The sequence below is a fragment of the Mucilaginibacter xinganensis genome (genome assembly GCF_002257585.1).
In the GTDB taxonomy this organism is placed as follows: domain Bacteria; phylum Bacteroidota; class Bacteroidia; order Sphingobacteriales; family Sphingobacteriaceae; genus Mucilaginibacter; species Mucilaginibacter xinganensis.
Genome location: NZ_CP022743.1, coordinates 2,018,504 through 2,076,174, shown reverse-complemented (window position 1 = coordinate 2,076,174; position 57,671 = coordinate 2,018,504). Strand labels below are relative to the sequence as shown.

At 39.7% G+C, this 57,671-nt stretch carries 58 protein-coding genes (2 of these 58 running past the window's edge); 38 read left to right on the top strand and 20 right to left on the bottom strand.

Features of this window, described 5'->3' with window-relative positions; all coding sequences use genetic code 11:
- Positions 1–316 carry the 3' end of a SusE domain-containing protein gene (locus MuYL_RS09020; RefSeq protein ID WP_094570236.1) on the top strand. It extends 773 nt beyond the left edge of the window, so the window shows 316 of its 1,089 coding nt (coding positions 774–1,089); the start codon falls outside the window, past its left edge; its stop codon occupies positions 314–316.
- Positions 317–492: 176 nt separating this feature from the next.
- On the opposite strand, the gene MuYL_RS09015 is transcribed toward MuYL_RS09020, so the two are convergent.
- Positions 493–1,779 carry a citrate synthase gene (locus tag MuYL_RS09015; protein ID WP_094572898.1) on the bottom strand — a complete coding sequence of 429 codons (1,287 nt, stop codon included), beginning with the start codon at positions 1,777–1,779 and terminating at the stop codon, positions 493–495.
- Positions 1,780–2,319: 540 nt separating this feature from the next.
- Between MuYL_RS09015 and MuYL_RS09010 the strand changes: the two genes are divergently transcribed.
- On the top strand, positions 2,320–5,208 hold the full coding sequence (locus MuYL_RS09010; RefSeq protein ID WP_170309737.1) for a PAS domain-containing hybrid sensor histidine kinase/response regulator: 2,889 nt from the start codon (positions 2,320–2,322) through the stop codon (positions 5,206–5,208).
- A gap of 98 nt (positions 5,209–5,306) precedes the next feature.
- Here the strand turns inward: MuYL_RS09010 and MuYL_RS09005 are convergent, their stop codons facing one another.
- On the bottom strand, positions 5,307–6,554 hold the full coding sequence (locus tag MuYL_RS09005) for an ABC transporter permease (RefSeq protein WP_094570233.1): 1,248 nt from the start codon (positions 6,552–6,554) through the stop codon (positions 5,307–5,309).
- 294 nt (positions 6,555–6,848) lie between these two features.
- On the opposite strand from MuYL_RS09005, the gene queA reads away from it, so the two are divergent.
- Both queA and MuYL_RS08995 read left to right on the top strand, forming a co-directional pair.
- Complete coding sequence (gene queA, locus MuYL_RS09000; RefSeq protein WP_094570232.1) at positions 6,849–7,898, top strand: tRNA preQ1(34) S-adenosylmethionine ribosyltransferase-isomerase QueA; 1,050 nt, start codon at positions 6,849–6,851, stop codon at positions 7,896–7,898.
- Positions 7,899–8,012: 114 nt separating this feature from the next.
- A complete protein-coding gene (locus tag MuYL_RS08995) occupies positions 8,013–8,726 on the top strand; it encodes a 2-C-methyl-D-erythritol 4-phosphate cytidylyltransferase (protein ID WP_094570230.1) in 714 nt (237 codons plus the stop codon).
- A 71-nt stretch (positions 8,727–8,797) separates the two neighbouring features.
- Here MuYL_RS08995 and MuYL_RS23140 read toward each other — a convergent pair whose 3' ends face one another.
- The 3 genes from MuYL_RS23140 to MuYL_RS08985 all read right to left on the bottom strand — a co-directional run bounded on the left by MuYL_RS23140 (position 8,798) and on the right by MuYL_RS08985 (position 9,992).
- Positions 8,798–8,944: a lmo0937 family membrane protein gene (locus MuYL_RS23140; RefSeq protein ID WP_157740713.1), complete on the bottom strand. Its 147-nt coding sequence runs from the start codon at positions 8,942–8,944 to the stop codon at positions 8,798–8,800.
- A 109-nt stretch (positions 8,945–9,053) separates the two neighbouring features.
- Positions 9,054–9,275 carry a DUF2795 domain-containing protein gene (locus MuYL_RS08990; protein WP_002996718.1) on the bottom strand — a complete coding sequence of 74 codons (222 nt, stop codon included), beginning with the start codon at positions 9,273–9,275 and terminating at the stop codon, positions 9,054–9,056.
- A 153-nt stretch (positions 9,276–9,428) separates the two neighbouring features.
- The gene (locus MuYL_RS08985) at positions 9,429–9,992 is read right to left on the bottom strand and encodes a cob(I)yrinic acid a,c-diamide adenosyltransferase (protein WP_094570229.1); all 564 of its coding nucleotides are present in this window, start codon (positions 9,990–9,992) and stop codon (positions 9,429–9,431) included.
- Positions 9,993–10,187: 195 nt separating this feature from the next.
- Here MuYL_RS08985 and MuYL_RS08980 point away from each other — a divergent pair, with 195 nt between their 5' ends.
- Positions 10,188–11,177 carry a chitinase gene (locus tag MuYL_RS08980; protein WP_157740711.1) on the top strand — a complete coding sequence of 330 codons (990 nt, stop codon included), beginning with the start codon at positions 10,188–10,190 and terminating at the stop codon, positions 11,175–11,177.
- Positions 11,178–11,273: 96 nt separating this feature from the next.
- Here MuYL_RS08980 and MuYL_RS08975 read toward each other — a convergent pair whose 3' ends face one another.
- Both MuYL_RS08975 and MuYL_RS08970 read right to left on the bottom strand, forming a co-directional pair.
- A complete protein-coding gene (locus MuYL_RS08975; RefSeq protein WP_094570226.1) occupies positions 11,274–12,812 on the bottom strand; it encodes a DUF6770 family protein in 1,539 nt (512 codons plus the stop codon).
- A 25-nt stretch (positions 12,813–12,837) separates the two neighbouring features.
- On the bottom strand, positions 12,838–14,100 hold the full coding sequence (locus MuYL_RS08970) for a M48 family metallopeptidase (protein ID WP_157740709.1): 1,263 nt from the start codon (positions 14,098–14,100) through the stop codon (positions 12,838–12,840).
- 196 nt (positions 14,101–14,296) lie between these two features.
- Between MuYL_RS08970 and MuYL_RS08965 the strand changes: the two genes are divergently transcribed.
- Together MuYL_RS08965 and MuYL_RS23135 are read left to right on the top strand one after the other, a co-directional pair.
- Positions 14,297–14,914, top strand: coding sequence for a hypothetical protein (locus tag MuYL_RS08965; RefSeq protein ID WP_094570223.1), 618 nt, complete (start codon positions 14,297–14,299; stop codon positions 14,912–14,914).
- A gap of 137 nt (positions 14,915–15,051) precedes the next feature.
- Positions 15,052–15,219 (top strand): bacteriocin-like protein, encoded by a 168-nt coding sequence (locus tag MuYL_RS23135; RefSeq protein WP_157740707.1) that lies wholly within the window; start codon positions 15,052–15,054, stop codon positions 15,217–15,219.
- 92 nt (positions 15,220–15,311) lie between these two features.
- Here MuYL_RS23135 and MuYL_RS08960 read toward each other — a convergent pair whose 3' ends face one another.
- The 4 genes from MuYL_RS08960 to MuYL_RS08945 form a co-directional block, all read right to left on the bottom strand.
- Entirely contained in the window at positions 15,312–16,070 is a 759-nt protein-coding gene (locus tag MuYL_RS08960) for an ABC transporter ATP-binding protein (RefSeq protein WP_094570222.1), read from the bottom strand.
- Positions 16,071–16,167: 97 nt separating this feature from the next.
- Positions 16,168–16,473, bottom strand: a complete 306-nt coding sequence (gene gatC / locus MuYL_RS08955; protein ID WP_094570220.1) for an Asp-tRNA(Asn)/Glu-tRNA(Gln) amidotransferase subunit GatC — start codon at positions 16,471–16,473, stop codon at positions 16,168–16,170.
- Entirely contained in the window at positions 16,470–17,201 is a 732-nt protein-coding gene (locus MuYL_RS08950; RefSeq protein ID WP_094570219.1) for a lysophospholipid acyltransferase family protein, read from the bottom strand. The genes gatC and MuYL_RS08950 overlap by 4 nt, the downstream gene beginning before the upstream one ends.
- 65 nt (positions 17,202–17,266) lie before the next feature.
- Positions 17,267–17,998: a lysophospholipid acyltransferase family protein gene (locus tag MuYL_RS08945; RefSeq protein ID WP_094570218.1), complete on the bottom strand. Its 732-nt coding sequence runs from the start codon at positions 17,996–17,998 to the stop codon at positions 17,267–17,269.
- A gap of 37 nt (positions 17,999–18,035) precedes the next feature.
- Between MuYL_RS08945 and trpS the strand changes: the two genes are divergently transcribed.
- The 8 genes from trpS (at position 18,036) to MuYL_RS08905 (ending at position 26,867) form a co-directional block, all read left to right on the top strand.
- Positions 18,036–19,031 carry a tryptophan--tRNA ligase gene (trpS, locus tag MuYL_RS08940; RefSeq protein ID WP_094570216.1) on the top strand — a complete coding sequence of 332 codons (996 nt, stop codon included), beginning with the start codon at positions 18,036–18,038 and terminating at the stop codon, positions 19,029–19,031.
- Positions 19,032–19,237: 206 nt separating this feature from the next.
- Positions 19,238–19,852: a deoxynucleoside kinase gene (locus MuYL_RS08935; protein WP_094570215.1), complete on the top strand. Its 615-nt coding sequence runs from the start codon at positions 19,238–19,240 to the stop codon at positions 19,850–19,852.
- Positions 19,853–19,939: 87 nt separating this feature from the next.
- Positions 19,940–20,671 carry a 3-deoxy-manno-octulosonate cytidylyltransferase gene (gene kdsB, locus MuYL_RS08930; RefSeq protein WP_094570214.1) on the top strand — a complete coding sequence of 244 codons (732 nt, stop codon included), beginning with the start codon at positions 19,940–19,942 and terminating at the stop codon, positions 20,669–20,671.
- A gap of 180 nt (positions 20,672–20,851) precedes the next feature.
- Complete coding sequence (locus MuYL_RS08925; RefSeq protein ID WP_094570213.1) at positions 20,852–22,462, top strand: CTP synthase; 1,611 nt, start codon at positions 20,852–20,854, stop codon at positions 22,460–22,462.
- Between the two features lie 21 nt (positions 22,463–22,483).
- Positions 22,484–24,328 carry a membrane protein insertase YidC gene (gene yidC, locus MuYL_RS08920; protein ID WP_094570212.1) on the top strand — a complete coding sequence of 615 codons (1,845 nt, stop codon included), beginning with the start codon at positions 22,484–22,486 and terminating at the stop codon, positions 24,326–24,328.
- 200 nt (positions 24,329–24,528) lie between these two features.
- Positions 24,529–25,893 (top strand): exonuclease domain-containing protein, encoded by a 1,365-nt coding sequence (locus tag MuYL_RS08915; RefSeq protein ID WP_094570210.1) that lies wholly within the window; start codon positions 24,529–24,531, stop codon positions 25,891–25,893.
- 52 nt (positions 25,894–25,945) lie between these two features.
- Positions 25,946–26,191: a hypothetical protein gene (locus MuYL_RS08910; protein WP_094570209.1), complete on the top strand. Its 246-nt coding sequence runs from the start codon at positions 25,946–25,948 to the stop codon at positions 26,189–26,191.
- 139 nt (positions 26,192–26,330) lie between these two features.
- A complete protein-coding gene (locus tag MuYL_RS08905) occupies positions 26,331–26,867 on the top strand; it encodes a pyridoxamine 5'-phosphate oxidase family protein (RefSeq protein ID WP_094570208.1) in 537 nt (178 codons plus the stop codon).
- A gap of 78 nt (positions 26,868–26,945) precedes the next feature.
- Here MuYL_RS08905 and pyrF read toward each other — a convergent pair whose 3' ends face one another.
- Positions 26,946–27,776: an orotidine-5'-phosphate decarboxylase gene (gene pyrF / locus MuYL_RS08900; RefSeq protein ID WP_170309787.1), complete on the bottom strand. Its 831-nt coding sequence runs from the start codon at positions 27,774–27,776 to the stop codon at positions 26,946–26,948.
- A 407-nt stretch (positions 27,777–28,183) separates the two neighbouring features.
- Here pyrF and rho point away from each other — a divergent pair, with 407 nt between their 5' ends.
- The 3 genes from rho (at position 28,184) to purS (ending at position 30,927) form a co-directional block, all read left to right on the top strand.
- Positions 28,184–29,806: a transcription termination factor Rho gene (gene rho / locus MuYL_RS08895; protein ID WP_094570206.1), complete on the top strand. Its 1,623-nt coding sequence runs from the start codon at positions 28,184–28,186 to the stop codon at positions 29,804–29,806.
- An 88-nt stretch (positions 29,807–29,894) separates the two neighbouring features.
- The gene (gene pssA, locus MuYL_RS08890) at positions 29,895–30,638 is read left to right on the top strand and encodes a CDP-diacylglycerol--serine O-phosphatidyltransferase (protein WP_094570205.1); all 744 of its coding nucleotides are present in this window, start codon (positions 29,895–29,897) and stop codon (positions 30,636–30,638) included.
- Between the two features lie 34 nt (positions 30,639–30,672).
- Positions 30,673–30,927 carry a phosphoribosylformylglycinamidine synthase subunit PurS gene (gene purS, locus MuYL_RS08885; protein WP_094570204.1) on the top strand — a complete coding sequence of 85 codons (255 nt, stop codon included), beginning with the start codon at positions 30,673–30,675 and terminating at the stop codon, positions 30,925–30,927.
- A 71-nt stretch (positions 30,928–30,998) separates the two neighbouring features.
- Here the strand turns inward: purS and MuYL_RS08880 are convergent, their stop codons facing one another.
- Complete coding sequence (locus MuYL_RS08880; protein WP_094570203.1) at positions 30,999–31,376, bottom strand: Hpt domain-containing protein; 378 nt, start codon at positions 31,374–31,376, stop codon at positions 30,999–31,001.
- 23 nt (positions 31,377–31,399) lie between these two features.
- Entirely contained in the window at positions 31,400–31,879 is a 480-nt protein-coding gene (folK, locus tag MuYL_RS08875) for a 2-amino-4-hydroxy-6-hydroxymethyldihydropteridine diphosphokinase (RefSeq protein WP_094570202.1), read from the bottom strand.
- Positions 31,880–31,965: 86 nt separating this feature from the next.
- Between folK and sppA the strand changes: the two genes are divergently transcribed.
- From sppA to MuYL_RS08835, 8 genes are all read left to right on the top strand, one after another.
- The gene (gene sppA / locus MuYL_RS08870) at positions 31,966–33,747 is read left to right on the top strand and encodes a signal peptide peptidase SppA (RefSeq protein ID WP_094570200.1); all 1,782 of its coding nucleotides are present in this window, start codon (positions 31,966–31,968) and stop codon (positions 33,745–33,747) included.
- 71 nt (positions 33,748–33,818) lie between these two features.
- Complete coding sequence (locus MuYL_RS08865) at positions 33,819–35,504, top strand: DNA polymerase/3'-5' exonuclease PolX (RefSeq protein ID WP_094570199.1); 1,686 nt, start codon at positions 33,819–33,821, stop codon at positions 35,502–35,504.
- Positions 35,505–35,586: 82 nt separating this feature from the next.
- Positions 35,587–36,567, top strand: coding sequence for a D-glycero-beta-D-manno-heptose-7-phosphate kinase (rfaE1, locus tag MuYL_RS08860; RefSeq protein WP_094570198.1), 981 nt, complete (start codon positions 35,587–35,589; stop codon positions 36,565–36,567).
- Positions 36,568–36,639: 72 nt separating this feature from the next.
- Positions 36,640–37,194, top strand: coding sequence for a D-sedoheptulose 7-phosphate isomerase (locus tag MuYL_RS08855; protein ID WP_094570197.1), 555 nt, complete (start codon positions 36,640–36,642; stop codon positions 37,192–37,194).
- A gap of 5 nt (positions 37,195–37,199) precedes the next feature.
- Positions 37,200–37,703, top strand: coding sequence for a D-glycero-beta-D-manno-heptose 1-phosphate adenylyltransferase (rfaE2, locus tag MuYL_RS08850; RefSeq protein WP_094570196.1), 504 nt, complete (start codon positions 37,200–37,202; stop codon positions 37,701–37,703).
- Position 37,704: 1 nt separating this feature from the next.
- A complete protein-coding gene (locus MuYL_RS08845; protein WP_094570195.1) occupies positions 37,705–38,310 on the top strand; it encodes a DUF4254 domain-containing protein in 606 nt (201 codons plus the stop codon).
- A complete protein-coding gene (locus tag MuYL_RS08840) occupies positions 38,311–39,342 on the top strand; it encodes a glycosyltransferase family 9 protein (protein ID WP_094570193.1) in 1,032 nt (343 codons plus the stop codon).
- Between the two features lie 206 nt (positions 39,343–39,548).
- Positions 39,549–40,025, top strand: coding sequence for a SixA phosphatase family protein (locus tag MuYL_RS08835; protein WP_094570192.1), 477 nt, complete (start codon positions 39,549–39,551; stop codon positions 40,023–40,025).
- A 6-nt stretch (positions 40,026–40,031) separates the two neighbouring features.
- Here MuYL_RS08835 and dprA read toward each other — a convergent pair whose 3' ends face one another.
- Positions 40,032–41,132 (bottom strand): DNA-processing protein DprA, encoded by a 1,101-nt coding sequence (gene dprA / locus MuYL_RS08830; RefSeq protein ID WP_094570191.1) that lies wholly within the window; start codon positions 41,130–41,132, stop codon positions 40,032–40,034.
- 154 nt (positions 41,133–41,286) lie between these two features.
- Here dprA and MuYL_RS08825 point away from each other — a divergent pair, with 154 nt between their 5' ends.
- Both MuYL_RS08825 and MuYL_RS08820 read left to right on the top strand, forming a co-directional pair.
- A complete protein-coding gene (locus MuYL_RS08825) occupies positions 41,287–41,664 on the top strand; it encodes a BlaI/MecI/CopY family transcriptional regulator (RefSeq protein ID WP_094570190.1) in 378 nt (125 codons plus the stop codon).
- Positions 41,661–43,325 (top strand): M56 family metallopeptidase, encoded by a 1,665-nt coding sequence (locus MuYL_RS08820; RefSeq protein ID WP_094570189.1) that lies wholly within the window; start codon positions 41,661–41,663, stop codon positions 43,323–43,325. The genes MuYL_RS08825 and MuYL_RS08820 overlap by 4 nt, the downstream gene beginning before the upstream one ends.
- A 218-nt stretch (positions 43,326–43,543) precedes the next feature.
- Here MuYL_RS08820 and rsmG read toward each other — a convergent pair whose 3' ends face one another.
- The 3 genes from rsmG to MuYL_RS08805 are packed head-to-tail and all read right to left on the bottom strand — an operon-like array spanning position 43,544 to position 45,766.
- Positions 43,544–44,170, bottom strand: coding sequence for a 16S rRNA (guanine(527)-N(7))-methyltransferase RsmG (gene rsmG, locus MuYL_RS08815; protein ID WP_094570188.1), 627 nt, complete (start codon positions 44,168–44,170; stop codon positions 43,544–43,546).
- Positions 44,160–44,765: an RNA polymerase sigma factor gene (locus MuYL_RS08810; protein WP_094570187.1), complete on the bottom strand. Its 606-nt coding sequence runs from the start codon at positions 44,763–44,765 to the stop codon at positions 44,160–44,162. Before MuYL_RS08810 ends, rsmG begins: the two co-directional genes overlap by 11 nt.
- On the bottom strand, positions 44,756–45,766 hold the full coding sequence (locus MuYL_RS08805; protein WP_245845814.1) for a glycosyltransferase: 1,011 nt from the start codon (positions 45,764–45,766) through the stop codon (positions 44,756–44,758). The genes MuYL_RS08810 and MuYL_RS08805 overlap by 10 nt, the downstream gene beginning before the upstream one ends.
- A 280-nt stretch (positions 45,767–46,046) precedes the next feature.
- Between MuYL_RS08805 and tgt the strand changes: the two genes are divergently transcribed.
- The 5 genes from tgt (at position 46,047) to MuYL_RS08780 (ending at position 51,330) form a co-directional block, all read left to right on the top strand.
- On the top strand, positions 46,047–47,177 hold the full coding sequence (gene tgt / locus MuYL_RS08800; RefSeq protein WP_094570186.1) for a tRNA guanosine(34) transglycosylase Tgt: 1,131 nt from the start codon (positions 46,047–46,049) through the stop codon (positions 47,175–47,177).
- Complete coding sequence (locus MuYL_RS08795; protein ID WP_094570185.1) at positions 47,178–48,284, top strand: LptF/LptG family permease; 1,107 nt, start codon at positions 47,178–47,180, stop codon at positions 48,282–48,284.
- Positions 48,284–49,189, top strand: coding sequence for a DMT family transporter (locus MuYL_RS08790; protein ID WP_094570184.1), 906 nt, complete (start codon positions 48,284–48,286; stop codon positions 49,187–49,189). Before MuYL_RS08795 ends, MuYL_RS08790 begins: the two co-directional genes overlap by 1 nt.
- Positions 49,190–50,159: 970 nt before the next feature.
- Positions 50,160–50,438 (top strand): LapA family protein, encoded by a 279-nt coding sequence (locus MuYL_RS08785; RefSeq protein ID WP_094570183.1) that lies wholly within the window; start codon positions 50,160–50,162, stop codon positions 50,436–50,438.
- Positions 50,422–51,330 carry an NAD(P)-dependent oxidoreductase gene (locus MuYL_RS08780; protein ID WP_094570182.1) on the top strand — a complete coding sequence of 303 codons (909 nt, stop codon included), beginning with the start codon at positions 50,422–50,424 and terminating at the stop codon, positions 51,328–51,330. Before MuYL_RS08785 ends, MuYL_RS08780 begins: the two co-directional genes overlap by 17 nt.
- A gap of 52 nt (positions 51,331–51,382) precedes the next feature.
- On the opposite strand, the gene MuYL_RS08775 is transcribed toward MuYL_RS08780, so the two are convergent.
- Both MuYL_RS08775 and ispE read right to left on the bottom strand, forming a co-directional pair.
- A complete protein-coding gene (locus MuYL_RS08775; protein WP_094570181.1) occupies positions 51,383–51,757 on the bottom strand; it encodes a hypothetical protein in 375 nt (124 codons plus the stop codon).
- A 48-nt stretch (positions 51,758–51,805) separates the two neighbouring features.
- A complete protein-coding gene (gene ispE, locus MuYL_RS08770) occupies positions 51,806–52,609 on the bottom strand; it encodes a 4-(cytidine 5'-diphospho)-2-C-methyl-D-erythritol kinase (protein ID WP_094570180.1) in 804 nt (267 codons plus the stop codon).
- 282 nt (positions 52,610–52,891) lie between these two features.
- On the opposite strand from ispE, the gene MuYL_RS08765 reads away from it, so the two are divergent.
- The 5 genes from MuYL_RS08765 to secDF all read left to right on the top strand — a co-directional run.
- Positions 52,892–53,713, top strand: a complete 822-nt coding sequence (locus MuYL_RS08765; protein ID WP_094570179.1) for a thymidylate synthase — start codon at positions 52,892–52,894, stop codon at positions 53,711–53,713.
- Positions 53,714–53,736: 23 nt separating this feature from the next.
- Positions 53,737–53,925 carry a hypothetical protein gene (locus MuYL_RS08760; protein WP_094570178.1) on the top strand — a complete coding sequence of 63 codons (189 nt, stop codon included), beginning with the start codon at positions 53,737–53,739 and terminating at the stop codon, positions 53,923–53,925.
- The gene (locus MuYL_RS08755; protein WP_094570177.1) at positions 53,922–54,299 is read left to right on the top strand and encodes a type II toxin-antitoxin system death-on-curing family toxin; all 378 of its coding nucleotides are present in this window, start codon (positions 53,922–53,924) and stop codon (positions 54,297–54,299) included. The genes MuYL_RS08760 and MuYL_RS08755 overlap by 4 nt, the downstream gene beginning before the upstream one ends.
- 1 nt (position 54,300) lies before the next feature.
- Positions 54,301–54,792 carry a dihydrofolate reductase gene (locus tag MuYL_RS08750; protein WP_094570176.1) on the top strand — a complete coding sequence of 164 codons (492 nt, stop codon included), beginning with the start codon at positions 54,301–54,303 and terminating at the stop codon, positions 54,790–54,792.
- Between the two features lie 253 nt (positions 54,793–55,045).
- Positions 55,046–57,671 carry the 5' portion of a protein translocase subunit SecDF gene (gene secDF, locus MuYL_RS08745; protein WP_094570175.1) on the top strand. Its footprint extends 368 nt past the window's final position, so 2,626 of the gene's 2,994 nt are visible here — the first part of the coding sequence; it begins with the start codon at positions 55,046–55,048; its stop codon lies off the right edge, out of view.

Sequence of the window (57,671 nt, the reverse complement as noted above, 5' to 3'; positions counted from 1 at the left end):
TACAGCGTATTACAGCATTATTGGAGATGGGGCTAAAGGATGGAATGCCGGTGATGATGTTGACATGAAATCTGCCAACGATGGCAGCGGATTATGGTCCGTTACGCTTCCATTAGTTTCAACCGGGTCAATCAAAGTTAGAAAAGGCCACGATTGGGCAACAAGCTATGGCATTCCGAAAACCGGGGCTGATGGCGTTACGTTATCATCTTCAGACGATAATAATATCCCTGTACCTGTTTCCGGTACATATAAAATTACCTTTACGCCAAATGCAGATGATACTAAAGCTGCTTACACTTTGGTAAAACAATAAAGAAAGTTGATTTGATTAATAAAGGCCCGTATGGTTAAACCCAGCGGGCTTTTTGCTTGTGATACCTCAACGTAATCAATTATTCCCTCGTAATAATACCTGCCCATATCCCAAAAAAAATGGCTCACAATTCAATTTAATGAACGATGAACCATCTTCTGCGAAATAACAGGAGTTTACCTGTTTTTTATATCCACATAATCCCTGTTTGTAGCGCCTACATAAATCTGGCGTGGGCGGCCAATAGGTTCTTTATTTTCTTTCATTTCTTTCCATTGTGCAATCCACCCTGGGAGGCGGCCCAATGCAAACAATACAGTGAACATATCAGTAGGAAAACCCAAAGCCCGGTAAATAATACCTGAATAAAAATCGACATTTGGATACAGTTTACGCTCAACAAAATATGGGTCTTTCAACGCTACCTCTTCCAGCTTCTTAGCTATCTCAAGCACTTCGTCGTCAATACCCAGTTTTTCTAAAATATCGTCACAGGCTTTTTTAATGATCTTTGCACGCGGATCGAAGTTTTTATAAACCCGGTGACCAAATCCCATTAAACGGAAAGGGTCATTTTTATCTTTTGCTTTTGCAATCCATTTGTCGGTATCGCCCCCATCCTCTTTTATCTTTTCAAGCATTTCAATTACAGCCTGGTTTGCGCCGCCATGCAGCGGGCCCCACAAGGCAGAGATTCCGGCAGAAACTGAAGCATAGATGTTTGATTCTGATGAACCCACAATGCGAACCGTTGATGTTGAACAGTTCTGCTCATGATCAGCATGCAGTATAAGCAATGTATTCATTGCGCTAACTATAACCGGATCTATTTCAATTTGCTCTGTACGCTGCCCGAAGGTCATATACAGGAAATTGGTTACATAGTCATATTTATTCTGTGGGTAGATCAGCGGGTGTCCTAAGGATTTTTTGTAAATCCAGGAAACAACAGTGGCCATTTTAGCAAGCATTTTTATAATGCTCAAATGAAGCTCTTCTTCCGTCTGCAAAGATTTTAATGACTCCGGATAAAATGCAGACAACGCACAAACCAGCGAAGACAGCTGTCCCATAGGATGAGCTTTTGACGGAAAACCATCAAAAAACTTTTTCATATCCTCGTGTACCAAAGTGTGCCGGCTTATTTCATACTGAAAATTTGCAAGTTCTTTCTCAGTAGGCAGCTCACCATGGATAAGTAAATAGGCAACTTCAATAAAACTTGATTTTTCAGCAAGTTCTTCAATTGGGTATCCACGGTATTTCAAAATCCCAAGTTCGCCATCTAAAAAAGTAATTGCGCTTTTGGTTGCGCCTGTGTTTTTGTAGCCGGTATCAAATGTTACATATCCGGATTGATCCCTTAATTTTGAAATATCAATAGCTTTTTCACCTTCGGTACCCTCAATTACGGGAAGATCATAAGTTTTATCGCCAATTTTTAATTGTGCTGTCTCCGACATAGGAAAATATTTTATTTGCAACAAATGTAACGAAATCTGCGTATTAATAACCCTTAAGATGATTGACAATTTGTAAAATTTTCATGCCATATCATTTCCTAAAGCTTGTTATTTTACCTCACCTCATTATAAATTGATTTGAAAAACACGTCCGGTATATCATTAAAAAACAGGCTTCTATTACTTTTACAAAGTGATAGTACAATCTCCGCACCATTGCTCATTGGTTTGTCTATTGCTGGCCCTGCACTTCATTACCTGTGTTTTTATAACTCATTTGATCCTTTGTGGCTGCGTTTGATCAGTAGTGGCCTTTGCTTGGCTACCCTTGTGTTTTTATTTTACCCCGGTAAATTTTTAAGCGCAGCAAGTCAGTACCTCGCTATAATATCTTTTTTAACAATAAACAACTACTTATTGAGCAAAAACGGATTTGAGCATGTTTACCTCTTTAATTCAATAATGATTTTTATACCCCTCACGCTGTTTTGCAGAAAAAGATGGGAATTTGCCGGTTTGAGTATATTTAATTTAATAGCAATGATCATTGCCTACTCAATTGCTTCAAAGGTTTCCATCTCTGTCGCCGTTCTTATCGTTTTAATGCTTACGTTCACGTGTATAACTTATGTTTCTTTTTTAATAAAGACAGCTAATAAGCTTCGTTTTAACAATGCGATGAGCAATGTTATTGATTTAAACCGGAGCCTGCTAATTAATGATGAGCAACTGCGACAAAGCGAAAAAAAACTCGATGCTCTTATTAACTCGTTAAATGACGTAATTTTTGAATTTGATGAAAATAAAATTTGTTTAAACACCTGGTTTAGCCGCATGGACGGCAGGGCTATTAATCCTGAAACATGCATCGGGAAACGCCTGAGCGAAGTTTTGGGTAATGAAAAGGCGCAAAAATTCGACGACGCTATGGATCATGTGATTAAACATCATGAGCCAGTTTCAATAACTTATCAATCTGACTTTGGGACAGGACAATGGTTTGTGGCCAAACTGGGGCCGGTGTACGACCAAAGCGGGAATTACACTTCACGTATCTCCGCGTCTGTTACTGATATATCTGAACAAAAAAAATATGCAGACGCCCTTAAAGAAAATGAAAATTTATTGCTTGAAGCACAATCAATTGCAAAAATTGGCAACTGGTATTTTGACGTTTCAACAAGGGAAACATTTTTATCCGAAAGCCTTTACAGCATACTGGAGGTAGATAGTATTCCTAAAAACGTTGAAAAGTTTGACTATTATTTAAACCTGATCCACCCGGATGACCGCAAAAGGGCTTATGTTTATTTTTCAAACATTCATGATATCGGCCACAGTGAATTTGAACACAAAGTTATCACGCCAACAGGCAAAACCAAATATATAAGCGTATTAAAGGGCAAGTTGCTAAAAGATAGTGCAGGAAATATTAAACGCATAAGTGGCATTTTACAGGATGTAAGCGAAACTAAGCTATCAGCAAAGAAAATAAAGGTTAGCCAAACTGAATTGGTTGAAGCGCAAACTATCGCTAAAATAGGAAACTGGAATTGGGACATTGCTTTAAATAACCTTACCTGGAGCGACGAGATCAGCAACATTTTTGAAATTGGACCGAAAGCAGTTGCTGAAAACAGTATTGTCAAATTATTGATGAAGTACGCACATCCAAATGACAGGCATATCCTAAAGCAGCACTTAAAAGACATTTCAAACATTACCAATACATCGTACGAGTACAGGATAATTACACCGGGAGGACACGTTAAGTACCTAAGCATCATAGTAGGAAAATTATTGCGCAGAGACGATGGGGCTGTTCGGAAAGTTATTGGTACCATACAGGACATAACAGACAGGAAACAGGCGGAAATAGATTACTTAAGAACTGAAAATAAATATAAACTGGTATTGGAAACCATTAAATTACCTGCTATATCAGTTGATAAAGACGGCAACCTGATTTTCTGTAATAAGTTTATGGCGCATATTCTTGGTTATGAACAAAATGAAATATTGGGCTTAAACTGGTTAGAAAAATTCTTACCGGAAGATCAAAGACACGGTTTATCCAGATGGTTCATTAACGGTTCATTTGAGGCTCAATACATTAGTTCGGTGATATGCCGAAATGGAGAGCAACGCAATATTAGTTGGCAAAATACAGTGAGCTATGATGAAAACGGAAATATAAGAGAAGTTACGAGTATTGGTGAAGATATAACTTTAAGACAAAGGGCAACACAGGCTTTAATCTCGGCAAAGGAGGAAGCGGAAAAGTCGTCACATTTTAAATCGGAGTTTTTATCCATTATGAGTCACGAGATCCGAACACCAATGAATGCGGTTATCGGAACAACTAACCTGCTGCTGAGCGAGGACCCGTCGCCGGAGCAACTTGAGTATTTAAATATTTTAAAATTCTCGGGTGAGAATTTATTAGCAATTATAAATGACATTTTAGATTATAACAAAATTGAAGCCGGAAAACTGGCACTCAATACCTTGCCGTTTAACATTGTAACGCTTGCTCAAAAAATAAAACAGACTTTCTATTCCAGGGCTATTGAAAAAGATCTTGAAATCGACCTTTTCGTTGATCCCGCTATTCCTGAATATTTAATTGGCGACCAGATCAGGCTCGGCCAGGTAATAAACAACCTTTTAAGTAATGCTATTAAGTTTACGCATGAAGGGAAAGTTAGTATTCACCTAAATAAAGAAACAACGGATGATAAGCAGACAACTATAAAATTTACCGTTTCAGATACAGGTATAGGCATCTCTCCACAAAACCTGGCACTCATATTTGATCCGTTTATGCAGGAATCGCAAAATCATGATAATGACTATGGTGGCACCGGTTTGGGGCTCGCAATTACTAAACGCCTGATTGAACTTCATCAAAGTGATATTTCAGTTTTCAGCGAACCTGGAAAAGGAACGAAATTCTCATTTTCAATTTCTTTTAATATAGCTAAACAAATAAAACACGGCGATCTAACTCCTACCGCCAAAACAAACATTGACCGCAGCTTACCGGGCATGCGTGTACTTGTTGTTGATGACAATAAGATGAATTTAATGATCGCCTCCAAATTCCTGAAGAAATGGGATGTGGAAGTAGATGAAGCCATCAGCGGAGAAATAGCTATTGAAATGGTAAAAAGCAATAGCTACGATCTGATTATAATGGACCTTCAAATGCCGGATATGGATGGATTTCAAACAACCCGTATAATAAGAAGAACAAACCCCGACATTCCTGTTATCGCCCTAACCGCTGACGCTATGCCCGAGACGCATAACAAGGCCCTGGCGGCTGGCATGTGCAACTATTTAACCAAGCCTTTTGTGCCAGATACTTTGTTTGAAAAGATAGCTGGACATTATGTCCCGGCAGAACGATTAGCTGACCAACCATAATTGATTGTCTGAATTGTCCCGAAGTAATTGATTAAGTCAAAAAAAAGCAACTATAGTTATAACACTCCCATTTTTAATCTCCCGGACAACTTAACACCTTAGTTGGACCTTATTGCTTCAACAGGATCAAGCCTGGCAGCAAAATAGGCAGGAATTATACCTGATATTATTCCGATACCGATTGAAAGACTGACACCAAAAATGATATTTGACATATCGAGCACCACCTGTATATCTGCTGCGGCCTTTACGGCTGCAGTTGCGCCGAAAACCATACTGAGACCAATTATCCCTCCCATTAAACATAATACAACTGATTCGATCAAAAACTGCAGCAAGATGAAATAATTTTTTGCGCCCAGTGATTTTTGAATACCAATTATATTGGTACGCTCCTTAACAGATACAAACATAATGTTAGCGATCCCAAAGCCGCCAACCAAAATTGAAAAAAGACCAATAACAAAACCCACCTTTTTTAATACGCCGAAAACGATATCAAGCTGGTTAGAAAGTATGGTAGTTTTGTTTAATGCAAAGTTGTCTTCTATTCCGGGGCCCAAACGCCTTATTGAACGCATCAGCCCCCTAACCTCACTTTCAACTTCAATATCTGTAATGCCTGCTTTTCCGCGCACCACAATCTGCGGGTTGTAGTTTGCATTTTGAACGTCAATAACATTTTTTGCAAAATTCAGCGGAAGTAAAATTTCTTTATCGTCAGATATTCCTAAAATGTCATTCCCTTCCTTTTTAAAAACACCTATTACCGTAACGTTACGCCCCATTATTTTTATTTGCTTGCCAACGGCCCCGCCATCAGGAAAAAGGTTGGCTGCTATATCGTGGCCAATTACAGTAACAGGGCTGCCCGCGCGCGATTCCATCTCCGTAAAGTATCGTCCGTCTTCAAAGTCAAAATTCCAGGTTTTATCATGGTCATGTGTTGTAGCATCAATTTGAGCACCATCAACAGTATTGCTTTGATACTTTACTATCCGGTTATCAATACTAATCTCGTATGAAACAGCCAGCGCGGTTTGACTGCGCCTTTGCAGATCATCAAACTCACGCAACTTTGGAGTAGGCCGCTGCAGGTATTTCCACCACGGTGAATCTTCATTATTTACCCAGGGCCATTTTTGGATGTAGATACTGTTACTGCCGAGTTTATTTACACTTTTTTGCAGATTATTCTTTAACGTATCAACCGCCGAAAAAACAGAAATAATTGTAAAGATACCAATGGTGACACCAAGTAACGACAGAAAAGTACGCAGCTTATTTTGCCGTAATGCATCGTACGCGAATAAAAAGCTTTCCCTGAAAAGTTTTAAAAATATCATATGAGTATTTTGATTACACCGGCATCTAAAGATTTACAGGCCAGCTGGCCGACTATCATCCTTAATAATTGCGTATTTAAATTAAGACTGTAATATTTCAATTAAGTTACAACATTTATTGTTTTTAAAACCGATATTTAATACAACCAATTAGCACACTATTCGCCAGGGTTGTAACAGAATATTTGTAATCAAAAAAACATATTTGGTCAATTCAAGGTTATATAGTTTCATTCAAAAAAAAGTTAAATATAATTCGTACATTTGCGCCCTTGAAAATTCATATCTTTTAACATGAAATTATCTCAATTTAAATTCAACCTGCCCGAATCTTTAATTGCCCATACCCCCGCCGGGATACGAGATGAAGCCCGATTAATGGTATTACACCGCGATTCAGGCAAAATTGAGCACAAAATATTCAAAGATGTGTTGGATTATTTTGATGACAAGGATGTAATGATCCTTAATAACACCAAGGTATTTCCTGCGCGCATGTACGGTAATAAAGAAAAGACCGGCGCAACAATTGAAGTTTTTTTATTACGCGAATTAAATAAAGAATTGCGTTTGTGGGATGTTTTGGTTGACCCGGCCCGTAAGATCCGAGTTGGTAACAAACTTTATTTCGGCGACGACGATCTTTTAATTGCTGAAGTTGTTGATAACACCACTTCACGTGGCCGCACTATACGATTTTTATTCGACGGAACTGACGAAGAATTTCGTAAGAATGTTGAGATATTAGGCGAAACGCCACTTCCCAAATATATTAAACGTAAAGCTACCACAGAGGATAAAGAGCGTTACCAAACTATTTTTGCAAAACACGAAGGTGCTGTTGCAGCTCCTACTGCAGGTTTGCACTTTAGCCGCGAGTTAATGAAGCGCCTGGAGCTTAAGGGTGTTGAATTTGCCGAAGTAACCCTTCACGTTGGTTTGGGAACTTTCCGTCCGGTTGAGGTTGAAGACCTTACCAAGCACAAAATGGATTCGGAACAATTTATCATAGAAGAAAAACAGGCAAACATAGTAAACAGAGGCATTGAACGAAAGAGCCGGATCTGTGCAGTTGGCACAACATCTATGCGCACTATCGAATCAGCAGTATCCGCAAATAAAACATTGAAACCAGCGAACGACTGGACTAGCAAATTTATTTTTCCACCCTACGACTTTAGCATTGCTAACTCAATGATCACTAACTTTCATACGCCTGAATCCACGTTATTAATGATGGTATCGGCTTTTGGTGGTTATGAAAATGTGATGAATGCCTACGAGGTTGCAGTAAAAGAAAAATATCGTTTTTATAGCTATGGCGATGCCATGCTGATCATTTAATTTCAAAATTCTGAATTTTTACTTCAGATTTATGAGATATAGAAAGACCTCTTTAAACTTAAAGGGGTCTTTTCATTTTTGCTTTTTTGAGATTGATTTATAGCTTTGATCATAATGGCTACAGCAATACCCACATCACACCCCCCGCATACCGAATCCGCGTATGCTATAATAGTTGCCGGAGGGTCGGGAACACGCATGCAGTCGGCCATACCAAAACAATTTTTGTTGCTCGACGGCAAACCCGTATTAATGCATACCATTGATGCATTTTATTCAACAGCTTTTACTCCCGCTATTATCCTGGTACTTCCTGCTGATTATCACTCGTATTGGGAGCAGCTTTGTACAACTTATAATTTCAAAACGCCACACCAATTGGTGACCGGAGGTGCAACCCGATTCCATTCGGTAAAAAATGGGCTGGAAATTATACCAGACAACACCAACACCCTCATTGCTGTTCACGATGCTGTAAGACCTTTGATTAGCAAGGACATTATTGAAAAATCATACTTCCATGCCGCTGAGCATGGAAACGCCGTTACAGCCATTAAAAGCAGGGATTCGGTAAGATTACATGAAAATGGAATTTCGAAAAGCCTGATCCGCGACGATGTTTACCTGGTACAAACGCCGCAAACATTCAAATCGGAGCAAATTAAAAATGCTTACTTACAATCTTTTAGTACAAAATTTACTGATGATGCCAGTGTTGTTGAGGAGACAGGCTTAAAAATAAACCTGGTTGAAGGAAGTTACCAAAACATTAAAATCACTTTTCCGGAGGATATTGCTATCGCAGAAATGATATTAAAAAGCCGTTAGTCCATGGGCCATAGCCGATAGTTGATTTGATTCAAACTATGGACTATGACCGTTATAAAGGGACTTGAAAACTATGCTCTCCTGATGATTCCCAACAGAAGGGCAACTACAGCTATTACTAAAAGTATGTGAATCAGACCTCCTGTATTGTAAACAAAAAATCCTAATACCCATCCTATTACAAGGATAACTGCGATTAAATAAAGTAAGCTTCTCATGGTTGCAAAGTTTTAGTTGATAATTTTATCTCTTTACTAAAACCATTCCAAAAAGTGCTAAAAACGAAAAAACCTCGCAAAGCAAGGTTTTTTGTTGATTTTGAGTAGCCTAATACTCGTCTTCGTTAAAAAAGAAGTCATCCTTTGTAGGGTAATCAGGCCATATCTCTTCAATATTCTCGTAAGGCTCACCATCATCCTCCAATGCTTGCAGGTTTTCAATAACCTCAACAGGCGCTCCGGAACGGATGGCATAGTCAATCAATTCATCTTTGGTTGCAGGCCAGGGTGCATCTTCAAGGTGCGATGCCAGTTCAAGTGTCCAATACATATTCTCTTTTATTTTATTTTTTGTTCGGTAAATTTACTTTTTCGCAAAAGTATAATATTTTTTATTCGATTATCAACATTTTTTTGCATTTAATTGCAGTTGGCGGTTGATGGACCATAGTTAATTAAAAAACCGGCAATTAAATGACCGGGGTTAAGGCTGCGAACCATTAATTCTCGGAATCCATTTATTTTCGGGAATCTGTTTTTCATGACCGATCTTCCTTGCCAGGATGAATAGGTAATCACTCAGCCTGTTTAAATAGACATTTACTTTTTCATCTACAGCACTCTCTTCTGCAAGGTGTACGGTAATCCTTTCTGCACGCCGGCACACACACCGCGCTATATGACAATAGGAGATGGTGCTGCTGCCTCCCGGCAAAATAAAATGTCTTAGTTCAGGTAATTGTTCATTCATACTATCCATTTCCTGTTCCAGCAATTCAATATCGGTCAAATTAAGATCAGGTATTACCATTCTTGATTTTTCGGGATCTGCAGCCAGTGATGACCCTATGGTAAACAGCCGGTCCTGTATTTGTTTTAATATTTCTTTATCATGTGAAGCGATATCCTGGTCTGCTATCAGTCCTATGAATGAATTTAGTTCGTCAACAGTCCCATAACTTTCAATACGGATGTGATGCTTGGCAACACGTGTGCCGCCAATTAGTGATGTGAATCCTTTATCGCCTGTTTTAGTGTATATCTTCATTTAATAATTTCAGCTGTCAAAAGTCGAATTTATGCTTTTGATTTTGTATGTACTGTTTTAAACGTAAAAGGTTACAAACTTTACTAAACAGAAACAGTAGTTAATTTTAAACGTTATATAAATTAATTCTCAAATTTGTTATCAATTTGTGAATGCCGCTAATTTTGATCATAATTTCCGAAAAACAAAACCAAAGTGAAAAAGCCCCTCTTTATAATCCCTCTCTTTTTAATTGCTGCCATACCATTGTTAAGTTTAAAATGCGTAGGCACAAATAACAAAGCTGCTGTCATCAATACGCAAACCCAAAAAATGCAGGTAACAAGTTTTTTAAGCGAATCGCAATTTAATGCATTATTCCCGCAGCGGGATAAATTTTACACTTACGCATCATTTATTAAAGCCTTAAAGGAAATGAGCCAGATAAGTATTAAAATAACCAGGAGGGGCGTTTCCATTTATCAATTTATCCGCACAGATAAACGTACCGGAAAGACAGATCTTATCAGGCAGGATGAAGACTGGAATGAAGAATGGGCCAAAAAGAAACCCGACAGCAGTTATGTTATTGACTACGGAAACTTTTGCAGCGAAAAAGATTTGCATACTAATAAAAAGGAACTTGCTGCTTTTTTTGCAAACGTAGCACACGAAACCCGGCATGGTGAAAACGGCAAATACAACGATGGCTTAATGTACGTACACGAAGCGAATACCTCGCTGCCTTATATATCCGATAATGACACCTACCCTGCCGCTCCAGGCAAAAAGTACTACGGCCGGGGGCCCTTACAGCTAAGTTACAATGGTAACTATGGTTATGCGTCTGACTGTATTTTTGGCGATAAAAAAATCTTGCTCAATAATCCTAACCTGGTTGAGACCGACCCTGTTGTAGCCTTTAAAACAGCCATCTATTTTTGGATGACGCCGCAAACCGCCAAACCATCTGCACATGATGTTATGATAGGTAAATGGCAGCCCAATTCCACCGATAAAGCGGCAAACCGTACGCCGGGATTCGGTATGACCATAAACATTATAAATGGCGAAGTTGAATGCAACAAAGGCGAAAACATATTCAGCATGAATGACAGGATTGCGTTTTACCAATATTTTTTAAAGAGCTTTGGCATTAACGATGCCAACTGTGCCTGCTCATGCGGCAAGATGAGGGCCTATTAGCAAAAATACTCCTGGCAACACAAGGCTACCAGGAGTATCAAAAAAATATAACTATTGGAATATTAACTATTAGACGTCAACTATAAGCAGTTACAGTTAATTATTTAGTTTGATCATATCCATGGTTAGCTTCTTATCTTTCTTAAAGTAATTCACCTGCAGTACATGGTTTGTTTTGGCTCTAAGTAACCGCGAAAAGGTTGCTTTTTCATTTTTTACAGGGATCTTATCAACCGTTAACTTACCGTTATTGTACTTTATTTGTCCAAAATTTTGGGTTTTTTTGGCATCGGCATCAAGTCTGTCATACTCAACAAAACTAAAAGTTATATTGTTACCATCCGTACTTTTTGTGGTATACATATAATCCATCCAGCCAAATCCATTTGCAATTGTAGCCAAAAGATATGGGGATAAAAACCCTACGTAAGAGGGAAATACAGGCGTGTTGCCCTTAGCTTTAGGTATTTCTTTGGCTTGTAATATATTTCCATTCAAATCATATTCTAAAACCAGCATGTTTTCTAACTGAAGTTTTATAGGACCACTTCTTCCACCTAATAATGATAGCGCCATCCCCCCTGCATCAACAGCCTTCTTAAATTTTTCGGCAATCACCAGATTCGAGTTTTTGCTGGTTCGTACAATATCATGGACATACAGGTAATACCCATCTTTTAGCTTATGGTCTTCAATCGGCAAGTACTTACCCAGTGATTCTTCAAACGTTTTAAAATTACTTTTTAAGAGTTTTCCTGTTTTATCAAATTCTAAAAAGGCCATGCCATCCGGGGCTGTAGTAAATGTTTTAGTTGTTTTGTAGTTTAACCCTATAACTATAACTTTCCCATCTTCAAAAATAGCATTAACAGGCACTACATGGTTATCATCAAACTCTGTTGATACATCAAAAAGCTGATCACCGGTTTTTGTGTTGCTTGCCAAAATAGTATGCTGTGTTTTTGCATTGTACATTCCTTTTTCAACACGGGCAACTGCTGTTAAAATCATTTGATCATTTCCATTTAAAAATGTTGGGATCATAAATTTCGACTTACCTTCAGGCTCGTAAGTTTGCTGCCACGTTTTTTGAGAATTTCCGTCAGCATAGCTTATAATAAAAGCATCATTGGGGTCATTAAAGGTATAATCAACAAAACCATTGTTATCCAAAATATTTATATCCGGGTTAACCAGTTGCCGGTAGCTTTGGTATTTAGTATTACTATTGGGTTTATAGTTGATTTTCAAAGAGTTTGATGCTACTTCCTTAGCTTCCTGGTTGTAAACCTTTAATTCAAATGTCCGGTTTTTATCGTCGTAGAATTTAAAGCAAAAGTTATTTCCATCGTAACCACTACCTACCAATTCCCAATCTTTGGGCCCCGTAATTTCTTTTGTCCCCAGGTCATTTAAGTTTTCATCCAATAAATTTAGCCTGTAAATGATATTTTTTTTATCTGCTTTGTCAAATTCATAAAAACTAAAGTAGCCTTTTACAACATTGTTTTTGGTGATGGTTCCAATGTTGCGGACTGTTACATTTTTCACCTCATTAAAGGCTTTGGTAACATTTTGCGTAAACCCTTTTAAACTAAAAAGGGTAAAAAAAATAATTAGTAGTTTTAATTTCATAATTGGTTGGCTTGTAAGAATTTTGTTAGTTTTTAGAATTTGTAATTAAAAGCTTATTGTTTTGATAATAGGTGTGTGTAATTTCATTCAAATTTTCCAGGCTTATATTATCAAGCAATTTAAGTAGTACGGCATATTGATCATTTTCATAACTTGAAACATACTGACTATTAACCACTTCGTGCAGGGTATGCGCTTTGGAGTGCTTGCCTAAAGATAGCATTGTGTTATAGGTGGCGGTTTTTATATAGGCATTTAATGGAAAAACACTGTTATTTTGAATAAGCTGGTATAAATACAAGCCCAGGTTATCTATATCTTTTGAATACTCAGCTTCATCAAAAAGTGCTGTCTTTTTTACCAGAGCTAATTTTTGCTTATTTCCCACCAAAAAATCTATGCCCGGCTTTGGCTTCTTCCTGAAAAAGGATTCCATGGCAATTTTTCTTTTCGCACAATCAGGATGCGTTTTTAGCGAATCCGTTATTTCTTTTTTCTCCGCCGCTCCGAAACTCATTTTCTTTTCAGATTTTAGCCAGTTTTCATCTATACTTATTTTCTCCTGTTCAAAAAAAGCGTGGATACTACAGCTAGTGGTTTTATTTTCAGCCGAGTCTAAAAAGTTAAAAATCCTGGAAACTGTTCGAGCACCATAACTTGAATTACTAAACAAAACCATACCTAAGGAATCTGCCGCGTTTTCCTGCGACCGGCTATGCTTTCGGCGGTCAAAAACATCGTTTACCAGCAAATTTTCCAATTGCTTTTTTGTGTTATATCTCTGCTTTTCTATATGCTTAAGCTGCGCCAAAAATTCAGGCGAATTGTATTTTTCTAACTGCCTAACCAATCCTGTGTTTACATGCTTAAGTAAAACATGCCCCAGTTCATGACAGAATACCATTGCCAATTGGCTCTCATTTTCCATAAGCCCCAGCAACCCTAAGTTGCATACAACGGTACCGTCCTCATAACTGTAAGCATTTACACTTGAGGTGCGATCTATAAAAAAATGGAACCTGTTTTTATCCAGCGAATTTTTCTCAAGAATATGGTTGAAGATTGAATTCAAGTAAGGATAGGCTATTGTATCAAACAAAAAACCTTTTTCATTTAACCTTTTTATTAATTCGGTGTTTTTTTCACTGATGAATTCCCGATATGTTTTTTGTATTTTCTTATTTAAAACAAGGGCGTTCTCTTCGCTTGTCTTCTGTAAAAAAGCCGAGTAACTATTAATATTTTTATAGGCATAGGTAACATTTTGCGCGGCCGCTTGAAAAATCAAGCCTGAAAGCAATAAAAAGGGGAGAAAAATGTGAGAGCAGTTAGGATATCTTGTCAATTTATAGCAATAAAACAACGATTGATCGTATATTTTATCTATCAACAAAAATATCATATTATTTGAAATTCCGGCAGTAAATTTTATACTTTGTAATGGCAACGTATAACCAGCGGGCTTAACTTTAAACTATAACACCTTGAACTATCCATTTGATACCACCGGACTCTGCTCTGAAGAAATCGACAGATTTCACGATACCTACCAGGCCCTCAGAGAGAACTTCTCTATAGAAGTTACCGGTCAAATTGATTTCCGACTGGAAGACTTCGAAGTATTTAAACACTACACCGAACTTACGCTAAAAGACTCTTATGCAATTAAGCATGAGAATAATGATGGTTATCTTCTTTTCATAGAAGCCTGCTTTAATGCATTGGGTGCAAAAACAGGCATCAATCATTGCCGGGAATATCAGGCATGGGGACTCGCTTACCTTAAAAAAGACTTTGGCCGCGTAATGATAAGACTGGAAACCCTCGCCGATAAATTAATTGAACTGCTTCACCCGGTGGAGCTTGACTTTGATGAGGATAAAGCTTTTAGCGATACTTTTTATGTGTTGGTTAATGACAGGAAAAAAGCTATTGCTGCAATGGATCGCAACTTCAGGAATGTGGTGATGGATGTCAGGGCAGATGATTTTGTGATTGAAATAATAAACCATACTGTTATCATTGGCACCCGTAAACCTGTAACCCGCGAAAACGCCTTGCACATGGCGCAATTTGTAGCCAGGATCTGTTCATTGTGTTAATTTTATTAAGGCTCCGAAAAAAGCCTCCTCCCTTTGAAGAAATTTAAATCAAAACATATCAATTGATATACTGTAGTAACAATGAGTTCAGGACCTTCCATCATTAATACCTGATCGTAACAATTAATCATTGTATAATGAAAAAGTTAACCAGAGAAGAGTTGAAAAATGTGAAAGGCGGACTAAAAACCGTTCCTACAGGATGTTACTGCTATCTTGGAAGCGTACCTCCCGATCCCGACTGTTATTTTGGCGTAAATCCCCAATTATATTGCCCTGCTAAATATGGACTGGTATGTTGCTAATATGGCAACCGTAGAAACTCTGAGAAAAAGCAACAAAAATGCCGGATTAAAAATCCGGCATTTTTGTTATAATGTGTTATTTGATGTAAAAACTATTTAGCTTCCTCTTTAATGGAATCTGTTGCTTCCTTTATAACAGCTATGGTCCTGTCAACCTTTTGTATATTAGGGTTTGCAAAGTCATTTTCAACCAGTCCATCCCGCATTCGCACAATGCGATGGGCATGTAAAGCGATGTCTTCTTCGTGCGTTACCAAGATAATGGTATTTCCCTTAGCATGAATATCCTCTATCAGACCCATTATTTCAATTGACGTTTTGGTATCCAGGTTACCGGTTGGCTCATCCGCTAAAATAATTGAAGGGTTGTTGATCAATGCCCGGGCCACAGCTACACGCTGGCGCTGCCCGCCCGATAATTCATTGGGTTTATGATCCATACGGTTGCCAAGCCCCACATTCTCCAGGCTTTTGCTTGCCCGCGCCCGCCTGTTTTCTTTGTTCACTCCGGCATAAACCAGTGGAAGCGCCACATTATCCAACGCTGTATTACGGGGTAGCAGGTTAAATGTCTGGAACACGAAGCCTATTTCTTTATTTCTGACTTCCGCAAGTTCATTATCTGTCATATTACTTACGTTTATGCCATTTAAAATATACTCGCCTTTAGACGGGGTATCAAGGCATCCAAGAATATTCATCAAAGTTGACTTACCTGAGCCGGATGGCCCCATCAGCGCCACAAATTCCCCTTTATTAATAGTCAGCGAAACAGATTTAAGGGCATGAATTATTTCAGTACCGATAACATATTTACGTCCGATATCTTTAAGGATGATAAGTGGTTCCATGCTTTTTTTAGATTGGACTAAGGTGAGGTATGTTTTGTTACAGGCAAAAGTCAAAAAGTCCGAAAGCGCACTTATAACCTCTTCTTACAGATTTATCTTACTGCCCGTCAGATTTTAAATCAATCACCTTCGCAACCAGGAAATAATCATCATCGTGGCTGGGGGCATTTTGCAGGGCTTCCTGGTGAGTTATCTCTTGTTTTACCACGTCCTCCCGCAAAACGTTTACTTCGTTTGTCATATAAACCAGCGGCTCAATACCTGAGGTGTCAATTTCATTAAGCTTAGCCATAAAATCCAGAATTTTGCTCATGTCTTTTATCATTTCCAGCTTTTCATCACCGTTAAGCTCAAGCCTTGCAAGGTGCGCTATTTTATCAACTGTTTCCTGGTCTATGGTCATGCTCTTTCTAATTTCTTTTTAATAATCCCGTGAACCTCATCTCTTAACCCGTCGGCGTCATCTATGGTTAAATGAGCCGTTTCGATAGGTTTGTGTACAAATATATCACAAATGCCCGGTCTGCTTCCATATTCGCTACCCGTATCCCATAAAACTTTCCAGGTATTAATTGAAGTTACGGGAATTACGGGCACTTTCAATTCAATTGCCAGCCTGAAAGCACCGCTTTTAAAAGGATATAATTCGGGTGGATAAACTTCCGGAATTGTGGCTTCCGGGAAAATAACTACACTAACCCCATCTTTCACCCGTTCTGCCGCTTTTTTAAACGCCTTAAATGATGATATTTTACTCTCCCTGTTTACCGTAATATCAATAGTCCTAAAAAAGAAACCAAGTACCAGGTTACTTAACAGTTCCTCCTTACCAATAAAGCAATGATTGTTTTTTACGGCGAGATTGATGGCAGAAACATCGAGATTGGAAGTATGGTTACCACAAATAATATAAGTGCGTTTCCAATCTACCGGTGCCTCATAGTCGACATTGAAAAATATGCCCGAAATAGCCGTACTGCAAAAAATGATAAACCGCCTTAAACCGTTAATGTACCTGTATCGTGTTCGGTTGCGCGACAGGAAATATAAAACCGGCCAAACCAGCAGAAAAAAGAAAGCAACGCTATACCGGTAAAAATAAGTATGGATTCTTTTTACAATGAGTTTCATTTTCGTCAAAAATAAAAAAAAGATGATTATTCAGACATTACAGGTAATAAGTACGAAGGTGCTTTTTAAACCTTTTTTAAACTTTTATAAATGATATTATACACTTCATCTTTTAATCTGTCGGCATCCTCATCTTTTAAATGGGCCGTTTCAATTGGCTTATGGATGTGAAATTTACAAATGCCGGGCTTTGTTCCATATTTTGTCCCGTCGTCCCACAACATTTTCCAGGTATTGGAGGACGAAACCGGCAAAATGGGAATATTGTGATCAATGGCAAGTTTAAACGGGCCATTTTTAAACTCGTGTAATGTAGGCGGATAGTCATCACTAATCTTCCCCTCCGGGAAAATAATAAGTGTGATGCCTTGTTGCAGCTTCTCCGACGCTTTTTTAAATGCCCTGTATGATGACATTTTGCTCTCCCGGTTTACAGGAATATCTACCGACCGAAAAAACAAGCCGGTAACCAAACCATCTTTTAATTCTTCTTTCCCCATAAAACTGCAGTTACCATTTACCAGCACACACATAGCTGCAATGTCGAGGTTTGAGGTGTGATTTGGACACACTATGTAAGTTTTACGCCAGTCAATGGGCTCTTCAAATTCAAAACTGTAAAAAAAACCCACCATTGCCGAACTGATCAGTGCCCAGATCCGCCTGAAGCTGTTTACATTGCGATAACTGGCAGGGTTGCGGGAAAAATAATAGAAGAACGGCCAAAATAAAAAATAAAATAATGCAACACTCACCACGTACAGATAGATGTGCACTTTCTTTAAGATCAATTTCATCACGCTCAAAAATATAAAAATTACTTACTTTCGCGCCATGGAAACTGTTGTTAGTGGTATTCGTTCAACCGGGAACTTACACTTAGGAAATTATTACGGGGCAATACAAAATTTTGTAAAAATGCAGCATGAGTACAACTGCTATTTTTTTATTGCCGATCTGCATTCGTTAACCACACACCCTACCCCTGCAGATCTGCATGGAAATATTAAGCAGGTGCTGGTAGAATACCTGGCAGCAGGTATTGACCCCGACAGAGCTACTATATATATCCAATCGGATGTACCGGAAATCTCCGAACTGTATCTTTATTTAAATATGAATGCCTATTTGGGCGAACTTGAACGGGCTACATCTTTTAAGGATAAAGTACGTGCAAACCCCGACAATGTTAACGCCGGATTACTAACCTACCCGGTTTTAATGGCTGCCGATATTATTATTCATAAAGCTACCAAAGTTCCTGTAGGCAAAGACCAGGAGCAGCACCTGGAAATGGCCCGTACTTTTGGCAATCGTTTTAACAGGCTATACAATCAGGATTACTTCCCAGAACCTTTTGCTTTCAATTTTAGCGATAACCTGGTAAAAATTCCCGGGCTCGACGGCAAAGGCAAAATGGGCAAATCCGAGGGGGAAGGTAATGCTGTTTACCTGTCTGATTCGCCTGAAGTAATCCGCAAAAAAGTAATGCGCGCTGTTACCGATGCCGGCCCTACAGCAGATAACCAGGAAAAACCGGTTGAGATCCAGAACCTTTTTGACATTATTAAAGTAGTTTCATCTGCCGATACCTATGAACACTTTGACAACCTATACAATACCTGCCAGATCCGCTACGGCGATTTAAAAAAACAGCTTGCCGAAGATATAATTATTGCCACCGCTCCTATTCGGGAAAGGATCAATGATATAGCTAATAACGCGCCGTACCTTCGCCAGGTTGCACGCCATGGTGCCATTAAGGCCCGCGAAAGCGCATCAAAAACAATAAAAGAAGTGAGAGAAATTATCGGATTCAGGAGTTTCTGAGTAGTTAGCAGATAATGATTATTGGTTGACGGCTACAAAAAAGCAATTCATTGTTGCTAGTTCATGGTGCATGCTGTATATTAGTCGGAGTTACATTTCAGCACAAACAGCAAATGCACTTAAAAAATTTGACTTACAACTACTAAAATCATCTGCCTAACAAAAACTTCTGTTATGAACTATGAACCATTAACCAGGAATTAAAGATGCACATTGCTATTGTAGGAAACATAGGCGCCGGTAAAACCACACTTACCGAATTACTGGCTAAAAATTACGGCTGGGACCCATTATATGAAGCTGTAGATAATAACCCTTACCTGGAAGACTTTTACAGCGATATGAAGCGCTGGAGCTTTAACCTGCAGATTTATTTCTTAAATGCCCGCTACAGGCAGATCATAGATATCCAGAAAAGCGGACATAACATTATCCAGGACCGTACCATATATGAGGACGCTTATATTTTTGCAGAGAACCTGCACGATATGGGACTGATGACCACCCGCGATTACGAAAACTACGCTGCTATTTTTGAAAACATTACCGAATTTATAAAACCACCCGATCTGCTGATCTATCTTAAAGCGTCAGTGCCTACCCTGGTAAATAACATCCAGCGCCGTGGCCGCGAATATGAGAGCGGCATCAGGCTTGACTACCTGTCAAAGCTGAATGATAAGTACGATAAATGGATAAAAGGTTATAAGCTGGGCAAGCTCCTGATTATTGATAAAGACAATATAGATTTCGCGAACAATACCGAAGACCTGGGAACTATTGTGCAATTGGTTGAGCGGGAATTGAATGGGTTGTTTTAGGTTAAAGGCCTTATGGAACTTTTAACGTTAGATTAATATTATTTAGCCCGCTACACCTCTCTACAGCATTTACAAGCTTAAAAACAAATGAAAATCCTCGGCATCATTCCGGCCCGCTTCGCCTCTACCCGCTTTCCGGGTAAGCCATTGGTGGATATTGCCGGTAAAAGCATGATCCAAAGGGTCTATGAGCAGGCTAAAAAATGTATTCATTTAACGGAAGTAATTGTTGCCACAGATGATACGCGAATTTATGACCATGTGTTAAACTTTGGCGGTGCTTCCATCATGACCTCGGCCGATCATCAAAGCGGCACCGACCGCTGTGCCGAAGTAGCTTTGCAGCATCCGCAATACAACGTGATCATCAATATCCAGGGCGATGAACCTTACATCGACCCGGAACAAATCAGTAAGCTGGCAGCATGTTTTAACAACACCGATACACAGCTTGCTACACTGGTTAAAAAAATCCAAAATGAGCAGGAACTGTTTAATGTAAACTCGCCAAAGGTGGTTATCAATAAACTATCTGAAGCTGTTTATTTCTCCCGCTCACCCCTCCCGCATATCCGCGGGCAGGAGCAGCAAAACTGGCTGAGCTATTTTACTTATTTTAAACACATTGGTATTTATGGTTATCGGGCTGATGTTTTGCAGGAAGTTACCAAACTCCCTGTATCATCCCTTGAAAAAGCCGAAAGTCTGGAGCAATTGCGCTGGATTGAGAATGGCTATCAGATAAAAGTTGCAGAAACAGCGCTGGAAACTTATGCTATTGATACGCCTGAAGATTTGGCTAATTTGAAGACAAGTTGATTTAACGGTTTTAAAATCCATTTTACAATTGTTTGATTTCCAACTTCAAATTTTTAAATCGCAAAATTTTCAAATCAATCCCCCGCTTCATCCGTTAAACCCCGAATTTTTTCTTACTTTTGTATCCCGTACACAAACAATTTGTTCCGGCCTTAAAACCGGGCCAAACATTCAAAAATCATGACTAAATATATCTTTGTTACGGGCGGCGTTACCTCATCGTTGGGTAAAGGAATTATCTCTGCTTCTTTAGCCAAACTTCTTCAATCGCGCGGTTACCGTGTCACTATTCAAAAATTCGATCCTTATATTAACATTGATCCCGGTACATTAAACCCTTATGAACATGGAGAATGCTACGTTACCGAAGACGGAGCAGAAACCGATCTTGACCTTGGCCATTACGAACGCTTTTTAAATACCCCAACCTCAAAAGCCAATAACATTACCACCGGACGTATTTATCAAAATGTGATAAATATGGAACGGGAAGGTAAATTTTTAGGTAAAACCGTACAGGTGGTACCACACATTACCGACGAAATAAAAAGAAACTTCAGGATATTGGGCGAAAGCGGAGATTATGATATTGTTATAACCGAGTTGGGCGGTACTGTGGGCGATATTGAATCGCTGCCATACATTGAGGCGGTAAGACAATTCAGGTGGGAAGTGGGTTCAAGCAATTCATTGGTTATCCACTTAACGCTTATCCCTTTTCTGGCTGCTGCCGGCGAACTAAAAACCAAACCTACACAACACTCTGTGAAAATGCTGTTGGAATATGGCATCCAACCAGATATACTGGTTTGCCGTACCGAACATCATTTAAATACCGATATCCGCAAAAAAATAGCTTTATTCTGTAACGTTAATATAAATGCCGTAATAGAATCAATTGATGCCCCATCTATTTATGATGTGCCATTATTGATGCTTAAAGAGCAACTGGACAAAACAGTGCTTACCAAATTAAAAATGCCGCATAAAATTGAGCCGGAACTGGTAAACTGGAAAGACTTTTTAGGCCGCTTAAAAAACCCGACCTCTGAAGTAAGGATAGGCCTGGTAGGAAAATATGTTGAACTGCCGGATGCTTATAAATCCATTGTTGAATCATTTATACACGCCGGTGCCAAAAATGAGTGCAAGGTAAAAGTTGAATACATCCCTTCGGAGCAATTGACACCTGAAAATGCTATAGAGCGTTTAAAAGGCTTGCATGGTGTATTGGTTGCACCTGGTTTTGGGGAGCGCGGCTTTGAAGGTAAAATTGAGGCCATCCGTTATGTACGTGAAAACAACATACCATTTTTCGGCATCTGTTTAGGCATGCAGTGTGCCGTTGTTGAGTTTGCCCGCAATGTATTGGGACTAAATAAGGCAAGCAGCACCGAAATGAACGCCGAAACCCCTTATCCTGTTATAAGCATGATGGAGGAGCAAAAGAAAGTAATTAATAAAGGTGGCACCATGCGCCTGGGCGCTTACGCCTGTGATTTGAAAAAAGGCAGCAAGGCCGAGAAATTCTATGGTAAAACACGCATTAGCGAGCGCCACAGGCATCGTTACGAATTTAACAACGATTATTTAAAAGACTATGAAAATGCAGGTTTATTGCCAACCGGTTTTAACCCTGAAAACAATCTGGTTGAGATAGTTGAGCTTAAAAACCACCCGTTTTTTGTGGGCGCGCAATTTCACCCGGAATTAAAATCAACAGTTGCAAATCCGCATCCACTTTTTATTAACTTTGTCGCCGCTTCAATGGCGTATGCCCGCAAGCAATAGATATTTGTACGATACTTAGAAATGGATAAAAATACGTTTACAGGATTATTCCTGATCATGATCATAATGGGTGCTTCATTTTTCTTCCTGAAGCCATCAGAAGCCGACCTTAAAAAAGAAAGAATCCAGGCCCATGCTGATTCTATCAAAAGAGGCCAGATCAAAGCACCTATTACCACCGCAAAATATGTTGATACATCAAAAGCAGCGGTAGTAAATAAGCCGATTGATTCTGCTATTTTAAAAACGCCTTTTGGTGCAACAACCATCGGCAGCGAAAAATTTATTACCCTTGAAAATAAAGACATCCGTGTAAAACTAAGCACGCACGGCGGTAAGGTTTACTCAGTTGAGTTAAAAGAATTTAAAACATTCAACAAAAAACCTCTTATTTTATTTGACGGTCCTAAAAATCATTTCGGCGTAAGCTTTACTGCGGGTAATAATAGTTTAAATACCGATAAGCTTTATTTTACACCAACCGGTGGCGACCTGCAGGTTACTGACAAAGATTCGGGCAGCGTTACCATGCGGTTAAATTACAGCGCTACCCAGTATATTGATTATATCTACTCTTTAAAAGGAACCGGATATAAGGTGGGGCTTACTATAAAATCAACCGGGCTAGACCAGGTTATTGCCAATAGCAACACCATTAATATTAACTGGGCATCTGCAGCACGCAAGCAGGAAAAAGACATTGAGCAGGAACGCAGGTATTCAACCGTCTCTTTTAATACTGTAGATAACGATAATGATTACCTGAGTGAAACAAAGGACGATCAGAAAGAAATAGCCGATAAAAAAATCCAGTGGGTATCCTTCAAGGCGCACTTTTTCTCAAGCGGACTTATTGCAAAACAAGGTTTCAATAAATCAAACCTGGCAGTTGCTGTCGACGTAACAGACACTACTACCGTTAAGCAAATGAGCGCCAACCTGGTGCTTGCGCGTAGCGCTGACGGCACTTTCCCAATGGAATTCTATTTCGGCCCTAACCGTTTCGAAACTTTAAAAGACCAGGGTTACGGGTTGGAAAAACAAATCGACCTGGGCTGGGGACCGCTGAAATACATCAATCGTTTTGCAGTATTACCTGTATTTAACATTCTTAAAAAGTTCAACTGGAATTATGGCCTTATTATTTTAGCCTTAACCATCGTGCTTAAACTGGTTTTATCGCCGCTTACATACAAGTCTTATCTTTCTATGGCTAAAATGCGTGTGCTTAAGCCAGAGATGGACGAGATAAAAGGAAAAGTTGGCGAAGACAACCCTACCCTGTTACAACAGGAATATTTGAAGCTTTACAAAAAGGCAGGTGTAAATCCATTAGGCGGATGTTTACCATTGCTGATTCAAATGCCTATTGTAATTGCTTTCTTCCGCTTTTTCCCAAGCTTATTTGAGTTGCGCGGCCAGGGATTTTTATGGATGCATGATCTGTCCACATACGATTCGATCGTTAGCTTGCCTAACATCCCATTCATAGGTAATCACCTGAGCTTAATGTGTATATTGATGACGGTATCAACCCTTATCTATACTTACTTTAACAACCAGATATCGGGTGCTACCGGGCAAATGAAATATATAGGTTACATTACACCAATTATATTCCTTGGTGCTTTGAACAGCTATCCTGCGGGCTTAAACTATTATTACTTTTTGGCCAATATGATGACCTTTTTGCAGCAATACATTATCCGTTTAATGGTTGATGATAAAAAGATCCATGCTCAGATCCAGGAAAACAAAAACAAACCGGCAGATCCTAAAAAGAAAACCGGTGGTTTCCAGGCCCGCATGGAAGAAATGATGCGCCAGAAACAACAGCAACAATTACCTCCGGCTAAAAAGAAGTAGTCATAGTCCGGAAGTCGGAAAGTGAGTAAGTTCCGAAAGTAAGAAATAGCGAGCCCGATAGGTTAAAAATCTATCGGGCTTTACTTTTGATACCCATCCGAGCATGCCAAGTCCCCCTTGCGGCCTCCCTGACTTTCCAACTTTAGGACTTTTTTTATTTCAACTAAAAAAATTAGCAAAAACTTACTACATTTACAATTATGTATGCAATTGTTGATATTGAAACGACGGGCGGGCATGCCAGTGCAAATGGCATTACCGAGATAGCGATTTGCATACATAACGGCAAAAAAGTGATTGAGAGATATTCAACGCTTGTAAATCCGGGTAGGGAAATTCCCATTTACATCAGTGCGCTAACGGGTATTACCAATGAAATGGTGCAGGATGCGCCTCCGTTTGAAGATGTGGCGCATGACGTTTACCACCTGCTGAACAATAAGATATTCGTAGCACATAACGTAAACTTTGATCATTCCTTTGTGCGCTATCACTTAGCCGCTGCAGGGTATGAACTACAGTGCAATAAACTATGTACCGTAAGACTGGGCCGCAAAATAATCCCAGGCCTTCCCTCCTATAGCCTGGGTAAACTATGCCGCCATCTAAATATCAACAACGAAAGCAGGCACCGCGCTGCAGGTGATGCCGAAGCTACTGCACAACTATTTACCATGTTGCTGCAAAGCGATAAGGGCAACCACATTAGCCAGGCATTAAAGCAAAACTCCAAAGAACAGGTATTGCCTGCCAATTTACCAAAGCAGGATGTAGAGAGTTTACCGCAAACACCCGGCGTGTATTACTTTCACGATGAAAAAGGAAAAGTTATATATGTAGGTAAAGCAAAAAATTTAAAAAAACGGGTTTGCAGCCATTTTACGGGCAATAACCCAGGGCCGCAAAGACAAGAATTTTTGCGGAATATTTGCCGCATCAGCTATGAACCCTGTGGTACCGAATTAGTTGCTTTTGTGCTGGAAGCGGTAGAAATTAAACGCTTATGGCCAAAATACAACCGCTCGCTAAAACGGTTTGAACATGCTTACAGTTTGTATGCGTTTGAAGACCAGCGCGGTTATTTGCGCCTTGCGATAGATAAGCACCGTAAAATGACCGGTGCAATTTACAGCTGTAACACCCTTTTTGAAGGACGGAGCATTTTGCTTAAACTGATCGAAACTTTTGGACTTTGCCCGAAGCTCTGTTTTATTCAAAGTAATAATGCAGCATGCACCGGAATAAACACGGGTAATTGCGCATGCGAAGGCCATGAGGATATGGAAACCTATAATACACGGGTCAGTTTAGCAATTAATGAGTTAAACAAAGCTTTACCCACGTTTGCTATACGGGATGCAGGGCGTACCGACGATGAGCATAGTTGCCTTTTAATAGAGAAAGGAAAGTTTTACGGGATGGGCTACATTTCGCATTATTATAATGCCGAGAACCTTGATCAGTTAAAAACCTGCCTGACCGCCTACCCCGGTAATGATTATATCCGTAACATGGTAGATAGCTATGCGGTGAAATATCCGGACAGAAAAATGATATTTGCATAATTATATCACTGAAAATCAAATTATTATAAATAATATTTTTTAATTTTGATTCATGGCAACGCTTTCGGTAAACATTGATAATAAAAAATCAGAAAAAGCTGTCAAAGCAATGTTAGACGCTTTGGATTTGAGTTATTCCTTCACAACGGACGACGAACAGGTAACGCAGCCCCCTAACAAAGCAGAAGAAGTTATTTATCATAAATTACGAAGGGCTTTAGAGCAAATTATACTGCACCAGGAAGGCCGTTTAAAATTAAATAACATTGATGAAGTGATAACCGAACTTCGGAAATAAGCATTCTTTGCATCAGGCAAAGAGAAGTGCGTCTTTAATTTTCCTTCTAATTTATAAACATATCAAATAGATTAATTTTAACTAAACAATAGTTTTCCCGCTTGGTTATACTATAACAAAACACCTATAAAAAATTGTTATGGATAGTATTAACCAACAACAGCCTGAAGAAAACTTCAAAAACTTAAACGGCCCCGAAGCCGTGGCAAAAATTAAAGAAATTGCAGACCAGGCCAAAACCTGTTTTTTTTGTACCAGCATAAAAACCGGTGTACCTTTATCTACCCGGCCAATGGCTGTACAAGAGGTAGATGACGAAGGCAATTTCTGGTTTCTGAGTGCCAACGACAGCAATACCAATGACGAAGTAGCCCATGATCCTTTTGTACACTTATTATTCCAGGGATCTGCGCATTCAGATTTTTTAAATATATATGGAATAGCGTCAGTAAGCGAAGACAAAGCGAAGATCAAACAGCTGTGGGAACCCATATTAAAAACCTGGTTTACCGAAGGCGAGAACGATCCGCTTATCTCTATAATCAAGGTTGAGCCTATTAAAGGCTATTATTGGGACAATAAACATGGAAATGCAATTGCGTTTGTAAAAATGCTGGCTGGTGCCGCGTTGGGTAAAACCCTTGATGATTCTATTGAAGGTGAATTGGAGGTGTAAGAAATTATAAAGAGCCTGGAATCAGAAGAAACAACCAATAGTTATCTCCACTGATTTCAGGCATCTGTTTCACTATCTTCATATAATCCCCGCTTTTTCTAACTCCGCCTGCATTTCCTGCTGAATTTTTAATGCTTCTGCCCGTGCCGCTTCAGCAAAGTCCTGGCCGTTTGATGCATATATAATTGAGCGGGATGCATTTACAATTAATCCACAATCCTTGTTCATTCCATAATGGCAAACATCCGCCAGGCTACCGCCCTGTGCACCTACACCAGGTACCAGTAAGAAATTATCCGGCGCGTATTTTCTAATATTGGTAAACTCGGTGCTTTTAGTGGCGCCTACCACATACATTATCCGGTCGGCGTTAGCCCAGGTATTTGCTTTTTGAATTACAGCTTCATACAAAAATCCATGCTCAGTTGTCAAATATTGAAAGTCTTTACTGCCTGCTGATGAGGTAAGCGCCAGGATGATCACCCACTTATCCTTGTATTCAAGATAAGGCGAAACAGCATCGTGCCCCATATAAGGCGACAATGTTATGGCGTCGAAGCTCATGCCAGCGGCTGATTCATCAAAAAAAGCTTTGGCATACATGCCCGAAGTATTACCCATATCGCCACGCTTTGCATCTATGATATTCAAACAATCTGCCGGAAGGTATTTCCAGGTCGCAATTAAGCTTTGCAAACCACTTACACCATGTTTTTCATAAAATGCCGCGTTGGGTTTATAGGAAATACAAAGGTCGCGGGTGGCATCAATTATCCTCTTGTTAAATTCAAATATGGGATCGGGATATGCTTTTAAAAATTCCGGGATCTTTTCTACATCGGTATCAAGCCCTACGCATAAAAATGATTTTTTTTGTTTGATCTGGTCAACCAGGTATTGGCGGGATATCATTTGCAGTTATTTATTTTTTATATGCCCAAAACAACTAAATTTTAGCGGAAGTGTCACCTATACAGCATATTTTTTTTTAAATAGTTTGATTATTTAAATTAATTGAGTACAATTGCAATGTTTTCCGTTGAATTTTTCTTGCACTAAAGAAACAATTTAAAACTCCACGTTATTTTATTAATTATTTACATGGGTTTAGATGTTGCATAACGAAGTTGCATAATTAATTATTTCAAAAAAACATCTCCGTTTATAAAATATAAATAGAATTTGCCAAATACATTAACGCCCGTTTACGGACAGCTAGCTTACCAGCCTGGTATTATCCTATGGCTCCTGAGTACTATTGATAGATAATAAGACTACAAAAAATATTAAAATCCCTTTGAATTATAATTCATAATATGTTTGATACGACCGAATTGAACGACAAACTCGTTTCAGAGTTACGCGAAATTGCTAAAAACCTGGGTATTGCAGAAGCTGATGAACTTAGAAAAGCCGCGCTGGTTACCAAAATTGTAGAACAGGAACAATTAATTGAAGCAGCCCGCACACAACAGGATACTGTGAACAGCAATTACACTGCAGTTGAGCCACCTCCGGCTCCCGAAGCCGGTGAAAAAACACGAAAAAGAATCCGCGTTATAAAAAACAGCAACACGCCCCGCGTTGAAGTTCCTTTAGATGACACCAACCTTTTTGACATACAGGATGATGAAGCCGTTGTTGATGAAGGAGAAAATATTACAACACCTGCGGTTGAAGCCGTAAGTGCTGAGCAGCCGGCAGAGAACGAAGGCAAAAATGACGATGTGGTAACCGAAGGCACCCGTCCTCAAAAATTTGAGCGCCGGGTTAACAACACCGGGAACCAGCAAAAAAGCCAGGAACCTGCTATTAACCTTGATTTTGATAATGTTATTGTAAACGAAGGTGTACTTGAAATTATGCCTGATGGTTACGGATTTTTACGATCTTCTGATTATAATTATTTAACGTCGCCTGATGATATCTATGTGTCACAGTCGCAGATAAAACTTTTTGGCCTTAAAACAGGTGATACCGTACGCGGCAGCATAAGGCCCCCAAAAGAAGGTGAAAAATATTTCCCTTTGGTACGTGTAGAGGCAATTAACGGCCGCATCCCTGCTGAAGTGCGCGACCGCGTGCCTTTTGACCACTTAACGCCGCTTTTCCCTTCAGAAAAATTAAGCTTATTTACCGATGCGGGAAATTATTCAACACGAATAATGGACCTGTTTTCGCCAATAGGTAAAGGACAGCGCGGTTTAATTGTAGCGCAGCCCAAAACAGGTAAAACCATGTTGTTAAAGGATGTTGCTAATGCAATAGCTAAAAACCACCCTGAAGTTTATCTTATTATATTACTGATTGATGAACGCCCGGAAGAGGTTACCGATATGGCACGTAGTGTACGCGCAGAAGTTGTGTCATCAACATTTGATGAGCCTGCTGAGCGCCACGTTAAAATTGCCAACATTGTTTTAGAAAAAGCAAAACGGATGGTTGAGTGCGGACATGATGTAGTGATATTACTTGATTCTATCACACGCCTTGCACGTGCCTACAATACAGTTGCCCCTGCATCAGGCAAAATATTATCAGGTGGTGTTGACGCAAACGCTTTACACAAACCCAAGCGTTTCTTTGGTGCAGCCCGTAACATTGAGGATGGCGGATCATTAACTATAATCGCTACCGCATTAACTGAAACCGGATCAAAAATGGATGAGGTGATTTTTGAAGAGTTTAAAGGTACCGGTAACATGGAACTGCAACTGGATCGTAAATTATCCAACAAGCGGATATTCCCGGCTATTGATATTACTGCTTCAAGTACCCGTCGTGACGACTTGTTACTTGACCGCGAAACCTTGCAACGAATCTGGATTTTACGTAACCACCTGGCAGACATGAACTCACAGGAATCTATGGAGTTTTTACAAGGCCAGATCAGGGGAACAAAAACCAACGAAGAGTTCCTGATTTCCATGAACTCATAATAAATGAATATTTATGAAGTTATTTTAGCAGAAAGTTAACAGATATCTTCCCAAATATTTAATAAAATCTTGATACCTTCATACCGGAATGAAGAATCGTCTAAAAAAACATTTACCAAATGCTATTACCTGTGCAAACCTCTTTAGCGGTTGCATAGGTATAGTTTTAGCTTTTAAAGGTGAGCTGATCGCAGCATCCTATGCAATTTTCTTATCAGCGATATTTGATTTCTTTGACGGGCTTGCCTCACGGGTATTAAAGTCATTTTCAGGAATAGGTAAAGACCTTGATTCACTGGCTGATATGGTGAGCTTTGGGGTGTTGCCGGCAGTTATCATGTACCAATTGCTGTTACAGGGCCGCCAGATAGATAATATAAGTCAGTATTTGAACTTCATAGCTTTCCTGATCCCGGTATTCTCTGCTTTAAGGCTGGCTAAATTCAATGTGGATACCAGGCAGGCAGAACATTTTATTGGTTTGCCTACCCCTGCCAATGCTATTCTGATAGCATCGTTCCCGCTCATACTCGATCACCAAAACAAGTACTTCGCCCCTTTCCTGATAAATCCTTATATACTATCAATCTTTATAATAATAATGTGTTCGTTGCTGGTATTGGAAATGCCGATGATGTCGTTAAAGTTTAAAAATCGCGATTTCAACCAAAATATTTATCGCTATTTATTACTACTATTTTCAGCAATACTGATACTATTTTTTAAATTTGCTGCGGTTCCGGTGGTTATATTGATATACATCACCCTATCAGTAATCCAGTTCAAATTTTCACATGATGATATCCTTGGCAGCGTACACAAAGAAGGTTAACTGCTGATAAGGACTCATATTTAAATCAATACTAATGAAAAAATTCCAGGCTGAAATTGACGTAATGCCAAAAAAAGAAATACTTGACCCCCAGGGGAAAGCAGTAACAGGGAGTATGAAAAACCTTGGGTTAACCGAGATTCAAAACGTAAGGATTGGTAAACATATTTCGCTTGAAATTGAAGCAGCAGACGAAGAAACTGCAAATATTAAAGTTGATACAGCCTGCAAGAGTTTATTAGCTAACCTTATAATGGAAAGCTATACTTTTAGTATCAAGGCTGTTTAAAAGCTAGTTATTGGATCAGGGGTTAGCGTTTACCTATCTCTAACCTCTGATTGCAATCCTCTTTTCTTTCCCTACAATCCAGCTTCTTTATCTGCTTTTATTTTTACCAGCCTGTCTAAATTGGAAACTACAAGTTGTTTTACAGTTTTAAATTTAGCAACCAGCAAATCAGGATTTGATGCGCCTTCTTTAGCCATTATCTCAACTTCCTGTATAGTAGCCTGACTTATAGGCATTCCAAAAAATCCAAGGTTAGGTTTTAGTTTATGTGAAGCCGTAGCCACCAGCGCCCACTCTTTATTTTCTATAGCAGTAGTAATAGTCTGTAATAACTCCGGAGTTTGCTGCAGGAACATCTCAATAGATTCTACAATAAAGTCGTCGCTGCCGTCGGCAATTTCAAATAAAAAAGAAAGGTCCAGGTCGTGCTCGGGGAATATATAAGACATATATCAGTTTATATTTTTCAAAATTATAACTTTTTTACGATCAAGCTGTCTTTTAGTTCGGTTTTGATCATCAAAATTGTTTTATTTATAACAGGATGGATAAAATCGGGTGCAATTTCGGCGAGTGGCTCAAGGGTGAACCTACGTTTATGAAGTTCAGGATGCGGAATTTGTAACCCCTCGGCATTAATAATATCTGCGCCATAAAATAATATATCAATATCAATAGTACGCGAGCCCCATTTTTCCTCGCGCTTTCTCCCTAAAATAATTTCAATATCCAGTATTTTGCGCAGCACTTCTTCAGCAGGAATATCAGCTTTTAAAATAATAACCTGGTTTAAATAATCAGGCGCGTCGGTTTTACCCCACGATTGGGTTTCATAAACAGATGACATTTTTAAAACCGGCGCAATATGCAGTTCAATAAGCCTTATAGCCTCCCGCAGAAATTCCTCCCTGTTGCCGAGGTTGCTGCCCAGTAATAAAAAAATACTATTCATGTTGTAACAATTATTATGGACAATGCTCTTAATATTATACGTATCGAATTGCTAAGTTTGCATAGATAAAAGATTTATAACACTTAATGAAACAATTCTTCAAATTTGTCTTCGCCAGTATGCTGGGATCTCTTATAGCCAGCTTTTTAATCGTCGTAATATTCGTGTTTTTTATAGGGGGGCTAATAGCTGTTGCCGGGAGCGATAAAACTGTTGACGTGGAACCTAACTCTGTTTTACAATTAAAATTCAACTACCCTATTACTGAACGTACACCGAATAATCCATTATCAGGGCTGAGTTTTTTGGGGATAGACGGCGAGAAATCTATAGGCCTGAATGATATACTGGCAAATATCAAAAAAGCAAAAAGCGACAAAAACATAAAAGGAATCTTTCTTGATGAAAGTGATTTAATGGCAGGCCAGGGAACTACCGAAGAGATTCGTAATGCACTTATCGACTTTAAAAAATCAGGAAAGTTTATAATTGCCTATTCCGAGGTTTATACACAAAGCTTTTATTACCTGGCTTCAGTAGCTGATAAAATTTATATAAACCCCAAAGGAATTTTCGAATTTAAAGGCTTCAGCTCAAAGATCACTTTCTTAAAGGGCGCACTGGATAAATTAGGGATTGATGTACAAATAATAAAAGTAGGCACCTATAAAAGCGCTGTTGAACCTTTCTTCCTGACAAAAATGAGCGATGCGAACCGCTTGCAGGTTACCTCCTACCTGGGTTCGTTATATGATCACTTTTTAACAGGCATCAGCAAAAGCCGTAAAATAAATAAGGATTCATTATTTAATATTGCCAATGACCTTAAGGTGCGTCTTCCTGAAGATGCACTTAAATACAAGTTAGTGGATGGTTTGAAATATAAGGATGAAATTTTAGACGATCTTAAAAAGAGGGCAGGTATTGACAATAAAGATGATTTAAAAACTGTTGAACTGGGCGATTATGGCTCAAGTGAGGCCCCTGCCGAAGATCAAAAAGAAAGTTCGAAAAACAGGATAGCTATAATATACGCTTCCGGTGATATTGTAGGCGGAGAAGGCGATGATAATACCATTGGTTCCGAAAGGATTTCAAAAGCGTTGAGAAAAGCAAGGCTTGATAATAAAGTAAAAGCTGTGGTTCTGAGGGTTAACTCTCCCGGTGGCAGTTCCTTAGCCAGCGATGTAATTTGGCGCGAAGTTGTATTAACCAAAAAAGTTAAACCTGTAATTGTATCTATGGGTGACCTGGCAGCATCAGGCGGCTATTATATTGCTTGTGCAGCTGATTCCATTATTGCCGAACCTAATACAATTACAGGCTCCATCGGAATTTTTGCCGTACTGCCTAATATGCAAAAGCTTTTTAATGATAAGCTGGGAATTACCTTCGACGGCGTAAAAACCGGTAAATATGCTGACCTTGGCGATATGTCACGGCCTTTATCGCCCGAAGAAAGAGCTATTTTGCAGGGACAGGTTAACCAGGGCTACGATTATTTTACAAAAGCAGTAGCCACCGGACGTAACAAAACGCAAGCTTACATCAACAGCATTGGACAGGGGCGCGTTTGGACAGGCGAACAGGCAGTAAAAATTGGATTGGTTGACCGGCTTGGAAATATTAACGATGCAATAGCGTCCGCAGCTAAAAAAGCAAACCTTACAAAGTACAACTTAGTTGCCTACCCAGAACAAAAAAGCTTTTTGAACAAGTTTGGTTTGGGTATGAGCGCCGAAATAAAGGCCCATTTTGTGAAATCAGAACTCGGCGAGAACTTTAAATATTACGAGCAGATAAAAGGCGTAACACAACTAATGCGTACCCCGCAGGCGCGCATGCCTTATGATGTAGAGATTAATTAGTTTTAAATATATTTTGATTGCAAAGCCGCCCGTATTGGGCGGCTTTTGTATTTTTACGGCTTCAATCAATTATGGAAAACAAACCTATAGCCCGTAAGCTTCGCCTGTTATCGCAACTGATGGAGCTGCACGAGGAAAATCCTTTTAAGATAAAATCAATTGCCAACGCTGCTTTTAAGGTTGACAAATTACCTTTCCCTGTTTTAGGTAAAACCTTTGCCGAACTTGAAAAAATTGAGGGAATAGGAAAAAGTACTGCTGGTAAAATAACTGAACTGCTTGAGAGGGGTAGCATGGCCGAACTGGACGAGATGCTGGCAAAAACGCCCGAAGGTATTGTTGAAATGATGGGCATTAAGGGAATAGGGCCAAAAAAAATTGCCACTATCTGGAAAGAGCTGGGGATTGAAAACATCGGTGAGCTTTTTTATGCCTGTAATGAGAACCGCCTGGTGGAAGCAAAAGGCTTTGGATTAAAAACACAGGAAGAGATCCGTAAAGTTATTGAGTTTAACATGGCAAGCCACGGCAAATTTCTATACGCCAAAATTGAACAGGAAGCCAAAGAGCTTTTAGAACAACTGAAAGGAGTTTTCCCTGATGCGCTGATAGAATTTGCGGGCGAATTTCGCAGGTGCTGTGAAATTATTAACAAGCTGGTATTGGTTTTGGGAAGCCGGGACCAGGAAATTGCATTTAATACGTTGCTTAATTCAGACTTACTGCTTGATATAGCAACGGAAAAAAATCACATCACCGGGCAAATAGAACATGGCCTGCGCGTTGAAATAGTGTGCGTTGAAAAGCGTTATTTTTATCATGAGTTATTTACCCAAACGGGTAATGACGAACATATAAAGGCAGTTTTTGAGAAAATAACCGATACAGTTGATCAGCCTGAAAGTGAAAATTTGATCTATACCAAGGCTGGTTTGGAATTTATGCAGCCCGAGCTTAGGGAAGGCCACACGTTTATTGACAGGGCTGCAAATAACACTTTGCCGCTATTGATCGTACACGCTGACCTTAAAGGCACTTTACATAACCACAGCACCTGGAGCGACGGTATAAATACCGTTGAAGAAATGGCATTATATTGCCGTGATGAGCTAAAGCTGGAATACCTGGGCATGTGTGATCATAGTAAAAGCGCCTTTTATGCAAAAGGACTCAGCATTGAACGTGTACTGCAGCAGCAGGAAGAGATAGATCATCTTAATAAAAAACTAAGCGGCTTCCACATCTTTAAGGGTATTGAATCGGATATTTTATATGATGGCTCGCTTGATTACCCGGACGAGATTTTAAAACGCTTTGATTTTATTGTAGCCTCGGTTCATTCTATCCTGAAAATGGATGAAGAAAAGGCTACCGCGCGGCTAATAAAAGCCATCGAAAATCCGTACACTACCATATTGGGGCACCCTACCGGCCGCTTATTATTAAGTAGGAAAGGATATCCTATTGATTACAAAAAGGTAATTGATGCCTGTGCAGCAAACAATGTGGTAATTGAAATTAATGCAAACCCGCTCCGGCTTGATTTAGACTGGCGCTGGCACCAATATGCACTGGAAAAAGGCGTTTGGCTGTCAATTAATCCGGATGCTCACCGGAAAGAAGGCTTTTTAGACATGTATTATGGGCTATTGGTAGCACGAAAAGGTGGCCTTTATAAAGAAAGATGCTTAAATGCGTTATCATTGCATGAAATTGGGAAGTTTTTTTCTCAAAAAACTTCTGTGAGCAGAGGTTAAAGATCAGATATTAGGTTGGATTAGGAAATTTGCGGTGATAGCACCCTGTTCAACGCCAACGAAATAACGAACCAGCGAACAAATGAACTTGATAAACAAAATACGATCTATACAGTCGCCCCAAAAGCAACCTTCAATATTGGTGATTGGCGACTTAATGATCGACCATTATATTTGGGGCAATGCCACCCGGCTATCGCCTGAGGCCCCGGTTCCTATTGTAAACGTAAATAATGAATCAACTACATTAGGTGGTGCAGGTAACGTTGTTCAGAACCTGGTATCCCTTGGGGCTAAAGTTACTGTTGCCGGCATAATTGGTAATGATAGTACAGGTAAAAAGGTTATTGAGATATTGGAGGCCGAAGGCGTTAACACCGATACCATTATTAAAGATAATGCAAGGCCGACTACAATTAAAACACGTGTATTAGCGGGCAGGCACCAACTGGTAAGGATAGATAAAGAAGTTACCGATGCAATATCAATTAAAATTGCCGATGAATTGGTTGAAAAACTAACTGCAATGATTGATAGCGCCGATATCATTATAATTTCTGATTATAATAAGGGGTTATTTTCGCCGGAGCTCACACAACGGCTTATAAAAATTGCAAGAGATAGCCAAAAAAAAGTAATAGTTGATCCAAAGGGATTAAATTATGAAAAGTATAAAGGCGCTTATTTAATAAAACCTAATCGTAAAGAACTTGCAGAAGCAGCTAAAGCTGAATCAATAAAAAACACTGACGATCTGCAAAAAGCAGCAGAAACCATCTTTACACAAACCCAAACTGCTTATTTAATCGTCACGCTTTCAGAGGAGGGTATGGCTATTATTACAGAACAGGGCAGCAAGTTGTTACCAGTAAAAGCAACAGAGGTTTTTGACGTTACCGGTGCCGGCGATACCGTTATAGCGGCTATCGCTTATTTTATGGCGTCAGGTTTTACTGTGGAAGAAGCCTGCGACCTCGCTAATCATGCAGCTGCAATTGTAGTAAGGCATGTAGGCAGTGCAAGTACAACTATTGATGAAATTATAAAAGACATGATTGCGTAGTTCATTGGTATATTTGCCGGAATAAATCTTAAATAAATTAAATTCCGAAATCGAAATTCCGACATAAAAAACATGGTTATTGAAGAACTTAACGATCATCAGCAGCTTATAATAAAAGTGATTGAACAGCGCACAGCTGATATTGAGCAAGCCTGCGAAATGATCGTATCGGCAATACAGGGTGGTAATAAAGTACTGATAGCTGGTAATGGCGGTAGTGCCGCAGATGCGCAGCATATTGCCGCCGAATTGAGCGGACGCTTTGTAAAACACCGTAAAGCGCTGCCAGGCATAGCCTTAACTACGGATACCTCGGCACTGACCGCTATTGCCAATGATTATGGCTACGACCACGTTTTTTCGCGCCAGATTGAAGCGCTTGCAAAACCCGGCGACTTGTTTATTGGCATTTCAACCAGCGGTAACAGCCAGGGAATACTCAATGCATTTAAAACAGCCGGAGATATTGGCTGTAAAACGCTGGGGCTATCGGGCTGGAGCGGCGGAAAAATGAATGGTTTGTGCGATCTGAACGTTATTGTCCCGTCAGAAGTTACCGCGCGTATACAGGAAATACACATTTTGATAGGACATATTCTTTGTAAAGCTGTTGATGATTTATTTTAACATTGATGAGAAGCGACCTTGAAAAGATATTATTAGATAAGATACAGTCTTTGTCATCACTTAAAAACAAAGTTACAACCTGGCAAACAGCAGGTAAAAAGGTGGTGTTTACTAACGGGGTTTTTGATCTGCTGCATATAGGGCACGTAACCTACCTGGCAAAAGCTGCCGAATTGGGCGATAAACTGGTAATTGGCCTCAATACTGATAGCTCAGTAAAACGTATTAAAGGCGAAAGCAGGCCAATAAATGATCAAAGCAGCCGTGCCGCATTATTAGCTGCGCTATTTTTTGTGGATAGCGTGGTATTATTTGACGACGATACACCATTTAACCTGATCACCTCCTTAATGCCGGATGTATTAGTAAAGGGAGCGGATTATTCTGTTGAAAATATTGTTGGGGCTAAGGAAGTTATAGCCAACGGAGGCGAGGTAAAAACCATTACTTTTGTTGAAGGATATTCATCAACCTCCATTATTAAAAAGATAAAAGAAAGAGAAGTATAAAATGATAAGCGAGCTCTGCAACAAAGTTTTTTTAAAGGCGATATATGATTACCATTTATATGACGATATAAATTTTAATTATGAAAACCCCTATGAAGCAGGCTCATTTGAAAATTTACTTTACACTAAATGCTGGATAGATACTGCACAATGGCACATGGAGGATGAGATCCGCAACCCGGCCATTGATCCTGTGGTGGCGTTGAAATGGAAGCGCCGGATTGATAAATCAAACCAGGAACGTACTGACCTGGTTGAAGATATTGACAGTTATTTTTTAGATAAGTACAAAAATGTAAAACCCGGTAACAACGCCAGAATTAATACGGAAAGCCCTGCGTGGGCTATCGACAGGTTGTCTATTTTAGCGCTTAAAATCTATCACATGCATGAAGAAAGTATCCGGCCGAATGTTAATGAGGCGGATCTGGAGCAGCGTAAGAATAAGCTGGGGGTTCTTTTACAGCAGCAAACAGACTTGTCATTAGCCATTAACGAATTACTTGCCGACATACAAAAAGGCGAAAAATACATGAAGGTGTACCGGCAGATGAAGATGTATAACGACCCAAATTTGAACCCGGTTTTGTATAATAATAAAAAGTAGATGCCTGCTCCGAAGCATATTCTGGCTATCCGATTTTCGGCAATGGGCGATGTAGCCATGACGGTTCCGGTGATAAGAGCCGTGCTTGAGCAAAATCCGGAAGTAATTATTACCATAGTTTCCCGACCTGAATTTGCTTCCTTTTTTCTCAATATTCCAAGGCTACATTATTTCGCTGCTGATTTAGAAGTTACCTACAAAGGATTTGGCGGGCTAATAAGGCTATTTCGCACACTAAAAAAAGATAGGCGTTACTATGCACTTGCCGACCTGCATGATAACTTACGAACAAAAGTGATTAGAAAACTTTTCGGCCTTTCGGGATTGCCGTACGCATTTGTTGATAAAGGACGCGAAGAAAAAAGACAGCTGACCCGCTTTCCGGGTAAAGTGCTGGTACCCCTTAAGCCAACCACGGCGCGTTATGCCGATGTATTCGAAAAAATCGGGATTAAGGTTACGCTGGATAACCAATTGGTTAAAAACCCGCCACCACTTGCTGGTAAGTTATTGAAAATTACCGGCGATAAAACCAACACATGGATAGGCATAGCACCATTTGCAAAGCATAAGGGCAAAATTTATCCGTTGGAAAGAACTGAAATGGTTATTGAATCATTGAATAAAAAAAATGTGCGCATTTTTCTTTTCGGCGGTTCTGTGCAGGAAGAAGAAGTTTGTTTTCAATGGCAGCAAAAATATAGCTCAGTAACATCGTTGGTAAGGCGGATAACGATGGAAGAGGAACTTACCATTATAAGCCGGCTTGATGTAATGATGAGTATGGACTCGGCGGGTATGCACCTGGCATCCATGGAAGGTATTCCGGTAATTTCTGTTTGGGGTGCTACGCATCATTATGCAGGTTTTTTGGGATATGGGCAATCAGAAAACAATATAGTTGCTGATGATATTGAATGCAGGCCATGCTCTATTTACGGGAACAAACCGTGCTTTCGAAAGGACTACGCCTGCTTATATAATATCGCGCCTGAAACGATAATTAAAAGCCTGGAGAAATTCATACGGTAATCAAATCAATGGGTTAGGCATTAAAACAGTGCATATTATTTAAAACAATTTATATCGAAATTACCTTCATTTAAATATCAATTAATTGTACTTTGTAACGTTGTTTTTTAAAAAGAGATTAGAGAGATTTATGCTAAAAATATCGAATTATCAGCTTGCACATTTTGATCAAATTGATACACTTCGAATCATTAATTAATAGAGCCATGAAGAAATTATTGCTGATACGGCATGCAAAGGCAGAAAAAGATACGGCGGGGAAGGATTTTGACAGACCTTTAAAATATATTGGTATGCAGGATGCAGGTTTTATGGCCGACAGGATAAAAGAACACGCTATAGTTCCTGAATTAATTATCAGCAGCCCGGCTTTAAGGGCTAAAACAACTGCGGAAATATTTGCAGACCATTTGGATTTGGCCGCACCCCAGAAAAACAAAAGCATTTATGAGGCCGGCGAAAAAGCCCTGCTAAAAGTAATTAATGAATTTCCCGATCAGCATGACTTTGTGGCCCTTGTGGGGCATAACCCTGGTATTGCACAAATTTTGTATTACCTAACCGGAGAGGCAAAAGAAGTGCACACCTGTACTGTAGCAATTGTTGAGTTTGACATTGATAACTGGGCAATGGTTAGCAGAGACCTCGGAAAATTGGTTTATTACAGCTCACCGAACGAGTAGCTGCTATCAGGAGATGCAGTATGTTTTTCCCGGTAAGGACCTGATATAACCCTGCATTTCCATATTTAACAGATTCATCGCCAGTTTACTGGTTGGCATACTTGTTTTTATAGAAAGATCATCAATAGCCAGCGGCACTTTATTTTCCTTAATAAAATTAAATATCACGCTTTCATCCGATGACAGGTCAAACGGCAACACATATTGCTCAATAACCAGTTTTGCATTTTCACCTTTTTCCCAGCCCATACTATAAGCAAGATCAGCGGTACAGGTAAGCAACTGTGCTTTATTATTCCTGATCAAAAAGTTGCACCCTTCGGAAAACTCATCCCCCAGCCTGCCTGGAAATGCGAATACATCCCTGTTATAGGAGTTTGCTATTTCGGCTGTGATTAATGCACCACCCTTTATACTGGCTTCCACTACTATAGTAGCCTCTGCTATACCGGCCACAATGCGGTTCCGTTGCGGAAAGTTCTCCCTATCAGGTATGGTTCCCGACGGGTATTCAGTTAATAAGCCGCCGTTTTCAAGCATTTTTTCAGCTGTTGCCCTGTGTTGAGCAGGGTACATTCTGTCGAGCCCGTGCCCTACTATGCCAACGGTAGGCACATTTTGTTTCAAGCACTCCTTGTGTACGGCCACGTCAATCCCGAGGGCGAGGCCACTTACTACCAATATATTATACGGCTGTAGTTCCTCTATTAATTGGCGGCACAGTTGTTTGCCATATTCAGTAGCATTACGGGTACCAACAATGCTCACAATATGCTGTGAATTTAAATCAGCGTTCCCCCTGGAGTACAATAGTACCGGAGAGTCCGTACAGTTTTTTAAGCGTTTAGGGTATTTACTATCCGTATAAAAAATAACGTCAATACTGTTTCGTTCAATAAACTTCAGCTCGTCTTCGGCCTTTTTCAGCGCCACATCAAAATCCAGCTGACTCACCGTCTTCTCTCCTATACCCGGTACTTTTAATAATTTGCCTGCGGGGGCGCTGAAAATATTCTCGGCATCGCCAAAATGTGCCACCAGGCATTTGGCCAAAGTAGGGCCGATATTTTTGACATAAGTTAATGCGATGCGGTGTAATAGGGACATATTTAAGCTATCAGCGGCTAAAATTATTATTACCGCTTAATTCTTCTAAAATAGAAAAATCCTAACAATTTTAGCAAAAAATAAAAAACTAGAAAAATAGTTTGCAAACTATAAAAATAGTTCTACCTTTATTGAACTATAAAAATAGTTTGCAATGAACATTAAAGAACTGACAAAAGCCGAAGAGCAGGTAATGCAAATATTGTGGCAGCTGAAAGAAGCCATCGTAAAAGACATTATCGAAGAAATGCCTGATCCTAAGCCAGCCTACAACACCGTATCAACCGTGGTAAGGGTGCTGGAGGGTAAAGGTTTTATTGACCATAAAGCTTATGGAAACTCCCATGTGTACTTCCCCACTATCAGCGATGATGAATACAAGAAATTCACTTTTGATAAGATGATGAAAAATTATTTCAGCGATTCGTACAAAAGCCTGGTGTCGTTTATTGTAGATGAGAAGGATCTTGGCGTAAAAGAATTAGACGAACTTTCTTTATTGATTGATAAACTTAAAAACAAAAAATCATGAGCTGGCTGCGTTACCTTTTGGAGGCAAATATATACCTTGGCGTATTTTATTTACTCTATTTTTCACTGTTGGATAAGGAAACTTATTACAAATTAAACCGGGCATACCTCCTATGCACACCAATTTTGTCATATATCATCCCATTGGTGCAGATAGGTTCACTAAGATCATCCGAAGGCGGCAGAAAGGTAGTAGCTACTATAATATACAATCCGGCATTGCATCAAAATAGCCAAACTGCAAGCACTTATTTTACCGTGCAAAACGTGCTTATTTACGGCTACATTATAGGGACAGCAGTAATGTTAACCCTGTTTATTTTAAAAATTTCCCAGCTTTTAAAGTTAACCCAAGCACAAAAAAGCCTGCTCCATAACAAGTACAAACTTGTAAAAATAGCGGATACCAACACAGCATTTTCCTTTTTTAACTATGTATTTATAGGTACTAATGTGTCCGGCGCTGATACAATGATTCGGCATGAACTGGTGCATATTGATCAAAAACACTCCGTTGATATTGTGTTTTTAGAGTTGGTAAAAATCGTAAACTGGTTTAATCCTTTTATTTACCTGCTGCAACGCAGCCTTAAAACATTGCATGAATATATAGCCGATGAGCATACCGCAGCTTACGAAAATGATGTACTAACCTATTCATCTTTTTTGGTAAGCAATGCTTACGGTTTAAGCGGGTCATCTATTTCAAATTCATTTTTCAATTATAATTTACTAAAAAAGAGGATCATTATGTTAAACCAAAAACGTTCCGGTAATTTAGCAAGGCTAAAGTACCTGGCAGTAGTTCCGATTAGTATGGGATTGCTTTGCATGTCAACACTGGCATTTTCAAAAAGTTATGGGTGGATAAAAATCTTTCCGGCTAAAAATTCCGCAAATCTGCAAACTCCTCCTGCACAAAATCGGGATGTTTTAAAAATTAAAAATGCTGATACAATCACCCGGTTAAAATTAAATACAGATAAAAGAATACCGCCGCCACCACCGCCAGCCCCACCCCAAAAAGTAAGATCACCTGATTTGGTTAAGGTTACAAACGTTAAACTTTCACCGGCATCCTCAAAAAACACAAAATCAGGTGATGTTGTAAATCTTAAGCTTTTGCCTTCTTCAAAATCATCAATTGATTCAAAACCAGAGCGTCCTATTGCTATTGCAAATGTAAAATTGGCACAAGTATCGGCTCCTTCCTCTGATATAAAAAGCGAGGTAAACAACGCGCGGGCTACTGCTACAAAACGCATGCAGCAAAAAATGCCGCCACCGCCGCCGCCTGTTATGCCCGCTTTAGGCCCTTTTGAAGCATTAAGTAAATATGTAGGAAGAAATACACACTATCCGGCGCGCGCCTTCGAAAATAAGATAATTGGCAGCGTTATTGTTCAGTTTACGATAACAAATGACCATAAACTAGCTGACATTTCCATTTTAAAAGGAATTGGTACCGATTGCGATGAGGAAGTAAAAAGGGTAATAAATGGCTTTTCAGGTACAGTTAATGCCGATCCGGGGGCCTATAAACTTGCCGTTACTTATTACTTACAAGGTATAGCGGCACCAAAAACAGCCAGCGCAGATCTGTTTAAAAAGGATCCGTCATTTGCAGGGGAAATTATCATTATGGGATATCCTTCTAAATAAATTATCTCTTTTTAATAAGGAGCAATTGCTGAACGGCCCAAAACCGCTTTGGCAATTTGTTATTTAAGTCCATTGATAATTACACTGATGGCAACCACGATTTTATAGCTAAAAAAGCGCTGCAATAATCATCCTAAACAATTAGCGGATCAATAAAACGGATAAGTATTCAGTTATGATATCGCTGAAATTAAATCAGAAACTCGGTTTAACCCCGGCTATCCTTTAATATAGATCACCTGTTTGGTTTCAAAAAACTCCTCGTTAAAATATTCATTGAGGTGATATTGGGTAACTTTCAAGCCCGACTCTTTAATTTCCTGCGCAAGATCACCACCCTTCAGGTAAAGGATGCCATTGGGGAGCGTATTTTTCGACTCCTTTTTAAACTTGCCGCGCACCCATGGATAAAAATCCTTGAGCTGTGTTACCGCCCGCGATACAACGAAATCGAATTTTTCATCGATCTGCTCAGCGCGCTGATGGGTAGCCCGAACATTTTTCAGCTCCAAAGCTGCCGCAATTTCCTGCACCACTTTTATTTTTTTTCCGATAGAATCAACCATGTGAAACTGCGTTTCGGGGAACATTATCGCTAAAGGAATTCCGGGAAAGCCGCCGCCTGTACCCACATCCAGTACGGTTTCGCCGGGTAAAAAAGCTAATACCTTAGCTATCCCTAATGAATGCAAAACATGGCGCTCGCCCAACAGGTCGATATCTTTACGCGATATCACATTAATCTGGCTGTTCCATAAGGTATAAAGCTCGGGCAGCCTGTTAAATTGCTGCTGCTGTTGCGCACTAAGATTGGGAAAGTATTTAAGCAGAAGGTTAGATATCATCCCTGTTAAAACGGTTAATGATGTTTCCAAGCAGGTACCTTGCTCTAAAAAGCTGTGCCTTAACCGTGCCTAAAGGCAGGTCCAGCTGCTGTGCAATTTCTTCGTACGATAGTTCATCAAAGTAGCGTAAGGTAATAAGGTTACGGTAACGCGGTGGTAAACTTTCAATCAATAATTTAAGTTCCTGGGTTTGTTGTTTTTTGATGGATGTTTCTTCGGGATTCAACACATCTGCCTTAATTTGCAGTTGTTTTTCTTCTCCGTCCTCATCCATCATTCCATGTATTGACATGGTATTCAACTTTTTCTTCCTGATAAAATCAATACAATTATTGGTGGCTACACGAAAAAGCCAGGTACTGAATGCATAGTCAGGCTGGTATTTATCAAGTTTTTCAAAGGCTTTGGCAAACGTTTCAACCGTAAGGTCCATCGCATCCTCCTTATTATTTACCATCTTAAGCACCATAAAATAAATGGAGTCCTTATACCTCTGCATCAAATCAGCGTAAGCTTTCTGGTCACCCTGGCGTGCCTTAACAACAAGGTAAAAATCATTTTTTGCGTTCTCGGTAAAGTTTAAATTTATTTCCATTCAGTGGTTTTTATAAGGGATCCAATCAATCCAAAAGTATTTAAGTAAATATAATAAACTGCATCAAAAAAAGGCATATACCATAAAAGGTCCTTACCATCTAATCGTTTAAACAGCCTGCTATAAATAATCATTTGAAAAATCAACCTAAACATAAACAAACCTGCTGCTAACAACGGTTCAAAGTTGAAAACTAAGCATGATGTTAATAAAATATAGAAAAGGAAGCCGCTTATTGCATCAATACTAAGCATGCGGCGATGCCTTTGTTTATATAGTTTGCCTACGCCAAAATGCCGTTTCTTTTGGCGGAATAAAGATGCAAAAGAAGTCTTGGCATCGGTATATATAAACGCATCCGCATTAATTTCGATAGCGGTATTAGCTGACGTAGCGTTTTGATTTACAAAAAGATCGTCATCGCCGGATATTACATGCATATGCGCCGCAAAGCCTTTGACACTAAAAAACAGTGTTTTGGTATAGGCCAGGTTACGGCCAATACCCATATATGCATCGCCGTTGATGGCAGCCGACAGATAATTAATAGCCGTTTTTATAGTTTCGAAACGGATAAAAGGGTTTAAAAAATTGCCGGTCTTTTTATAAGGCGAGTATCCCAGTACAATTTGTATTGGCTGATTAAAATTGGCAGCCATATAAGTTATCCAGTTAGGTGACGCAGGGATGCAGTCAGCATCTGTAAATAAAAGGTGTTCGTTTTTTGCAGCTTTTATCCCAAGTGTTAAAGCGAATTTTTTGCCGGTTTTAAACCTCACGTGCTCGGTTATGGTAACAATTTTTAAGTGGGGGTATCGTGCACTTAATTCTTCCAGCACGATGTCGGATGAATCGAATGAACAATCATTTATAACCACCACTTCAAAATCCGGGTAATTTTGTTCTAAAATAGCGGGTAAATTTTCACGTAAATTGTCGGCTTCGTTACGCGCGCTTATAATTACTGAAATTGGAACGGAAGCTTCGGGCAGTGTTTCCACAGGTTTATACCGGGTTAACCTGCTTTGATTAGTAACCAAAAAATATAGCTGAATTAGAAAGCAAGACTGAAATAAAATGAATAAAGCCGCGTGTATATATGTTTCCAAACTCTGGTTAAAATAATCGTGCAAAGTTGTTAAAAATTGTTGGAAAGTTGTGCGGTTACAGAGCTGTAATGTTAAATAAATCAAAACATTTGCCGGTGAATTAATGAGAGGTCAACTTTATAACATTCCAACCTAACAACATAATTATTATGTTAATTTTGCAACCGTAATAATGAAATTTAACTTAACAGCAAAAGATCCGCTTTCGAAAGCCCGGGCGGGTGAGATCACTACCGATCACGGCACCATTCAGACCCCTATTTTTATGCCTGTTGGCACTGCCGGCACGGTAAAAGCAGTGCACCAGCATGAGCTTAAAAACGACATACAGGCTCAAATTATATTGGGCAACACCTATCATTTATATTTAAGGCCGGGTTTAAACACTATTGAAAGCGCCGGTGGCCTGCATAAATTTAATGGCTGGGACGGACCTATCCTGACGGATAGCGGCGGTTATCAGGTGTATTCGCTGACCGAGGTACGTAAAATAAAAGAAGAAGGCGTTACTTTCCGGTCGCATATTGATGGGTCAAAACACCTGTTTACTCCCGAAAATGTAATGGATATCCAGCGCACAATAGGTGCCGATATTATAATGGCATTTGATGAATGTACCCCCTATCCGTGCGAATATAACTATGCCCGCCGGTCAATAGATATGACGCACCGGTGGCTAAAACGCTGCTGCGACAGGTTTGACAGCACGGAACCCAAATATGGGTATAACCAAACTTTTTTTCCTATTGTACAGGGTTCTGTTTATAAAGACCTCCGGGTGAAATCAGCGGAAGTTATTGCGTCATTTGAGCGGGAAGGGAATGCAATTGGCGGCCTTTCTGTTGGAGAACCGGCAGAAGAAATGTATGCAATGACAGAAATTGTTTGCAATATATTACCGGAGCAAAAACCACGTTATCTAATGGGTGTTGGAACGCCTGTTAACATATTGGAAAATATAGCTTTAGGAATTGACATGTTTGATTGCGTAATGCCTACGCGAAATGCCCGTAACGGGATGCTTTTTTCGAAAAATGGCATTATTAATATTAAGAATGAGAAATGGAAAAACGATTTTTCGGCCATTGAGGATGATAGTGACCTGTTTGCTGATAAAGCCTATACAAAAGCTTACCTGCGTCATTTGATCCATTCGGGCGAAATGTTGGGTGCACAGATAGCAACTTTGCATAACTTACATTTTTATTTATGGCTGGTTAAAGAGGCCCGCAAAAAGATTATAGAAGGCGAGTTTTATAACTGGAAAAATGTAATGGTTAACCGTTTAGGACAAAGATTGTAAATGAAGGCGTTTTTTAGCAGGTATTTAAAAACTATCGACCGGTATATCATTAAAAAATACCTGGGCACTTTCGTGTTTACGCTGGGAATTTTTGTGATTATTACGGTGGTTTTTGATATCTCGGAACACATTGATAATTTCCTTAAAAACCACTCGACCTTAGAAGAGATCGTTTTTAAATATTATGCAGGGTTTATACCCTTTTACATGAACCTGCTATCGCCGCTGATTAACTTTTTGGCGGTAATATTCTTTACGGCCAAAATGGCCAACCAAACCGAAATAGTACCTATATTGAGCGGAAAGGCAAGTTTTAACCGGTTTTTAAGGCCCTATTTTATTTGTGCCACACTAATTTTCCTGGTGTCTCTTTTTGCCAATATCTACCTCATCCCGTTTACAAATAACCTGAAAATAACCTTCGAAAATTCGCACCAGTTTAACGGCGACGACCCCACAAAAAGCGAAGTGCACATCCAGCTGGACAAGCATACGTTTGTTTACGTGCAATCATTTGATAACAGCATACACACGGGTTACCAGTTCATATTGGAAAAATTCGATGGCGACCAGCTTAGGGAAAAGCTGCTTGCCACTAACATTGTTTACGATTCACTGAAGCGGGTATGGACCATAAAAAACTATACCATTAAGTATGTAAACGGCCTTAAAGAAAAGTTTGTTGACAGCTCCGGCAGATCGAAAGACACGGTGTTAGACATGCGCCCGGTTGATTTTATCCACTATGATAACGGCTATACAGCAATGTCAACCAGTGACCTTGCAAAGAACATTGAGAAGGAAAAAATACGGGGAACAGGGGCATTAAAGGAGATGCATTATGTGATGTACCAGCGTTTTGTTTACCCTTTATCATCATTTGTACTTACGTTAATAGGCGTTTCCATATCGTCGCGAAAGGTGCGCGGCGGCATCGGTTTACCCCTTGGAATAGGGATTTTTTTATGTATGGCCTACATTGTTGTAGATAGATTTGCGTTTGTTTTTGCAGTAAAAGGAAGCCTTCCACCCATTATAGCGGTATGCGTCCCTAATGGGATATTTGGATTAGTTGGCCTATATTTACTTTCAAAAGCACCTAAATAATGAACGAGAAAACCGCACCAACGGCTATAAACAAAAACCTGGTAATTCTTCATTTTACTGTTTTCATCTGGGGCTTTACGGGCATTCTCGGGCAGCTTATTTCTATCTCAGCGGTGAGCCTGGTTTGGTACCGGGTGCTGATTGCATCAGTATCATTATTCCTTTATTTTAAGCTCAATAAAACAGCGCTAACAATCAGCAGGAACACTTTTTTCCAGCTGATTTTTACCGGTGCGCTCGTAGGAGGACATTGGATATTATTCTTCGCGTCTATCAAATTATCTACCGTTCCGGTAACCCTGGTTTGCCTTTCTTCTATCACATTATTCACCGCCATTTTTGAACCGCTGATCAATAAAAGCAGGATCTCAAAACTCGAAATCCTGGCTGGTGCACTGATTATAGCCGGCATTATTTTAATATTTAAATTTGAAACAAAATACACTAAGGGTATTATAGCAGGGTTAATCAGCGCTATATTTGCAAGCCTTTTTTCCATTATTAATTCACGCCAGGTGAAAAAACACGAAGCCCCGGTGATAGCATTTTATGAACTTTCGGGAGCTTTCGTTTGGATCACTATATACCTTTTATGCACTGCTGGTTTTAACCAAAGCATGTATCTGAGAGGTGCCGATATTGGTTATCTTTTTCTCCTCGGTACCATCTGTACGTCGCTTGCTTACGTAGCAGGCGTGTCGGTAATGCGCGAGCTCTCGGCCTTTCGGGTGGCCCTTATCACCAACCTTGAGCCGGTGTATGGTATCATTATGTCGTTTCTTTTTTTCAAAGACATGAATAAAATGACTATTGGTTTTTGGATTGGAGCCGTCATTATTTTGTCTACTATCTTCCTTTTTCCTGTCGCAAAAAAACAAATCTCCAGGAGAAAAAACCGCGCTTAATCGCGACATTTTTTATCCGCCTATAGCAATCCTTTAGTTATTTCCAATACGTCTCATCTGTAATTCAGGCTCCATCATTCGCCAAAACCACCGTCAATCCGTCGGGGTGGGGGATAAATCAACATCGTTTAAAACGCCCTTTTCAGGCGATACAAGCGACTGTTAATTCCGGAGGTATATCAAGTACCTTTTATCAGTTTCGCTGCAACACAGCAAAAATTTCAAAAAAGACTAAGTGTACTGAGAGAATTACCAAAGTTGATTTTTGATCTAGGCATTATCGGCTAAAATATGCAATATTTTCAACTAAAAACTTATCTATCCTAATGATTAGTATTTACATAAATATCTTATAATCTATACTTTACATAGATTATAAAAATAAAAAGTTTAAACTTTTTATTTTTTCTATTTTTTAAATTACTAATATAATTAGTATAGTTAATAATTAAAGCAATTCAAACACTATATAAATTTATAAATCAATATTTTAAATAAGTTTAAATCAAGTTTTAGTTTTAAATAAGCATCAGGGACAAGCCACCTACCTAAGTGTACTTAAATTTCCGGTAAGGATTTTTTAGAAATTGATTATTTCGGACGGATGTATGCCGGCACATCAATGAACCGGGGAATTAGCCGGATTTCTCAACGAAAAAAATCAAGGAATTAATGTTCAGAAAACAACCGGCAGCGCACGCAGTTACCATTAAAACTCAAACTGAAAATCCGGCGGTCAAAATCGATAATGTAGAAAGCAGTATTAAGCGGTCATAAAAAAACCATTGAAAATCCGAAAGCTATTTACCCTGGTTAAGGGTTATTCTGAAACACAGCATCCGAAAACCATTTGGTGATCAGCGCAAAATTTTACGGGGCAATTTCATTTACAGAGTCACGCGTAAAAATTCCCTGATTTTTATTCCAGATTAAAAAACCGGATATTGTATTAAATGTTAACCAAACTATCATGAGAATAAAAACTATTATCATCATCGTAATTACGATACTGCTTACCATTGTGCTGATGCAAAATACCGGCCGGGTTAATTTCGATTTTTTATGGGCCACTTTCTGGATGTCGAAATTGGTGGTACTTCTTTTCGTAGCGGTAATATCTTTTATTCTCGGCGTACTGGTCGGTCGCCCCAAAAGAGTAAAGCGCCTGGGTGGAGATTATATTGAACCTGACTTAAAGAAAGACTCATCAAATACACTAAGTAGCGAAGACAATGATTACATCAACTAATAAAACACACAACAAAATAGGGTTTATCGGACTTGGCAACATGGGGGTCCCCATGGCCAAAAACCTGATCAGTGCAGGCTACAGGCTACAGGTTTACAACCGCACAATTTCAAAGGCGGGTGAACTTGACGCGGCGTCAAGAACCGTCTGTCAAACCCCGGCTGCGGCGGCTAATGGTGTGGACATAATTATCACCATGCTGTCGGAAGATGAGATCCTGAAAGAGGCAGTTTTGGGCGAAGAGGGAATCCTGAAAACGTTTGCCAAAAACGGCGTTCATATTTCCATGAGCACCATCTCGCCGGACACGGCGCAACTACTTTCAAAGGCGCATGTAACCGCCGGAAGCCGCTACCTTGCCGCGCCGGTATTTGGAAGACCTGACGCCGCTGCTGCAAAAAAATTATGGATCTGCACCTCGGGCGATGAGCAGTCAAAAGAAATTGCAAAACCAATACTCGAAAGTTTAGGGCAGGGCATTTTTGATTTCGGCGAAGATGCCGGTGGTGCCAACGTGGTAAAGGTGGCAGGCAACTTTATGATCCTGGCCTCGATGGAGATGATGGCAGAGGCTTATACCCTGGCTGAGAAGAACGGACTCGACCGGACAAAGGTTGCAGAGTTTTTTGGCTCAACTTTATTCAACGCTCCCATTTTTCAAAATTACGGCAAGCTGATTGCGGGAAAACAATACCAGCCGGTAGGTTTTAAATCAAAATTAGGCTACAAGGACGCGCGTATCGCATTTAAACTATCCCAGCAAGCCGAGAGTCCAATGCCGATCGTTTCGATCGTTCACAACCGCTTATTAAGCGCCGTTGCAAAAGGATGGGGAGATACCGACTGGGTTGAAGGGGTTAGCCGCGGCGTAAGTGAAGACGCAGGGGTATGAGGAATTTCGGAAGTTGGAAGTTCAATTTCGGAATTTTTTTGGGGATCAGATTTCACATCTCTAAAACAGGGGTGTGAAACCTGCTCTTACAATAGCGACATCTGTAACTTGTTTGTTTTATTACAACGGACATCACACAACAGTATAAACCGTAACCAGCGAGCAGGAAAGAAAGGATCAGCAGTAATACCAGCATTATGGTAGCGGGTGGCTCAGGAATGTCTTCTTCTTTTAAATTCACAAGCAGCAACCAGTAGGGCAATACAATAAGCGCACACAAGGCTGACTTCAAAAAATACCTACGCCTGCTTTTGATCTTTATATTCCTGCTTTTGCATTCCGGACATTTTTTTGCCGGCGCTGCAGGTTTGCCAGGGTCAACAGGAAGTTTAAGATTATAACGTTTAGTTGTGTCGATTTTCTCCATTTGTTTAAAACTGGTTAAATCTGAGATTCACAAAAGGAAAATTCAAAATTATAAATCCCTGAACACTTCATTGTCTTCTTCCAGTCCGCTTAGATCAGGCGTTTTGTCAAAGATGCCAAATACAGATGCGCCGCTCCCGCTCATGCTGGCGTAAAGGGCACCGGCTTCGTACAACGCAGCCTTCACCCCTCTTATTTCCGGGTGGTCTTTAAATACCGATGCTTCAAAATCATTTTTTATATATTTTCTCCACTCGGTAATTGGCTCATAAATCAAATCCATTAACGATTCTTTAACCGGTGCCGGTTTTACCCCACGGTACGCCTCGGCGGTGGAAACATGAACAGGCGGCATCACCAGTACTATTTGATATTTGGACAGATCGAGCCTCACCTGTTCAAACTCGTCACCTATCTCAAAAGCAAACACCGGTTTATTTTTAATAAAGAACGCACAATCGGCACCAAGCTTCCTGGCATAGCCAATCATCCGCTCCTCCTCCATCCCCAATTCAAAACTCTGGTTAATGAGGCGGATAAAGAATGCTGCATCTGCAGACCCGCCGCCAAGCCCTGCGCCTATTGGAATATGCTTATGCAAATGGATTTTAACCGGGGGTAAATCGAAGTCTTTTTTTAACAGGTGATACCCTTTGACACAAAGGTTATCCTCTACCCTGCCGGGGATCTCCAAACCTGATGACTCAAAGCTTAACTCATCAGCAACAACAATTTCCAGCGCGTCTTTTATATTTACCGGGTAAAAAGTAGTTTCCAGGTTATGGTACCCGTCATCACGGCGACTAAGAACATTAAGGCCGATATTAATTTTTGCGTTTGGGAATATGATCATTGGTTGGTGTTAGTTGATTGGGTTGATCAGGTGATTGGTTGATTAAGTTGTTCCAGCCCCTCTTGTCTGATTGTGTTTTCTACAGTCTATACTCTTCCGCAAAGTTATTATGTTCTTTTTGATTAGGAATGATTAACAAACCTGTATTTTTACACATTCTTAGGATACCCAAATAAGATTATTTTTATTTGTATTTATTTCTGTTGATTGGAAAGGCATTGGTGTTGTTGTAAGAACTTAATCAACCCAATCAAACCCAATCAACTTAATCAACTCCAAAAAATGAAACAGTATCTCGACCTGATGAGCCATGTAATGGAAACCGGCGCTCAAAAACATGACCGCACCGGAACCGGTACTTTAAGTGTGTTTGGCTACCAGATGCGTTTTAACCTGCAGGATGGCTTCCCGATGGTAACTACAAAAAAACTGCACCTGAAGTCGATCATTCATGAGCTGATCTGGTTTTTAAGCGGCGACACCAATATAAAATATTTAAAAGACAATGGCGTGCGCATTTGGGATGAATGGGCCGATGCCGAAGGCAACCTTGGCCCGGTGTACGGTTACCAATGGCGTTCATGGCCGAAACCCGACGGCGGACACATTGACCAGATAACGCAGGTTGTTAACCAAATAAAGACTAACCCGGATTCGCGGCGGATGATGGTATCGGCATGGAATGTTGCCGATGTTAGCCAGATGGCATTGCCACCCTGCCATAGCCTGTTCCAATTTTATGTTGAACCTGCAAACCCGCTTAAAGGCGAGAAACGTGGTAAACTCTCCTGCCAGCTTTATCAAAGAAGCGCCGATATATTTTTGGGTGTACCGTTCAACATTGCTTCATACGCTTTGCTTACCATGATGATGGCCCAGGTATGTGACCTGGACTACGGCGACTTTGTACACACATTCGGCGACGCCCATATTTACAATAACCACCTGGAGCAGGCCCATCTGCAACTGAGCCGCGAACCCCGCCCGTTGCCAACCATAAAGATCAATCCGGATATAAAGGATATTTTTCAATTTAAGTTTGAAGACTTCACTTTAGAGAATTATGACCCGTGGCCGCATATAAAGGCTGTTGTGGCGGTATAAAAAATTTATTTGTAAATTTGTATATGACAGTTTTAGAAATAAAAAGTGAGATAAAGAGGACAGTTGATCAACTGCCTGAAAATTCACTGATTGAGTTATTAGATCTTTTGAAAGATCTGCAACAGTATCCTGCTGTAGACATAGCTTCAGTTTATCAACTAAAACAAATAATAGCTGAAAACAGGCAACTCCTGGAAAAACTTGCTCAATGATACACATTGACATTGCAAATTATCTACACAATCTTTTAATTGATGAGTTTGGGGGAAGCAAAGGGATTCGTGATAACGGATCGTTAGAGGCTGCTTTAAATCGTCCTTTTGCAACGTTTGATGGACAAGACTTATACCCAACTGTCGTTGAAAAAGCCACTGCAATATTTGAAAGTATCATAATTAATCACCCATTTATGGATGGTAATAAGCGTACAGCCTATGTGTTGCTTGAATATTTGCTACTAAATAAGGGTGGCATCAAATTAGACGCAAGTTTTGAGGAAAAATATCAAATGGTGATTGAGGCTAGTACGGGTGAAATTCGGTTTGACGAAATCAAAACGTGGATCTCATCTAAAATTAAAGTTTAAAATGAAAATAACAATAGTAGTTGCCATCTCTGAAAACCATGCCATTGGCAAGGACAATAAATTATTGTGGCATTTGCCGAAAGATTTAAAACACTTTAAGGAGATCACTACAGGAGGAACGGTAATAATGGGCCGTAAAACTTATGACTCAGTTGGCAAGCCGCTCCCTAACCGCCGCAACATCATAATCACCAGGCAGGCCATAACCGTTGAAGGCTGCGAAGTGGTAAATTCAATTGAAGCCGCTATAGCACTTTGCAAAACAGAAGAAGAAGTTTTTATTGTTGGCGGGGCCGAGATCTATAAACAGGCTATGCATCTTACAAACCGGATCTATCTCACCATTGTTCACAAACAATTTGAGGCAGATAGTTTTTTCCCTGAAATTGATTTAAATGAATGGAAAGAAGTTTTTAGGGAAGACCATGAGCCAGACGAGCGGAATTTGTTGCCGTATTCGTTCATTACCTATGAGCGGAGGGAAAAGAGGTAAAAGGAGAAAGGTTAAAGGCAAAAGGTCAGAAATATTCTGGATTTTATTTAAATGTGAAAAAGCTTACAACTTTACCCATAATTATCAAACCTGATAATCAACAACTTACACAAAAAACCTTTAAGCTTTCGCCTTTAACCCTTCACGTCCCCAACTGTTTTAAATTAAAAATTTCATGCTTGGGAAATTTTATTAGATTTGCCGTCTTATTTAAAATGCTTATAAACTAATTAATTACATATTTTAATTCACAATGCAAGGTAAAGGGGTTGTTAAATTTTTCGCCATATTGATGGCTGTTGTATGTATATACCAGCTTTCATTTACTTGGGTCGCCCATAAAGTCGAAAATGATGCGCAGGTGTACGCTAAAGGTGACACAACAAAAGCAAAGGCTTATCTGGATTCAGTTTCAACGCAACCGGTGTATCCGCTTTTTAAGCACAATTATCAGTACGTTAAACAAAGAGAGCTTGCCCTTGGTTTGGACCTTGAGGGTGGTATGAGTGTAACCATGCAGATCTCGTTGAATGAACTGGTAAAAAAACTATCAAACAACAATCAGGATCCGGCGTTTAACCAGGCTTTGGCGGCGGCCACCGTTGATGGTGTAACCAGTCAGCAGGATTATATTACCTTGTTTGTTGACGAGTACGAAAAGATTAATCCTAATGGAAAGCTTGCCGCTATCTTCTCAACAAAAGATAACCAGGACCACATTAAGTTTAATGCAAGCAACAACGAGGTTGAGTCTTATTTAAAAGATCAGGCCAAAACCGCTGTTCAGCAATCATACACAATTTTAAATACCCGTATTGACCAATTTGGTGTTGCAAATGCCAATATTCAGTTATTACCCGGTAAAGACCGGGTATTAATTGAGTTACCCGGGGTAAAAGAGCCAGAACGTGTTCGTAAACTTTTATCGGGTACTGCCAAACTTGAGTTTTATCAAACCTATGATAACAGCCAGGTTTACCAGTTACTGACTAATATTAACGGTTTAATTGCAGCAAAAAATAAAGCAGCCAAGAAAGATACAGCAACAGCTGCATCAAAAGCAACCGATGCTAAAACAACAGCCGCTGTAAAAGCAGATACCTCGAAAAATAAGGGCGCGCTATCACTTTTGAATAAAGTTAACAAAACCGGCGTTAAAGACACTTCGGCGTTAGGCGGTAAATCACAATTTGCTGATCAGTACCCATTGTTCAATGTTTTGAAACCAATGATGTACCAGTCGCAAAACGGACAAGGTGAGCTTGCCCGTGGCCCTATTGTTGGCCGTGCTGAAGTGAAGGATACCGCACAGGTTAACAAATACCTGCGCAGTCCTGAAGTAAAGTCGGTAATTCCGCAAAGCATGAAATTCCTTTGGTCAGTGAAACCACAGGAGAAAACGAAAATATTTGAATTATACGCTATCAAATTAGTTGGCGCTGAAAATGGTGCCGCACTTGCAGGTGATGTAATTAATGACGCACATAATGATGTTGATCAAAAAGGCAGCCCTGAGGTTGTTATGGTGATGAACTCAGATGGTGCCCAAAAATGGCGTACGATAACCGCCGAAGCAGCTGCTGATGTTAACAACAAACAATATATAGCTATTGTGCTTGACGATAACGTTTATTCCGCTCCGGTGGTTCAAAACGAAATCTCAGGAGGTGTATCATCAATTTCAGGCAACTTTACTGTTGAAGAAGCAAAGGATTTGGCCAACGTATTAAAAGCCGGCCGTTTACCTGCTCCAGCACATATTGTTGCTGAAGCCGTTGTAGGTCCGTCATTAGGGCAAGAGGCTATCCACGCCGGTTTATTGTCAAGCGTGGTAGGTTTACTGGTTGTACTGGTATTTATGATCGCTTATTACAACCGCGCAGGTACTGTTGCTGTTGTTGCGGTAATCATCAACATCTTCTTCCTGATGGGTGTATTAACCAGCCTTGGTGCGGTATTAACCATGCCGGGTGTAGCAGGTATCGTACTTACCCTCGGTATTTCGGTTGATGCAAACGTATTGATTTATGAGCGTGTACGTGAAGAACTGGCTTTAGGCAAGTCGTTAAGGATTGCAATTGCCGATGGTTTTAAACACGCATTGTCATCAATCCTCGATTCAAACATCAGTACATTCCTTACCGGTTTAATCCTGTTTGTGTTTGGTACAGGCCCTATCCAGGGTTTTGCTATCACCCTGATGATCGGTATCGTTACTTCATTATTCTGTTCACTGTTGATCTCAAGGCTTGTATTTGAATACATGCTGGAAAAAGGATGGGATATCAAATTCTCAAACCCATGGAGTTCACACACGTTTAAGAACGCTAATTATGCTTTCGTAAAAAATCGTTTCAAATTCTACATCTTCTCCACAATCTTTATAGTTGCCGGTTTAATTTCAATGGCAACACAAGGATTTAATTACGGTGTTGATTTTGTGGGTGGCCATAACTATACCGTTAAGTTTAATAACCCTAACGTAACTACAGAAGACGTACGCCCAATAGTTGATAAGTATTTAGGAGAAGGTAACGAAGTTAAAACGTTTGGAGCCGACAGGTTGAGTATAACTACCAAATACCTGATCAACGATAAAGCAGGTAATACTGATCAGAAAGTACGCGAGGCGTTAGTGAAAGCCCTTAGTACAGATCCGAAAACAAAAATTACCCTGGCGAATATTGTAGGCCAGCAAAAGGTTGACCCTACTATAGCAAACGGCCTTAAAAAATCGGCTTTCTTAACGGTTATTTTTGCGATCATTATTATCTCAGCGTATATCCTTATCCGTTTCCGTAAATGGCAGTTTAGCTTAGGCGCTATGGTTGCTACGGCACACGATGCTTTAATGGTGTTATCATTCTTCTCATTATTTA

What these genes read in the sequence shown, in the direction of transcription:
- MuYL_RS09015 (WP_094572898.1), bottom strand. Translation starts at nt 1,779, where the DNA reads ATGTCGGAGACAGCACAATTAAAAATTGGCGATAAAACTTATGATCTT.
- MuYL_RS09010 (WP_170309737.1), top strand. Translation starts at nt 2,320, where the DNA reads ATGATCATTGCCTACTCAATTGCTTCAAAGGTTTCCATCTCTGTCGCC.
- MuYL_RS09005 (WP_094570233.1), bottom strand. Translation starts at nt 6,554, where the DNA reads ATGATATTTTTAAAACTTTTCAGGGAAAGCTTTTTATTCGCGTACGAT.
- queA (WP_094570232.1), top strand. Translation starts at nt 6,849, where the DNA reads ATGAAATTATCTCAATTTAAATTCAACCTGCCCGAATCTTTAATTGCC.
- MuYL_RS08995 (WP_094570230.1), top strand. Translation starts at nt 8,013, where the DNA reads ATGGCTACAGCAATACCCACATCACACCCCCCGCATACCGAATCCGCG.
- MuYL_RS23140 (WP_157740713.1), bottom strand. Translation starts at nt 8,944, where the DNA reads ATGAGAAGCTTACTTTATTTAATCGCAGTTATCCTTGTAATAGGATGG.
- MuYL_RS08990 (WP_002996718.1), bottom strand. Translation starts at nt 9,275, where the DNA reads ATGTATTGGACACTTGAACTGGCATCGCACCTTGAAGATGCACCCTGG.
- MuYL_RS08985 (WP_094570229.1), bottom strand. Translation starts at nt 9,992, where the DNA reads ATGAAGATATACACTAAAACAGGCGATAAAGGATTCACATCACTAATT.
- MuYL_RS08975 (WP_094570226.1), bottom strand. Translation starts at nt 12,812, where the DNA reads ATGAAATTAAAACTACTAATTATTTTTTTTACCCTTTTTAGTTTAAAA.
- MuYL_RS23135 (WP_157740707.1), top strand. Translation starts at nt 15,052, where the DNA reads ATGAAAAAGTTAACCAGAGAAGAGTTGAAAAATGTGAAAGGCGGACTA.
- MuYL_RS08960 (WP_094570222.1), bottom strand. Translation starts at nt 16,070, where the DNA reads ATGGAACCACTTATCATCCTTAAAGATATCGGACGTAAATATGTTATC.
- gatC (WP_094570220.1), bottom strand. Translation starts at nt 16,473, where the DNA reads ATGACCATAGACCAGGAAACAGTTGATAAAATAGCGCACCTTGCAAGG.
- MuYL_RS08950 (WP_094570219.1), bottom strand. Translation starts at nt 17,201, where the DNA reads ATGAAACTCATTGTAAAAAGAATCCATACTTATTTTTACCGGTATAGC.
- MuYL_RS08945 (WP_094570218.1), bottom strand. Translation starts at nt 17,998, where the DNA reads ATGAAATTGATCTTAAAGAAAGTGCACATCTATCTGTACGTGGTGAGT.
- trpS (WP_094570216.1), top strand. Translation starts at nt 18,036, where the DNA reads ATGGAAACTGTTGTTAGTGGTATTCGTTCAACCGGGAACTTACACTTA.
- MuYL_RS08935 (WP_094570215.1), top strand. Translation starts at nt 19,238, where the DNA reads ATGCACATTGCTATTGTAGGAAACATAGGCGCCGGTAAAACCACACTT.
- kdsB (WP_094570214.1), top strand. Translation starts at nt 19,940, where the DNA reads ATGAAAATCCTCGGCATCATTCCGGCCCGCTTCGCCTCTACCCGCTTT.
- MuYL_RS08925 (WP_094570213.1), top strand. Translation starts at nt 20,852, where the DNA reads ATGACTAAATATATCTTTGTTACGGGCGGCGTTACCTCATCGTTGGGT.
- yidC (WP_094570212.1), top strand. Translation starts at nt 22,484, where the DNA reads ATGGATAAAAATACGTTTACAGGATTATTCCTGATCATGATCATAATG.
- MuYL_RS08915 (WP_094570210.1), top strand. Translation starts at nt 24,529, where the DNA reads ATGTATGCAATTGTTGATATTGAAACGACGGGCGGGCATGCCAGTGCA.
- MuYL_RS08910 (WP_094570209.1), top strand. Translation starts at nt 25,946, where the DNA reads ATGGCAACGCTTTCGGTAAACATTGATAATAAAAAATCAGAAAAAGCT.
- MuYL_RS08905 (WP_094570208.1), top strand. Translation starts at nt 26,331, where the DNA reads ATGGATAGTATTAACCAACAACAGCCTGAAGAAAACTTCAAAAACTTA.
- rho (WP_094570206.1), top strand. Translation starts at nt 28,184, where the DNA reads ATGTTTGATACGACCGAATTGAACGACAAACTCGTTTCAGAGTTACGC.
- pssA (WP_094570205.1), top strand. Translation starts at nt 29,895, where the DNA reads ATGAAGAATCGTCTAAAAAAACATTTACCAAATGCTATTACCTGTGCA.
- purS (WP_094570204.1), top strand. Translation starts at nt 30,673, where the DNA reads ATGAAAAAATTCCAGGCTGAAATTGACGTAATGCCAAAAAAAGAAATA.
- MuYL_RS08880 (WP_094570203.1), bottom strand. Translation starts at nt 31,376, where the DNA reads ATGTCTTATATATTCCCCGAGCACGACCTGGACCTTTCTTTTTTATTT.
- folK (WP_094570202.1), bottom strand. Translation starts at nt 31,879, where the DNA reads ATGAATAGTATTTTTTTATTACTGGGCAGCAACCTCGGCAACAGGGAG.
- sppA (WP_094570200.1), top strand. Translation starts at nt 31,966, where the DNA reads ATGAAACAATTCTTCAAATTTGTCTTCGCCAGTATGCTGGGATCTCTT.
- MuYL_RS08865 (WP_094570199.1), top strand. Translation starts at nt 33,819, where the DNA reads ATGGAAAACAAACCTATAGCCCGTAAGCTTCGCCTGTTATCGCAACTG.
- rfaE1 (WP_094570198.1), top strand. Translation starts at nt 35,587, where the DNA reads ATGAACTTGATAAACAAAATACGATCTATACAGTCGCCCCAAAAGCAA.
- MuYL_RS08855 (WP_094570197.1), top strand. Translation starts at nt 36,640, where the DNA reads ATGGTTATTGAAGAACTTAACGATCATCAGCAGCTTATAATAAAAGTG.
- rfaE2 (WP_094570196.1), top strand. Translation starts at nt 37,200, where the DNA reads ATGAGAAGCGACCTTGAAAAGATATTATTAGATAAGATACAGTCTTTG.
- MuYL_RS08845 (WP_094570195.1), top strand. Translation starts at nt 37,705, where the DNA reads ATGATAAGCGAGCTCTGCAACAAAGTTTTTTTAAAGGCGATATATGAT.
- MuYL_RS08840 (WP_094570193.1), top strand. Translation starts at nt 38,311, where the DNA reads ATGCCTGCTCCGAAGCATATTCTGGCTATCCGATTTTCGGCAATGGGC.
- MuYL_RS08835 (WP_094570192.1), top strand. Translation starts at nt 39,549, where the DNA reads ATGAAGAAATTATTGCTGATACGGCATGCAAAGGCAGAAAAAGATACG.
- dprA (WP_094570191.1), bottom strand. Translation starts at nt 41,132, where the DNA reads ATGTCCCTATTACACCGCATCGCATTAACTTATGTCAAAAATATCGGC.
- MuYL_RS08825 (WP_094570190.1), top strand. Translation starts at nt 41,287, where the DNA reads ATGAACATTAAAGAACTGACAAAAGCCGAAGAGCAGGTAATGCAAATA.
- MuYL_RS08820 (WP_094570189.1), top strand. Translation starts at nt 41,661, where the DNA reads ATGAGCTGGCTGCGTTACCTTTTGGAGGCAAATATATACCTTGGCGTA.
- rsmG (WP_094570188.1), bottom strand. Translation starts at nt 44,170, where the DNA reads ATGATATCTAACCTTCTGCTTAAATACTTTCCCAATCTTAGTGCGCAA.
- MuYL_RS08810 (WP_094570187.1), bottom strand. Translation starts at nt 44,765, where the DNA reads ATGGAAATAAATTTAAACTTTACCGAGAACGCAAAAAATGATTTTTAC.
- tgt (WP_094570186.1), top strand. Translation starts at nt 46,047, where the DNA reads ATGAAATTTAACTTAACAGCAAAAGATCCGCTTTCGAAAGCCCGGGCG.
- MuYL_RS08795 (WP_094570185.1), top strand. Translation starts at nt 47,178, where the DNA reads ATGAAGGCGTTTTTTAGCAGGTATTTAAAAACTATCGACCGGTATATC.
- MuYL_RS08790 (WP_094570184.1), top strand. Translation starts at nt 48,284, where the DNA reads ATGAACGAGAAAACCGCACCAACGGCTATAAACAAAAACCTGGTAATT.
- MuYL_RS08785 (WP_094570183.1), top strand. Translation starts at nt 50,160, where the DNA reads ATGAGAATAAAAACTATTATCATCATCGTAATTACGATACTGCTTACC.
- MuYL_RS08780 (WP_094570182.1), top strand. Translation starts at nt 50,422, where the DNA reads ATGATTACATCAACTAATAAAACACACAACAAAATAGGGTTTATCGGA.
- MuYL_RS08775 (WP_094570181.1), bottom strand. Translation starts at nt 51,757, where the DNA reads ATGGAGAAAATCGACACAACTAAACGTTATAATCTTAAACTTCCTGTT.
- ispE (WP_094570180.1), bottom strand. Translation starts at nt 52,609, where the DNA reads ATGATCATATTCCCAAACGCAAAAATTAATATCGGCCTTAATGTTCTT.
- MuYL_RS08765 (WP_094570179.1), top strand. Translation starts at nt 52,892, where the DNA reads ATGAAACAGTATCTCGACCTGATGAGCCATGTAATGGAAACCGGCGCT.
- MuYL_RS08760 (WP_094570178.1), top strand. Translation starts at nt 53,737, where the DNA reads ATGACAGTTTTAGAAATAAAAAGTGAGATAAAGAGGACAGTTGATCAA.
- MuYL_RS08755 (WP_094570177.1), top strand. Translation starts at nt 53,922, where the DNA reads ATGATACACATTGACATTGCAAATTATCTACACAATCTTTTAATTGAT.
- MuYL_RS08750 (WP_094570176.1), top strand. Translation starts at nt 54,301, where the DNA reads ATGAAAATAACAATAGTAGTTGCCATCTCTGAAAACCATGCCATTGGC.